The organism is Methyloglobulus sp., from assembly GCF_964779595.1.
The window spans coordinates 1-57,671 of record NZ_CBAROL010000009.1 but is presented as its reverse complement, the minus strand read 5'-3'; the positions used below and the strand labels follow the sequence as shown (position 1 = coordinate 57,671).

Sequence of the window (57,671 nt, the reverse complement as noted above, 5' to 3'; positions counted from 1 at the left end):
ACAGCAAAAATCCTGGGTTGGGACGCTAAAAGAACCCATGATGAGATCACTAGATGCCTACAAAAATAGACAATCGCCGGATGAATTGATAAATAAGCATGTCTGTTTTTTACTAATCAACAGCTTGAGTTATACTTGCTGTAAAGAACAAATCACTCACCAGCTAACAACAGTCAATTATCCATAGCCTATTAGAATGTCTAGCATGAATACCCAAAAGCCTACTCCTAATACCCGACAAATGCTTAATGTTTTAATCCTCTCAAGTACCTTGTCCGCTTGCTCGACTATGCCCACGCAAGATAAAAACGATCCTTGGGAAAGCTGGAATCGCGATGTACATGGTTTTAATAAGGATGTGGACGATGTTATTCTGAAACCTTTAACGAAAGGTTATCAAGACATCACACCGAATCCAGTTGACGAAAGCATTACCAATGTTTTCAGTAATATTAATGACATAGGCGTGACCATCAATGATTTCCTGCAATTGAAATTTGTCCAAGGCGGTATGGATGCCAGTCGTTTCCTGGTTAATACTACCGCAGGTGTGGTCGGCATTTTTGATGTTGCATCAATGATTGACTTACCCAAGCATGATGAAGATTTTGGTCAAACGCTAGGCTTTTGGGGCGTTCCATCGGGCGATTATATGGTACTGCCGTTCCTGGGAGCTAGTTCGCCTAGAGATACCGTTGGTTTGATCGGCGATGCGTTGTTTAACCCGTTGACTTATGTGTCGTTTTTTGGCGGTTTTGCTGCCAATGCCGCTTCCGCCGCCGCTACCGCTGTTGATGTCACTGACACGCGGTCTGACTTGATGTCATCCGAAAAAATCCTCAATGAAGCCTCGGTAGACCGCTACGATTTCGTCAAAAATGCCTACAAGCAACGCCGTGAATACTTGATCCATGATGGCAATCCACCCGAAGATACCAGTGATCCTTTATTGGAAGACGGCAGCGTAGACGGCACAAACGATGAATCTACTGGCAATAATACGCAGAACAATCCGATCAATACGCCCAATACAGCTTCAGGTACATCCACAATCCATGATCCTAACGCTGTCACCATCATAAATAATTCCACCACCCTGCCCAAAGAGGGTGCTACCACAGCGCCTGTTATCGATAACTCAAAACATCTATTAGATTTATCACCCCCAGACGAATAAGCATAACACCATGTCAAAAGCCGCTTACCCCGATAATTGGTATGAAATAGACAAGGGACTTTATAATCGGTCAGTACGCGTTTTCAATACCGTCAAAAAAGTACTCAGCGTCAAAATGCAGCTCCATGCCGATGCCCAGTTACACCAAGGTGACATCTTTCTATTCAATCATTTCTCGCGTTTCGAGACCTTTATCCCGCAATTTTTGATCTACGAGCAAACAGGTGCTTATACCTGCGTTATCGGATCCAGCGAATTTTTTAAAGAAGACACGGTATTGGCAAGATATTTTCAACAGGTAGGTGTCTTTCCTACCGACCACGACCGCTTATTCTCTTTATTAGCCGCTCAAATAATGCGTGGTCGAAAGGTTGCCATTTTCCCAGAAGGTGGCATGGTCAAAGATCACCGGGTCATAGACGATAAAGGCAACTACAGTATCTATTCGCGCATGACGGGTCTTCGGCGCAAGCAACATACGGGTGCTGCGGTGCTGGCGCAAGGCGTTGAAACTATTAAGATTATCGTCCGCCAAGCCTATCACCAAAAAAACCATGACAAACTAGTCTGGTGGAAAGAGCAACTTCAGCTAGACAGCCTGGAACAATTGTTGGCTTCCGCACTCAAAAATACCCTGATTATCCCTGCCAATATTACGTTTTACCCCATTAGGACATCGGAAAACCTGATGGTAAAAGCGGTCGATTTTTTTACCGACAGCCTAAGCCTGCGGCACACGGAAGAATTGCTGATCGAAGGCAATATCATGTTGAAAAATACGGATATGGATATCCGCATGGGCAAACCGATTGAGCCTTTTGACCGCAATTTTTCTGACAACCAAAATTTATTGCACGAAGTTATGGCTCACGCCCAGTCAATTGACGAAATATTTACCTTCCAAGCCCATCCCAAAGACCAGAACCAAGAACGCCTGGGTGACTACTTCAAAGATGCCGCCAACGCGACCCGTGACCAGTACATGGAGGAGATTTATCTCAACGTTACCATCAACCTGAGCCATCTGGCTTCAACCTTGATTATGTACCTTATCAAGCATGGGCAGGTGCAAATCGAACGGCAAAAATTCTTCACCACACTCTACATTGCCGTCAAGTTGTTACAAAGTAATGCTAACATCAACCTGCACCGCAGTTTGCTCAACCCCATTGATTACAGCGAATTGATCAGCGGCACCGGAACACGTTTTGAACATTACATCGAGGAAGCCATAAACACCGATCTCATCTCCGAAGACAACGCTCACTATCATTTATTACCGAAACTGCTGGAAGACCATGATTTTGACAGCATCCGACTGGAAAACATGGTGGCGGTCTATGATAACGAAGCCAAACCCATTACGCAGGTTTATGAAACCATCATTCATGCACTGGCAGAATCTGAGGATGTCGACCAGCAAGAGCTCGCTGCCTGGCATTTTGAAGATGAATGCCGCGACCTTACCTGGGAACATCACGCCTATAACAAGCCTAGCTACGATGACATCAATGACCAAGAAACCGCATCTGCTGATGCTAACCCTTTTTTCCTCGATCCACCCGACAGCAAGGATAATGGCATCGGCGTACTGCTGATTCACGGCCTGCTCGCCAGTCCTGCCGAACTCAGGGGTTACGGCGAGTACCTGGTAAAACAGGGTTACACCGTGATGGGTGTGCGGCTTAAAGGCCACGGCTCATCACCTTATGCGCTGCAAAACCAAAGCTGGGAAGATTGGTATCAGTCCGTACTCAGAGGTTATAAAATCCTCAAGGCGCACTGTAAGCGTATTTTCGTGACCGGATTTTCCACCGGCGGTGCTTTGGCACTCAAACTGGCTGCCGAACATTTTCCTGAAATCATCGGCGTAAGCACCGTAGCCTTGCCTATTAAATTCATCAATCCTTCTTTTATGCTAGTCCCTTTGCTGCATGGCACCAATAAGCTGGTGGATTGGTTGTCATCCTTTGAGGGTGTTAAGCCTTTTATTGAGAATCCCACCGAGCATCCCGATGTCAATTACCGTAACGTACCCGTCAAAGGTCTGTACGAGCTGCGCCAACTAATTGATAGCATGGATGATTTTGCACCGCTTTGCACAGTGCCAGTGCTGGTATTGCAGGGTGATAATGATCCTGTTGTGGCTTTTAAAAGTGCCGAGGAAATCATGGGCAAGCTCACCTGCAAAAAACAACTGAAGGTCATCCCATCAAATCGTCACGGCATCTTGATGGAAAATATCGGCGGCACTTGGGAAAGCATTGATGGGTTTATGAAAGAGTGCGTAAGTGAAACGAATGTGAAGTAATTGGGTCTGAAGGGGTAGGCATGGATATTATTCTACAAGGCTTTGCCGCTCGTTGCTTAATCCGGTCAATGCGTTAAAGTGATGATGGTACAACAGGAGAATAAAATGAAAAATGTCGTTATAGCTGGATATTGCCGATCACCTTTTACGCCAGCCTTGAAAGGCGCATTGGCAAGAGTGAGGCCGGACGACCTCGCCGCCCAAGTTGTTAAAGGCTTGGTCAGTAAAACGGGTGTTAATCCCGACGACATCGAGGATCTTATTTTAGGTTGCGCGTTTCCCGAAGGCGAACAAGGGCTCAACGTAGCTCGATTGATTGTCTTTCTGGCCGGATTGCCCAATACCATAGCAGGGATGACGCTGAACCGTTTCTGCGGCTCGTCCATGCAAGCCATCCACATTGCGGCAGGTGCTATCCAGATGAATGCAGGTGAAGTCTTTATCTGCGCTGGCCTAGAATCCATGAGCCGCATCCCGATGGGCGGCTACAACAACATGCCTAATCCAGCATTGTACGAAACTTTTCCCCAAGCTTATATTGGCATGGGCGATACGGCGGAAAACTTAGCCGTCAAATACCAAATTGACCGCAAAGACCAGGAAGCATTTGCCTTGGAAAGCCAGCTTAAGGCATACACCGCCCAGCAACAAGGCCGTTTTGGCGATGAAATCATCCCGATTACCAGCAAGTACGGCACGGTGGATAAGGACGGCTGTTTACGGCCTGACTCCACTCCCGAAGGGTTAGCAAGTCTAAATCTCGCTTTCCAAGCCACAGGAACGGTCACCGCTGGCACATCTTCCCCATTAACCGACGGCGCAGCCGCCGTGTTGGTGTGCAGCGAAGATTATGCCGATGCCCATAAGCTGCCCAAACTGGCACGTATCAAGTCGTTTGCGGTATCCGGCTGTGCGCCTGAAATCATGGGCATTGGCCCGGTAGCGGCAACAAATAAAGCATTATCCCGCGCCGGATTAAAGCTAGAAGATATTGATATTGTTGAACTGAATGAAGCGTTTTCTGCACAGTCCTTAGCCGTCCTGAAAGAATTGCCAATACCTGTCGATAGACTCAACCTGGATGGCGGAGCGATTGCCCTAGGCCACCCGCTGGGTGCAACCGGCGCACGCATCACCGGCAAAGCCGCCAGCCTATTGCAGCGGGAACACAAGCGCTATGCGTTAGCGACACAATGTATCGGCGGAGGTCAGGGAATAGCCACTATCCTGGAGGCAATCTAATGAACATCCAAAAAGTGGGGGTTATCGGCGCGGGTGTGATGGGTGCAAGTATTGCCGCCCATATCACCAATGCGGGCATTCCGGTTTATTTGCTCGACATCGTACCCAATGATGCTTCCAACCGTAACGTCATTGCTGAAACGGCTGTCAAAAAATTGCTGGAAAGCGATCCAGCACCCTTTATGGACAAGAATAATGCCCGACTAATTACGACGGGCAATATTGAAGACCACTTGCACTGGCTGGTCGATGCCGATTGGGTGATTGAAGCCGTCATCGAAAATCCGCAAATCAAACAAGCGCTTTATCAAAAACTGGAAACGGTTTGTAAGCCAGACTGCCTGATTTCCTCGAATACGTCCACCCTGCCCTTAGCCTTATTAGTCAAAGATATGCCGGACAGCTTCAAGCGGCGTTTCATGATTACCCATTTTTTCAATCCGCCTCGCTACATGCGATTGTTGGAATTGGTGTCTAGTCCAGCGACAGATCCCTCGTTTGTTGAAGCGGTCAGCCAGTTTGCCGATATAAAACTGGGTAAAAATTGCGTAACCTGTAAGGACACTCCTGGCTTTATCGGTAACCGTATCGGTATTTACTGGCTTTTATACGGCTTATTAGACGCCATAAAAAATGGCATAACGGTTGAACAAGTCGATGCCGTCATGTCCGCACCGTTTGGAATCCCCAAAACAGGCATATTCGGTTTGCTGGATTTGGTCGGCCTGGATTTGATTCCACCGATTTTGAAAGGCATGAAACTCGCGCTGCCTCCACAAGATGCTTTCCATGAAGTTAATCACTTGCCTGATATTGTGCAACAAATGATTAGCGAGGACTATACAGGTAGGAAAGGCAAAGGTGGTTTTTACCGCTTGAATAAGGTGGATGGCAATCGTATCAAAGAGTCGATTAATCTTGTTACTGGTGATTACGCCAAAAGTGAAAAAGCAGATTTGTCTGCTATCAAGGATGCCCAAAAAGCAGGGCTTCAATCTTTATTATCGCATTCCGACCCAGTGGCTCAATATGCGTGGCGTGTCATTTCCCACACCTTATGCTATGCCGCCAGCCTTGTTCCTGATATTTCCGATGACATCACCGGAATTGATGCAGCCATGCGCGACGGCTACAACTGGAAATTCGGCCCGTTCGAGTTGCTTGACCAGATCGGCGCACCCTGGTTTGTCGAAAAACTGAAATCAGAAAATCGTATTGTCCCACAGCTATTGGCTAAAAATTCCAGCCTGTATTCAACAGGTTCAGGTCAATTAGCGTTTGCCGACCTTGCTGGGAATTATCATCCTGTGCAACGGGCGGAAGGCGTATTGCTATTATCCGACATCAAGCAGCAAACTAAACCATTGCTTAAAAATGGTTCAGCTAGCCTATGGGACATCGGTGACGGCGTAACTTGCCTGGAATTCCACAGCAAAATGAATACACTGGACATGGATTCGATGGCGATGATTAACCAAAGCATTGATAAGGTTAGCAAAGAATTCAAAGCCTTGGTCATCCATAACGATGCAGAAAATTTCTCCGCTGGCGCTAACCTTGGCCTGTTGATGAAAGCCATCCATGAAAGCGATTGGCCGACTGTGGAGTTGCTAATTAAGACAGGCCAACAAACTTATCAGGGGCTGAAATATGCACCCTTCCCAGTGGTAGCCGCACCTTCTGGCCTCGCGTTGGGCGGCGGTTGCGAAATCTTGCTGCATTGCGATGCCGTGCAAGCCCATGCCGAACTATACATGGGACTGGTGGAAGTGGGTGTCGGGCTAATTCCCGGCTGGGGCGGCTGTAAGGAATATCTACGCCGTTGCTTGCAATTAAAGCGCCCCGGCGGGCCGATACCGCCTGTAGTCAAAGCCTTCCAAACCATTGGTTTGGCGAGCGTTTCGAAATCGGCATTTGATGCAAAAGAACTACTGTATCTAGGCGCTAACGATAATATCACCATGAATAAGGATCGGCTGTTAGCCGATGCCAAAACCAAAGCATTGGCTTTATCCAAAGACTACATACCGCCCAAACCTTATCTCTATCCAATGCCTGGTAAAACCGCAAAAGTATTGCTGGACATGGGCATCAAAGCCTTCCATCTGATAGGTAAAGCCACAGACTATGATGTGGTCGTTTCCGGTCAACTTGCCCATGTTTTAAGTGGCGGTGAGAGTGATTTCACTGCGCTGCTTACAGAAGACGACATTTTGGCTCTGGAATTGGAAGCCTTTCTTGCCCTTGTTAAACAGCCAGGTACATTGGCAAGGTTGGATCATATGTTGAAGACGGGGAAGCCGTTAAGAAATTAAAGGCTTACCTTGTTCTAGAGTTGATTTGGACTTTATAGGATGTGCTGAACAAAGTGAAGCGCATCTATCGCGAGCGATGCGCCTCGTGCCTCGGCACATCCTATAGTTCTAAACCATCAAAATATATGGAGAAAAAATGAAACTCTATAAACATGTTAGGGGAAAGCGAATAGAAGACCTAGTTAACAAAACTATCAGGTTTTCTCAAACAGGTGCGTTCAACGACCCATTTGAAGTGGAACCATTTATCTCATTTAAACCGTCTACAACAATAAATGGTCAAGCAATAATTGAAGAATTGACTAAATTTGCATCTCAAATTGGCTTAACTGAATTTTCTGTTACGTATTTAACTGATAAACTTCTAGATTACATTAATGAAAAAATTTTAGGTAACCTCACAAACAAAAAAGATATCGGCTTATATCTTGCAAAATGGATAGAATCTCAAATAGGGATTCTCTCCCTTTCGGAAAATAATGATAACCCTTTGATGTGGGGACATTATACTGATGACCATACAGGGTTTTTAATTGAATTTGATACAGATAAAGTTTTTTTTACCGATAAACATGAGCTCAGCCCAAATAGTACATTCGGTACTTTTAGGCAAGTTGACTATCGTTTAGTAAGACCAGATCGCGACCTTTCCAAGATGTCGCAAACAGAATTATTCAATGTTAAAAGCTTGGATTGGAGCTATGAAAAAGAATGGAGAATGCTGATGCCTTTAACTAAAGGCAACAAAGTTCTTGATAAAAGCAATATAGCTAGGGAGTTTCCAAAAGGGTTTCCGGTAATTACTTTTAGTTTTAACCCTAATGCTATAACTGGAGTAATTTTAGGTTGTAGGGCATCCCATTCATTAACGAAAGATGTTAATAATTTAAAAAACACTTCGGATTATAGCCATCTTGATATAAAAAAAGCAGAGCTTGACACCAAGACTTTTAAGATAATTATTAGCTGATTATGCTCAAGTATTCCCTTCTGCCGCGCCGAGTACCGATGATTTTGAGGGGATTCGCCCGTAGGGTTGCGGCAGGGGTGCAGCAATTTTCTGGAGAGATAGCGATATCCCTTCCATCAAATCTTATTAAAATCGAGAAGTGCAGACAATAAGTGGCAGAGGGTCGCCTTTTCTTTGAATATTTTTTTTGGCGACGCAAAAGAAAGCATTTCGTCTTCGGGTGCGAGAACCCGATTAAAAAAAACCCGTCGCGTTAGCGACAACAAAAAAGGAGAACACCATGCTCTGGCTGCTCACACTTATCATCCTGGTCGTTATATTGGCTTACCACAAAGCTTCCATACACTGGATTACCTTGGCTGTTGGCGCATTGCTAGGCGCGTATCTACTCGTGAATGGCGCTTCATCGTCGAGCAATCTCAGTTTGTGGATGACGTATTTAATCGTTTTCATCCCTTTAAACGTAATCCCCATCCGGCAATGGCTCATCAGCCGCTGGGCCTTCAAATTCATGAAGGCGGCTTTACCCGCCATGTCGCAAACTGAGCGGGAAGCACTGGAAGCAGGCAACACTTGGTGGGATGCCGAATTGTTTTCAGGCAACCCTAACTGGGACATCCTACAAAATCTACCTGTCGCAAAGTTCTCAAAAGAAGAACAAGGCTTTCTTGACGGCCCGACAGAAACCTTATGTGCCATGCTCAACGACTGGGACATTACCCATAACCGCATGGATTTACCGCCGGAAGTGTGGGATTACATTAAAAAGCAAAAATTCTGCGGCATAATGATCCCCAAGAAATATGGCGGGCTTGAGTTCTCCGAATCGGCGCATTCTGAAATAGTGATGAAAATATCCAGCCGCAGCAGCACAGCGGCAGTCACTGTTATGGTGCCTAATTCACTGGGACCTGGAAAACTGTTGCTGAATTATGGCACGGAAGAACAAAAAAACTATTATTTGCCTCGTTTGGCGAATGGCGAGGATATTCCTGCCTTCGCATTAACTGGCCCACATGCAGGCAGTGATGCAGGCGCAATGCCTGATACGGGTGTGGTCTGTTATGGCAACCATAAGGGGCAGGATAGGGTATTGGGAATACGGCTAAATTGGGAAAAACGCTACATTACCTTGGGGCCAATCGCTACCGTATTGGGTCTCGCCTTCAAGCTTTACGATCCCGACCACCTGATCGGCGACAAAGAGAATATTGGTATTACAGTTGCACTTATACCCACCAATACCCCTGGCATAAGCATTGGAAGAAGACACTTTCCATTGGACTCCGCATTCCAGAACGGCCCAAATTGGGGTAAAGATGTCTTTATCCCAATGGACATGATTATCGGCGGCGTTGCACAGGTCGGCAATGGCTGGAAGATGTTGATGCAATGCCTGACGACCGGACGCGCTATATCGCTACCCGCCCTGAGTGTAGGTGCAGCTAAATTCACCAGCCGCAACATCGGTGCTTATGCCCGTATCCGCAAGCAATTCAACATGCCTATCGGGGAATTTGAGGGCATTGAAGAAGCACTGGCGCGGGTCGCAGGTGAAACCTACATTCTCGACGCGGCAAGACAAGTCACCAATGCGGCATTAGATCAAGGTGAGAAACCCGCCGTCATTTCCGCCATCTTGAAATACGAATTGACCGAACGCATGCGACGTGTGGTTAATGACGGTATGGATATACTCGGTGGCGCGGGGATTTGTTTAGGGCCAAAAAATTACCTAGGGCGCGTATACCAGGTTATTCCGGTCAGTATTACAGTTGAAGGCGCAAACATCCTCACCCGCACCATGATGATCTTCGGACAAGGTGCAGTCCGTTGCCACCCTTACATCCAGCAAGAAATGGCGGCAATAGCCGAAGGTAACTTAAATGCATTCGACCAAGTTTTCTTCAACCATATTGGTCACTGGGGGCATAACAAAGCGGCATGTTTGTGGCTAGGATTAACCAACGCCCGTTTTCTGGCAACCCCTGGTGATAAAGAAACCAAACGCTATTACCTCCAGATTGCACGGCTAAGTGTTGGGTTTGCATTCCTTGCTGATTACGCCTTATTAACCTTGGGTGGCGCGTTAAAACGTAAGGAACGGTTGTCTGGTCGCTTTGCCGATGCTTTATCTAACCTTTACCTATGTTCCTGTGCGCTGAAACATTATGAAAACCAAGGCAAACAGAAAGACGACCTACCGCTGCTGCATTGGGCTTGCCAGGAAAGCATTTACCGCGCACAACAAGCCTTAGCAGATATACTGACCAAGCTACCATTTCCTCCTGTTGCTTGTCTGCTCAATGCCGTCATCTTCCCGCTGGGCAAACCCAACAAACCCGCCAGTGATAAGCTAGTCCACCAATGCGCTGCATTGTTGTTGGCTGATTCGTCCGTACGCGACCGCTTAACCAAAGGTATCTACATCAACAATAAGCCAGATGATGCCACTGGCAGGATCGAGGTGGCGTTTAAAGCGGTACTCGCAGCAGCTCCGGTTGAAGCCAAGATAAAGCTGGCACAAAAACAAAAGCAGTTGGCTAAGAGTGAGATGTCTGAAGTTGCAAAAGATGCGCTGACCAAAAACATCATCACAAAAGAAGAAGCCCAGTTGTTTGACACAGCAGAGCAGGCGAGATTGCAAGCGATTACAGTTGATGATTTTAGTGCTGAGGAGTTGGAGAAGTAATTTGAAGCGATGGTCAAATCTGATTGTCTTTCGACAAGCTTCCTTCGACAAGCTCAGGACGAACAGTTTGTGAGGGTAAAGACCTGTGTAGGTTCTGTTCCGTGACCTGACGGTTTGGTTCGTGGTGAGCCGTGCGCTTGCCGAATGGTCAAACCACGAACAAAATTAACATAAATCTGTAAACAAAAGATGGGCAAAAAAGCCTGCCCACCCTATCTACATCTACATCTGATTCAACCAACACACAACCCTACCAGCAATCAGCCTTGGTTACACCGGATGTTTGCGCTGTAACATCCTTAGCACCCAAATGTGTCAACGTCAACGTACCGCATTTATCACTGGCCTGAGCGCTTTTTGGTGCAGCCCATAAGGTGTAGGTGCTGGCATCTACGGCATTGATTGTTAAGTCATAATACGTAGCCGTGCCAGTGTCCACCGTGTAAACAGAGGAAGAGGGAGTTCCTGTATCATTGATAGAACCCGTACCACAAGAGTCTCCTCCGCCTGTTCCTCCCGCATTGCAATAGGTATTGATTTCCGTAAAATGCCGCTCCATAGCATTGACTAAACCCAGCAAAGCGGCTTTTGCATCCGCTCTGCGTGACTTTCTCACACTTTCCTGATAACTAGGTAAGGCAATAGCAGTCAAAATACCGATTATTGCCACACATATCATCAGTTCTATTAACGTAAAACCTGATTGCGTTTGTCTCATAATTCATTCTACGCTAATTAGTGCGATATGTTATTCAGTTTACGCAGGCAAGCACCGTTTGCTCACCTGCTTGTCTCGTCTCTTACCAATTACAAGGCATTCAATTGCCGCCATGACCTGCGTGTGCCAGGAATAGCGGTACTTCCGCCGACATCATCATCATCGTCACAGGTAGTACCTACACAGCCACTACCTCCTCTATCAACAACAGTTCCCATAGCAGCACTTGAGCCACTACTGTATTTATAGTCAATGGATGCGGTTGGAGATTCAATTACTGTTGGTTGCTTAGTAATACCAATCCCTTGGTTAACACCCGACGCATTATGTTTCACGCCGTTGATCAATATAAAATCCTTATCATCAATTACGCCATTGCCAGTGACATCAAAGGGCGTTGCATCAGCTTCACCACCACTTAGCGCATCAATTTCCATTAAGCGTGATTCTCCACCATCACCACAGGGGTCAGGATTGGGGATTACCGTAGAAAACACTACTAAGCCCCGACGTACTAAAGGTAGACTGATGACCCGTTCACCCTGGGCAACATTGCCAGGTTTAACGAGTAAATTCAATGCCCAGCCGCTTTTTAACGGGCTACTTGTTGTGCAACCAACGGTGGTGGCAGCGTAACAAACAGTGGTTTTTGACACTACACGAACAGACCTAATGGTTTTAGGGCAAGAAGCCGTTCCACAATCTGTATCGGCAAAACCTTCAAAATCAATGGTTTGATCTTGCAACAAAGCGCGATCAGTGATGGTCGAGCCTCTATCCCATAGGCCGTAAAAAGTTTGTACCTGTGGTAGTGCGGGTAAAGTAGGCAATAAGTTGTCACCTGTTTCAAAAAACTTACCTGTACCGAAGTACACCATTCTACCGACACCGTCTTGATCAGAGCCTACTGCCCGTACTGCACCAACGTTAGGCTTGCTAGTGATGGGCTGCCGATTTGCTGTTGGGCAACTTGCACCCGCTGTTGTACAAGCCACGAATATAGGGCTGCCGCCAGATATATTCCAGCTAGCAACGGTACCTGACAAATCAAACTTCCACAAATTGCCGTATAAATCGCCTGCATAAACAGTATCTATACTCAGATCATTATTGGCATCAACAGCAATGGGTGTTGACAGACCATTTTTATCTGACCGCCCAGGTGGTATTGGGGTGCTAGGCTTCGCGCCGGTATCAATTTTTTTGATAATACAGCCGGTTTTAGCGTCAAGAATAAACAACACAGCACTGCCGTTATTGCTGTTATAGCCGTTAGCGGCAATGACTACCCAACTGCCATTTTGCATTCTAACTATCGAAGGTTGTGCCAGGGTATAGCCCAGATCATTGGCATCATAGTTAGCACTGCCTGCTCCAAACGCGCTGCAATCAGTAGCGACGGGAGGCGCGGTATCGGTAAACTCCCACAATGCGCTGGTAGGTGTAAAGGTAGCAAACTCAGTAGCACTGGTAGGTGGGCTAGTAACATCCAGCGCAAATAACGCACGACCGCCTGCACCTGTAGCACCGACTAACATGGTGTGCCAACTCGAATCATAATACACATCACTTGAAGCAGAAGTGCCATCGACATAATACTGATGGGTATAAGTAGGCGATGTCAGCTTACTTAACTCAGGCATTCGCGTTGGGAACGTACGCAAATAGCTCACTCCCGCCTGAAGTGACAGTAGCTGTTGATTTTCTGCCATCAAAACCGTGCAACATACCATCATTGGTACCCACGTAAAGCGTAGGTATGCGGTTTAAATAGGCAGAGCTAGCTCGAAAAGCGGTATAGCTGCTGCCCTCTACTCCTGACAAGGCACCATAGCCAAAGTCATCAGTACCCACAAAAACAGGATCAGAATTAACGGCATCACCCAATAGCTTCGTCCGTTTTCTAAAAATGTGGTTTAGATCAGTATCATCTTTATTAAGTTTCTCGTTTTCTTGGTCGCCACGTAACCAGTCAACTCGGTCAAGACCTTTAAGATCGGACGATGTCGCTGGCGGCAATTTATTTAGGTAATCCTGTTGTGATTTTCCATCGGTTTGAACATTAGTGTCAATACAAGTGGGAATAGAAGTAGTTAATATTTCACAAACGCAATTTTTGCTACCAGGACTACACGATCTGCGTGGATCACTGGGCTTTCTCCCAGGCTTCGTACATTTCTGTGTAGATGTGCTAGCAGCAGGGCAAGTTAACTGTCCCCAAAGGAAAGGGATGCCGCGCGAACCCAATGCTTTCCTAGGGTTGTAAGTTAAAATATTACGAACATCAGAACCAGGAATTTTACCTGGGTCGGACACTTTCCAGTCTGTGGTAAGCGCACCAGTATTCGTGTTAACCGCAAAGGCTTCTACGTCGCCACTCCAGTCTATAGGGTTAAATTTAGCTTGATAAACAATTGAACCTGCATTTAACTGGGTGGAATTCGTTGCAACAGCGGATGCAGCACCATCACCGAGGCTAATTTTAGTTAACGCTGTGGCTAATGAAGTCTCCAATTTTAGTGGATTAGTAGCGGCAAAATATTTGTCGGGGATGCCATCAGGTTCGGCATTTCCAGTGGTATTATTTTCGGCATCCCATTCACTTTGTAGATCTGGCTTTTTGTTATTGTTGGAGTCAATAAAACCACCCCATTTAGCCGCATAAAACAAAGGTTGCTCTAGGCTGTTTGCGTTAGCTGTCCCAATGGTATATGTGCGAACACTTGCAGCATCACCGAAATTGCAATTTGTACAGGTCGTTCCACCCGTGGGGTCGGTATAGGCAAAGCCATTGATCCCTGAATGAACATGAAAACCATCTTGGCTTGTACCATTGACCACATAGCCGAAACCCATTTTGTTAGGCGTGGATTGGGCAATAGCATCCGTGGTTATCGTTACGTTTGACCCTGTAATACTGTATGTAATAGTACCCCATTGATCCTGATCAAAATCGCCGCCTTGCTCGGAATCCTCCCAGTTAACGTAGAGTTTGCCTGTTGCAGTCGTTGAGGTTGTCGCTTGACTTATGATTTTAAAATCAACAATGGCACAATTGGCGGCATTGGGTGCGGTACTTAAATTACGACAGGCCGGTAGTATAGTAATTTTCTTGGTACTAGAACCTGGTACTGGCACAACAACTTTAGGCAACGCTGGGGATAACGCTATGCCGTAAAGATTTACCAATTGATTTTTTGTAATATCCGAGCGTAGATCATTAGTGTGTGCATAATGTGCCAGACCTGCAATTTGGTAAGACCCCGAAAGCCGAGGCGCATCAGGGCATGTCCCCAGCAGTTTACTCAAGGTATTACTACCACTAGGGCTGACGGTCTTGGCGGTACACAATTGATTGTTATCGGTGCCATTTTCGCCTATAAAAAATGGACTGGAAGTTGAGATTTCTCCTGCCCCTACTGCGTCTGTTGCAGCACTCAAATTTGACAAACCAATATCGGTAGCGAGCCCAAGACCATCGGCATCATAAGAAGTGGTGCTAGCATTAAATTGTATAACATTCAGTGAAGCACACGATTCGGCGGTTGTTATTGGATTTACAAAACTTGCTGTCGTTAAATTAAGAACTGTGTCAGTTGCGCTATACGCAGGAGTCGCACTTTTACCCGCCAAATAACGCAGGGATTCCAGTAATAGCTCGGCTTGTGGATTACCCCAATTTCTACATTTACTGGACGTAAAGGTACTTAGACCCCAAATACAGTCATCGCCGCCACCAGTAGTAGATTGAGCGTTATTATAGATTCCATTGCCAGAACCGTATTGGTAACCAACTATCTTGAGTTTGTTAAGGGCATTAATAATTCCAGTGGTCGCGGTGAATGTACCATTAGCATTGATTTCATTTGTAAAAGTACCGATATTTTTCCTTAAAACGCCACCTTCCTTGTTGTTTTGATACGAACCAGACATGAGTCCGAAGTACATCTTGTTACCGTCACCGTATTCTTGCAGTAAACCTATCGGTTTTAAGTCAGAACTCGCGTAATTTTTACATTTTTCGTTGCCTTCCAAGGCGGTGCTAACACAAGCTTGAACTCGTGCAATATATTCATTATTGCCTGATTGCGATGGCGCAGTGCTACTGGCATTTATCCCCGATAGGGTAGCGTTATTGCCATTATCGCCCTCACCCCACTTGCACTGCCAACGTTCATTAGCTGCCCATAAAGCAAAATTGCCTTTGGCAACGCGAATTAGCGGTGCGTTGGTAACTGATTGAGATGTCCCAGAAGAAGCATCTGTTGTATTACATAAGGTAAGTCCTTCAGTGTAGTTAAAGGGAGTCAGCTTGTCTAAATCGCTACCGTTATAAAACTTGGCCCAACTATGGGCATCAGTAGGAAGGAAAGCACGCTCTAATACCGTTAAATTAGCGTCATCTGTAGAACGCAGACCGCCATACAGTATTTTACGAATGACATCCATGCGCGACATGGTTGCCCAATTTAAAAAATTTCCGCTCCATTGGTCATCATCACAATATTTGTCCGAAGAAATACTTTCGGGTTCAAAACGGTTACTGCTGTATTTATAACATTTTGTACTATCAAAATAGCCGTAATAATTAAAGCTGTGCTTGTACGTGGTTTCAGGAACGTCATCATCATCTAAGTCGGAATAATCATCATAAGCTTTAAAGAAAAGCTGGTGATCCTTGGACATATTTATCATTGCTTTAGGTGCTACTGCCTGTCCTATAAACAATGGGGTCGTTGCAATATCTCCCGCAACCGCTATCTTAGTTACAATAGCGACGGCAATTAAAAACCCACTTAACAGACCAAAGCGACTGTATGATTTTATTGATTTGAATTGATTCACCTTAAAACTCCCGCTATGAGCAGCTTAATTAATTTATAAGACCCTAAGGGTATTTAATCGGTCGTAAAAACAGATTGAACAATAACCACCGTGACAGTACTGCCGCCTGTGGCTCTAACTGTAATTCTATATGGCGTTGAACGGTCACTGGCTAATGGACAAGCTTCCTTATAACAGACGGTATCTAATTTTTGGATGATATATTTTGGAGCAGCAACATCGTTACCTAATGTGGTAATCGTAGAAGTTGCCACTGGATTTGTTGTCCAAAAACTATCTTCCTCAAGTTGCAGTTTAGTAGTTGAACCCGTAACGACTGCGGTTGGTATGGTTGAGTCTTTAGAATAATAGCCATTATAGACAGTTGATACATGCGTGATAGGATCAGTCACCGTAACCGTACCTTCAGGCGTAAAATTTGGCAGAACGGCAGGTGCAACCGGAAATAGACTGGCTTCAGCCTCGCTAAGAGCCGATTCGGCAGCTTGAAAGGCTAGGTTTTTGTCGCGCATATTACCTGCCATTTTTTCTTCCAACGAAGTGGACTGCATACCGGCAGTACCTATCAATGTCAATAACAGCAACATGATTAAAGCAACAACTAGAACAACACCGGATTGAGATTTATATAAAACAGGTCTGGATGTCATACAATCAACCTCAGTGCAATCGGTTACGTAGCGCAATTGTGGACGTGAATACCCGCCGGATTCTACGGTCTGTTGGCGTGGTTGTTGCGCCGTTGTATGTATATGCCAAAGGCTCAGAAGCGATATTGTCATCGATAGTTCTTAACAAGAGGCTAACACGCACACTGTTCACTTGCGTCATATCAAGCCCCGCAGTGCCTGCTGGCACATAATAGTTGGGAACTCCATCGTTGTTTGTATCTGCGCCATATAAGATTTGCATGTTTTCTACGCCTTCAACTAACGCTGCCGTATTCCTTGCTAAATTTAGAACCGAATTTGCAGTTCTAATATCAAAAGCACGGTTCTCAGGACACTCTTGATTGAGATCTGTCGAGCAGGGGGTGGTAACAACATCGTTACACCCATTTTCTGACCATCTGGCGGTTATGCTATCTGGCGCATCCATAGCACTATTGGCATTTGGCGCTCCATTCACGCCCACTAGGGCTTCATTAATTGACCTAGTGGCAGTGTCATACAAAGATTTTGGTTGTTTGGGAGTACTGAGCGAGCCGCCCTGACAGCCTCGATAATCCGTCATACGAATATCTCTGGCTAAAAAATCCATGGCAAAACGACCATTTTCTTGCAATCTGGATAGTGCTTCCTGCACTCTATAGGTTTGTCTGCTTTTTAAAAAAACCTCCATTACCCCACCCAATAAAAATGCCCCAATCAAGAGTGCGATCATAATTTCAATCAGCGTTAAACCTTGTTGTTGACGGTAACTTGGGGTGCAAATAGGAGATTGACGTAACGGCTCGTGTATCGCGTTCATTGCAGCAGCAATACTGCTGTCCCTATCTTTATTTAACGAATCTGTACTCATAACTTAAAACCCACTACAAAAAGTTGGTTTGTGCCGCTTTTGTCATCATCCCACCATATTTTGATATGGTAATCCGCACCTGCTCCATCGCAAGCAGAGGCTGCCGTTGAAGTACCATCTTTAGGTGTACTATCTTTACACACTAACCCTTGTCCATTAGGCAGGGTAGCGAGCGCAAGATTCCACTCAAAAAGATCATTGTTAGCCATATCGACTTGGCTGCACCCAGTTGTAGTCAAACAATTCGGTTTTTGTATACCTGTACTTGGAAGAAAAGTTGTGTAAATAACCAGTGCATCGTTATTGTTGGCGGCAACAGAGCTATTGGTATTGGCTCGCATCCGGTCTGCAATATCGTACGCTAATTGGGTTGCTTGACTGCGGTTGTAAGCACTTTGGTTATTACTCAGCACTCTGGCTTGTAGCCCTGCCAAGCCCAACAACGCCCCGGCGAGTAGAACTACGGCAATCAACACTTCAATCAAGGTAAAACCGCTGTGTGTTTTCATGATGGTTTTCATCTTCATGTACACTGGTAGGTCTCAATTCTCGAACGACCAGTAGTCGTGGCGATTACTATTTTTTCCCACTTCGGCAACGCGATCATCACAAAAGAAAATCGAACCCGAACTAACAATTTCACCACTCGCTATGTAAGAGATAATGTCGTCAACAAGCGTGTTTCCGACTATTGTATTCTGGGACTGTGCGGCTTCTTGTCTTTTCAATATTGTTTCGGGTGCGCCGTCATAATCTGCATCCTCATTTTGATTGGTAAAAACAATCCAGCCTTGCGCCCAGTTGCCGCTTGTGACGCAAGTAGCACCATCACTACTTTTGCACATTGAAACCCGCATTCCGCGCTTAACTGCTTCGCTACGTATAAAATTTATTGACGTAACAAACTCGTTAACCTGTGTGGTTATCCGGCTGCTTCTTATGGTAGAGGTAAAGCTGGGGATTGCTATGCTTAACATGATGCCGGCAATACTCAATGTAACCATCAACTCCATCAATGTGAATCCGAATTGCATTGATGGTTTTTCTGGCATGACCTGATAATCTTTTTGATTCAACGGCATTTCACTCAACCTGATATAACACGTTCTTCTTTGATTACATATTAGTATAGACTCTATGCAGGCGTTTGTGAAACACGTCACAATTCTGCAATTTAGTGGCAATCGTTCCCTTTTTTTTGTTTGATAGGGTTTTGTAAGCGGTTTGTTTATATCTAACATAAAGAACTCTAATCATCCTGCAAGGTCTACCTAATTAACTGGCTTTGTTGCTGATTAGTTTTGCATTATGTTGCAATGAGATTGCTGCTTACCCGTGTGTCGAATAATGTTGCTAAGGCTCGTGTATAGCTTGTAGCGAGTTAACAATGCTGCTATCTAACCGTTCGATGGAAGGTGCTATAAGAACGTCATAATTCATCCCTAAGCCAGACATTTTGTCACAGACCTGACGATAGACTTTTGCTGATATTGCATTGGGTGCAATGATGAGAATATCGACATCCGAGTGACCGTGAAATCGTCCTGTTGCGTAGGAGCCAAACAAGTATACTGGATGGGTGAAATCTTTGAATGCTACATTAAGATAAGCTAACACGCTGTCGTATTTTACTGACCTGGCTTGCTGGATGAGGTTAGTTGCGTTCATAAGCCCTCTCCATAATTAGCAAGGTTTGGGTTAAGGTGTCGATGGCTGACAGGGCTTGTTTTTTGGTGATGACATCAACTGGGGCATCAGAAGCCAACGGATAACGGGCGATGGTGCTGTATTGGCTTAATTCCTTATACGATTCAATAATTTCACCATCAAACAGGTTTGTTGCAAGGGCTTCATTGCAGGTTTTAGCAAGCGCATGGACTGAATATGTATGACTGAAGGCTTGGGCTGCATCACTGAGCAGGAACTTCAACGCTTTTTCAACCGCTTGTTGGGCATGGTAGCAAACACCATCCCATTTGTTCGCCGCCAACAATATATTAGCCATTTCGTAATCATTCAGGCTTTGCCTTAACCACGCGTATTGTGCGCCATCCTGGGTGGCAAGTTGCGTTAAATAGTCAATATTCATAATTGGAAACGCATTTGAAAGTTGAACTCATCGTCATCAGCTCCATGAGAGTAAATTCCAAGGTTTTTGATGGCTGCTCTTGTATAACCTGATGGTCTATTCTGTTCAACGGCATTGTCCACTCAACCTAATTCAACAAGTTTTTCTTTGATTGCATTTCAGTATAGACCTTAATGAATAGGTTTGTGAAACACGTCACATAACTGGAATTTAGTGGTAATTTTTGTTTTTCTATTTGGTTTGAAAGGGCTTTGTATGCGGATTGTTTGCATGAATCTTAAAGAACTTCATTCATTCCGCAAGGTCTATCCTATTAACATCATAAGTAACTGGCTTTGTTGCTGAAAAGGTGCAATTTTGACTTGCTCGACCCTGATTAGTTTCGCATTATGTTACAATGAGTTTGCTGGTTATTCACTTGAATTTTAATCATTTCTGTACTGCATGAACATTGGCAACAAATCACCTCAGTTAATCGACCGCTTCGGCAGGAAGGTGGATTATTTGCGCGTTTCCATTACGGATCGTTGTGATTTCCGTTGTGTGTATTGCATGTCTGAGGAAATGACGTTTTTGCCGCGAGACCAGGTGTTATCGCTGGAAGAGCTGTATACGATTACCAAGGCATTTGCGGAATTAGGGGTAAAAAAGATCCGAATTACGGGCGGTGAGCCTTTGGTTAGGCGCGGGGCATTGGAATTGCTAGAAAATATCGGCAAAATCGAGAGCCTGCATGAGTTGGTATTGACGACGAATGGTTCGCAACTGGAACACATGGCTTTGCCGTTGAAAAAAGCGGGGGTTAAGCGCATCAATATCAGCCTGGATACCTTGGATACCGATAAATTTAAGGCAATCACCAGGACTGGCGATTTGAGCCAAGTTTTACGGGGGATTTATGCAGCTAAGGATGCTGGATTTGAGCGCATTAAGATCAATGCAGTGATACTCAAGGACAAAAACCATCAGGAAGTGGTCGGTCTGGTGCAATTTGCGGTGGATAAGGGCATTGACATTAGCTTTATCGAGGAAATGCCACTGGGGATAGTCAGCCAACATAATCGTTCTTCCGCTTATTATTCCAGCGATTGCATTAAGGCGGATTTAGCGACCCAGTTCTCATTACTGGCGTCTACCGAGAAAACCGGTGGGCCGTCAGTGTATTATAAGGTGCAAGGCAAAAACACCAGAGTGGGCTTTATTTCACCACACAGTGCCAATTTTTGCAGCACCTGCAACCGTGTTCGGTTGACGGTTGAAGGGCGATTATTGTTGTGCTTGGGGAATGAGCATTCGGTTGATTTAAAAGCAATTATCAGGGCTAATCCTGGCGATATGGACATCTTAAAGCAAGCTATTATTGATGCCATGCTTATTAAGCCCGAAAAACACGAATTCAATATTCATGAGCAGCCCGTGATCCTACGGCACATGAGTGTTACGGGAGGATGATTAATCCTTCCTTCAAATTTCCGTTGGCTGGGTTTATCAACGACCACCAGGGGTGGTGGAAGTGCAGCATAATGGTATGGAATCGTTGCTGCCCCAGCCTACAAACTATTCTCAACTATTAAGGTTTACATGTCATTTGACTCACTCGGTTTATCGGACGCTCTGCTGAAAGCAGTTGCCGACCAAGGTTATACAACACCCACGCCTGTTCAGATTAAGGCGATTCCGCCTATTCTTGCCGGTAAAGATATTATGGCAGGCGCACAGACCGGCACAGGCAAAACCGCCGGATTTTCTTTGCCGCTACTACAACGGCTTGCGGATAGTGCTGATTTAAACACCCGACCTAGAAGGGTTCGTGCTTTGGTATTAGTCCCTACCCGCGAGTTGGCAGCTCAAGTTTATGAAAGTATTGCAACGTATGGAAAATATCTGCCCTTGCAGACCCAAGTTATTGTCGGTGGTGCAAGTATCAATATGCAAATCAGGCAGTTACGGCACGGCTGCGACATTGTGGTCGCCACGCCAGGTCGGTTGATGGATCATATCGGTCAAAAAACCATTTCTCTAGGCAATATAGAAATATTGATATTAGATGAAGCAGATCGTATGCTGGATATGGGCTTTTTGCCAGAAATTCGCCGAATTATGGCTTATTTGCCTAAAAATCGGCAAAGTTTGCTGTTTTCTGCGACCATGCCCGGCGCGATCAAAACGCTGGCGGCAACGATTCTTAACAGTCCTGTCGAAATTGAAGTTGCCAAGCAGAATATCACGGCAGATTTAGTTTCCGAATGCGTGTACGGCATTAACAAAGATAACAAACGCGAACTGTTGTCTTACTTAATCGGCAGCAATAATTGGAAGCAAGTGCTGATTTTCGTGCGTACCAAACACGGTGCTGACCGCTTGGAAAAGCAGTTGGTTAAAGACGGCATCCGTTCGGCTTCGCTGCATGGCGACAAAACCCAAGGCGCACGGACGAAGGCACTGGACTATTTCAAAAATGGCAAGGTCACGGCTTTAGTCGCCACTGATATTGCGGCGCGTGGGCTGGATATAGAAGAATTGCCACATGTGGTCAATTACGATCTACCGCAAGTCGCTGAAGATTACATTCATAGGATAGGACGTACCGGACGTGCAGGTTCAAGTGGTAGTGCGCTATCTCTGGTCTGCCCGGAAGAAGCGTACTTACTGGAAGCTATCGAGAAACTGTTAAAGCGGCAAATTCCACGAGTGGACGATACCGGTTATGAACCGGTTTCTTTAAAAGTCATGGATGCACCGAAAAAAGTTGCTCCTTCCAAAAATTCGGGTAAAAAAGATTATCGGCATACCGACAAAAAAACACCCCAACGTGAACGTGGTAATGGGGCTAATTTTAATCCACGTAGCAGTAAACCCAAAAATCGTTCAAGCTCAAGACCATAAGCTTGAAACTGCTGAATAAATCAGAGAATTGCTTGATTTATTAATTAGTTAACTTGTATTAAGCACAAGGTAATACCGAAAACGCGAAGTCACCAATGCTCGGATTTCGCAAGCTCCATCTGTGCGATTAGCAAGTTCTAAAGCACCTTGTTTGGCACAATTTTGGTTTTTCGGGTATCAGGTAACATCACCCTACTAAAAATGGGCTATTATTAGCCCAATATCATCACGATAAATCTATTAACCAGGAGAATTCAATCATGTCGTTTTTCGCATCGTTCACAAAAAAATCCAAACTCGATGCTGCCGTAAAAAAAGCAGATAATGCACGCAAAAACGAAGGCAGTGTCGCGGATCAATTATTTAAAGAAGCTTATCAAGACTATGCTGATGTCCTGACCGGCGATTCTTTACGCGCCGCCGCGCTGTACCATTGGGGTCTTACTTTACTGCGTCAGGCAAAAACCAAAACGCCACCGGAATCGATCAATATTTACCGGAACGCGATTGCGAAATTCTCTTTTTGCATGACTTTAGACCCCGGCTATCTTGCTGCGGCGATAGATGCTGGGGTTGCCTGCATGGATTTAGCCCGTGCCAGGGAAGTAGAACCCAGCGATGAGCTGTATGAAATGGCTAAACGGCAGTTTGAGAAAGCCAATTCAATTCAATCAGGCGTTGCCGCGTTTAATCTTGCCTGCGTTTATGGCGTACGTGGCGAAAATGACAGTTGCCTGGAAGCCTTAAAAATGGCAAAAGATAAAGGTAATTTGCCAGAAGATGCTGATATTCTTGCTGATCCAGACTTGGCTACTGTCACACAACAGGCTTGGTTTACAGAATTCATGAACTCTTTGGTAGAAGATAGACGGCTAGCTGAAGAAAAACGTTTAGCGGCAAAAGCTGCCGAGGAAGAAGCTAAGAAACCGAAACCCAAAGATCCTAATGAATTCGACCCTTACCATACACCAGATAAGGTAGCTAAGGAGAAAGCTGAGGTTAAGGCTAGTGCGCCAGAAGTAATTGAAGAAACAGCAGAAATTGCAGAAGAATCACCGAAAACGCCAGCCAAAAAAGCGACTAAAAAAGCCGATGAGAAATCCAGCGATGAAGAAGCCAAACCATCAGATGACTAGCACTGATTGTCAATTAAGGAATCATTGCACAGTCACTCAACGAGTTCAGTAGTCGATTAGGGTGATCCATGCACCTAAAAGGGTGCGTAAAACGCACCCTACCGCTGTACAAAATTAAATATTGGGAGTGCTAAGCCTAGGTTTGGCACTCCACAACTATACTGCCTTCTTAGATTCCGTGGACAGGCTGTTTTGCCCACCATTTACCTTTCTTCCAGCCCCGCTTCGCGTGGACACAACCAGACTAAAATCAAACGGATTACAATGAGGTGTGTAACACACCTCATGTAAAACCCTAAGCGGATATTTTAGATTTTGCTTTGCTCATCATCACCGTCTTGTTCGTGCATGATAGCGGTGTAACAATTCATAATGCTTTCAGTGTAATTGGTACGGGCTTTTGCAAGTTCTTGCGGTGAGCCGAATTCTTTACCCAATTCTTCAAAGGTCTTCTTTGGATCTTTCGATTTAGCCAAAGTCAGCATTTTTGCGTAATTACGATAAGCTTGTAATCTATCAGGATCGAAAACAAAAAAGCCGGGCATCTTTAGATACGTTGTGTCAATAACGCACTTAGCCATGTGAGCAGGGTCTATTTTATATTCTTTAATTTCTTGCTCTTTTTCCATTTCCTCTAAAACGGCTTGCTCATAATGATTTTTATCAGCACAAGCCACGAGAAATACGGGTAACAGGAGGATCAACAACAGTTTTTTCATGTATATAACACCATCTTAATATTTAAACTCACAATAAACATCTGCACATTATACGCATTTCGCGGATTTTCATGTAATTGCAATAGGCCGCTTGGTAATGGAAACTCATTATTGACCGATTTCCCGCATCGCTTGAATTATCCAATCCTCAGCTTCCTTATTAATATCAGCCGTCTTGCGGCTCTTGCTTTCAATGGGTGAACCGATTTTTACCTTAATTGTTCCTGGGTACTTTAAAAAGCTGTAGCGCGGCCAAAATTTTCCAGCGTTATGTGCAATCGGAATGACGGGATAACCCGATTTTTGCGCCAGCATGGCTCCACCTGCGCTAAAATTCCCCATCTCGCTTACCGGCATACGAGTGCCTTCGGGAAAAACAACTACCCATAGACCCTGTTTTAAAGCCTCAGTTCCATGGCTGATTAATTTACGCAAGGCAGCGTGTTTGTTATTCCTGTCTATCGCAATCGGCTTTAAGGTTGCCATTGCCCATCCCCAGAAAGGTATCCACAACAATGATTGTTTAAACAATGATGTTTGTGGCGGCAATAAACACCTGAACGCCAATGTTTCCCAAGCTGACTGGTGATTGCTTAATACAATTGCGGCACTGTCGGCGTTGATATGCTCCAGCCCTTCCACCTCATGACGCACGCCGCAACAAATTTCAGCTAATTTCAATACGGCTTTTGCCCATCCTTTACCCATGCGATAACGGACTTTAAAGGGAAAAATGATACAAAGCACGACCAAAGAGCCGAAAACAAATGTCATGATGATCGAACCTGCTAAAAATACCGCTGACCCAAAATATATTCGGATGCTATTGTTTTGATAAGATATATTCGACTGCGCCATAAAGATTTTCAAAGACAGGAATGTTAAAGTTAGGATTCTGATCTAGCGTTTTTTGGCCTTTTCCGGTTTTGACCAGGATCGGATTTGCGCCTACGGCTAGTGCTGCTTGCACATCACGTAGCGAATCGCCAATAAAATAAACGCTATTTAGATCGACATTTTTTTCTAAGGCAAATTGTTCCAGCAAGCCGGGTTTTGGCTTACGGCAGTTGCATGAACTCTCTGAGCCGTGCGGACAATAGTAAATGGCGGCAATTTCCCCGCCCTTCTCTGCAAGCAGGCTGTGCATTTTTTCATGGATTTTGGTCAGCATGGCTTCATCAAACAAGCCTCTTGCCAAACCGGACTGGTTGGTAATCACCACCACGTCGTAGCCTTGTTGGTTCAGCAAAGCAATAGCTTCAAGACTGCCTGCAATCGGTCGCCATTCTTCTGGCGACTTGATAAAGTCATCGGAATCTTCGTTGATGACCCCATCCCTGTCCATTAGCACATAACGGCGCTGTTCCATGCCGTTTGGTTACGATTGCAGTTTGGAAATGTCAGCTACTTCCAAAAACACTTTACTCAATCTTTCAAGTATACCTAAGCGATTTGCTCGTACTTGAAGATCATCAGACATTACAAAAATGTTATCAAAAAATAAATTTACTTGATTATGTAGATAAGATAATCGATCAAGTATCGATTGATAGTCCTTAATCTCTTTAAATGGCTTAATATCTGCTTCTGCTTTCGCTATGGAATAAGAAAAATCTATCTCCATTTCTTCCAATCCAGTTGGATCTAAAAACTCAGCAGGCTCGGTTTCCGATTTTTTCAGGATATTCCGTATGCGTTTATTCGCAGCAGCCAAACTTTCGGCTTCGGGCAGTTGGCGGAAAGCCTTGACCGCTTGCAATCTTTTCATGAAATCCAAGGGTTGCGCGGGATTAACCGACATGACTGCATCAAACTCATCAGGTGCGAAACCGCGATCCAAGCAATAGCCTTTCAAGCGGTCAAAAATAAAATCAACAACCAGCTTGCGGGTTACATCACGATCAAAGCTGTGGATGTATTGTTTCAGCGAAGCATCAACTAGGGCAACAATATCCAGGCTTAGCTGATTTTCGATGATAATCCTTAATGATCCTAACGCCGCTCGTCGCAACGCATAAGGGTCTTTGTCGCCTGTAGGAATCAATCCGGCGCTGAAAATCCCCGTCAGGGTATCAACCTTATCTGCCAGCGCGACAATCTGACCAGTTTGGCTGGCTGGGGTAGGACTGCCCGACTGTTTGGGGAAATAATGCTGCTCAATGGCATTGGCAACTTCGGCTGGTTCATTGTCAGCCAGAGCATAGTAGCGCCCCATCAAGCCCTGCAGATTGCCAAACTCGCCGACCATATCGGTCATCAAGTCCGCTTTTGCCAAGTGCGCGGCGCGTTGTGCCCATTCGACATTGGCGCAGAGTTGTGTCGCTATCAATTCAGATAAAACTATTACCCGCTGGGTTTTATCTGCAAGCGTACCCAACTTTTCCTGAAAAACGATATTGCCCAGGCTTGCAACGCGGACTGCCAGGGATTTTTTCCGGTCTTGTTTCCAGAAGAATTCAGCATCAGTCAGGCGCGGCGTAATAACGCGTTCATTGCCCTGCTTGATGGATTCAGGCCGAGTGCTTTCGATATTACTGAAGGTAATAAAATACGGTAACAACCCACCGCTGGCATTTTTCACCGGAAAATATTTCTGGTTGGTTTGCATGGTGGTAATCAGCACTTCGGCTGGCAACTCAAGAAACCGTGGATCAAATGATCCGGTAACAGGCACAGGCCATTCATTTAATGCGGCAATTTCTTCCAGCAAATCGTCTTCGATATGGGCCGTGCCATTGACCGCTGATGCTGCTTGATTAGCCTTGTCGCGTATGATGGATTTTCTTTGTTCAATATCAGCAATCACCTTGCCCTGCTGGAATAAGGTTTCAGCATAACTTTCTGGGCTAGTGATGGCAATGGTTTGCGGTGCATGAAAGCGATGTCCTGATGTCGTCGATCCCGTCGTCAAGCCCAAGATGTCACATTCAATAACCGAGTTACCGTAGAGCAATACCGCCCAATGCACTGGCCTGACAAATTCGGTTGCAAAACTGCCCCAGCGCATACGTTTTGCTATCGGCAAGGCTGAAATGCTTTGGCGAATAATGTCGGGAATTGATTGCTCTGTGGGCAATCCTTTCACTGCTTGCTTATAGATCAGCCATTCGCCTTTGTCGGTTTTCAGCCGTTCCAATTGGTCAAAGGTCGTCCCGCAACTGGCGGCGAAGCCTTCTGCGGCTTTGCTGGGTTTGCCATCTGGAGCGAATGCCGCTTGGATCGCCGGCCCACGTTTTTCAACGGTTTTGTCGGGTTGTTGGGTGGACAAATTTTCGATAAACACCGCCAAACGCCTAGGTGTAGCATAAGCCTTAGCACCAGTAAACGTCAGCTCTCCCGCACCCAAGCCTTGCAACACACCATCCAGTAAGGCTTGGCTCAGTTTGACGAGGGTTTTGGGCGGTAATTCTTCCGATCCCAATTCAAACAATAAATGTTTTGCTGCCATGTTACGCTCCTTGTCCGGCACACATCGGGAAACCGAGAGATTCACGGCGAGCATAATATGCTTCTGCAACCGCTCTCGACAATGTTCTAACTCTCAATATATAACGTTGCCGTTCTGTTACCGAAATCGCATGACGGGCATCCAGTAAATTGAAGGTATGTGATGCTTTTAACACCATTTCATAAGCGGGTAACGGCAAATCCAAGGCAATCAATTTTTGGCATTCCTGCTCATACGTATCGAAGCATTGGAACATAAACGGCACATTGGCATGGTCGAAATTATAAGACGACATTTCGACTTCGTTTTGATGAAACACATCACCATAAGTGACAACACCGAATGAGCCTCGCGTCCAAACCAGATCATAAACGCTCTTAACACCTTGCAAATACATGGCGAGACGCTCTAAACCGTAAGTGATTTCACCAGTGACGGGCCGGCATTCCAATCCGCCGACTTGCTGGAAGTAGGTAAACTGGGTGACTTCCATCCCATTCAGCCAAACTTCCCAACCCAATCCCCACGCGCCTAAGGTGGGCGATTCCCAATTGTCTTCGACAAATCGAATATCGTGTTCCAGCAAATCGAAACCCAACTGCCGCAAAGACCCTAGATAAAGCTCCTGGATATTATCAGGCGATGGCTTTAGTGCGACTTGATACTGGTAATAGTGTTGCAGACGGTTAGGGTTTTCGCCAAAGCGCCCATCAGTCGGGCGGCGTGAGGGCTGTACATAGGCGACATTCCAAGGTTCAGGGCCTATCGACCGTAAAAAAGTGGCGGGATGAAAAGTACCGGCACCGACTTCCTGATCCAGGGGCTGCAATAAGATACACCCCTGGGCAGCCCAGTAATCTTGCAAGGCCAGGATAAGTCCCTGAAAAGTCGATAAATCGTAGTTTTGGCTGGTCACGTCGAATTTTGTGAATGGGCAATAAAAGATGGGGAATTATAACGTAAAAACGCCTTTTTTAGCAGAACCCGTCATGTCCAGAAAGAAATGTATCGCCTGAAGCGTCAATTACGACTCATGTTTGTCTTCCTCTTTGACAATAGCTTGTAAGGACAAACCTGTTAATGATCCACTTTTTGGCGACTCTGCCGATCTACCCCCTGGTGATGACGAACCAAGCCCCTCGCTCAAATTGATCTTCAACTTGAGATTATTAGGGGAATCGGAGTTTTGCATGGCTTCGTCCAGTGAAATAAGGCCTTCTTTGTATAGCCTGAGCAGGTGGCTGTCGAACGTCTGCATACCGATGTTTTCGGATTTTTCCATGGCTTCCTTGATCGCATGGACATCACCTTTGTGGATCAAATCCCTGACCAGTTGCGAAGCCAGCAATATCTCTATCGCCGCTGTGCGCTTGCCGTCTAGCGTAGGAACTAGGCGTTGCGAGACGAATGCCTTCAAATTCAAGGATAAATCCATCAACAATTGATTGCGGCGTTCTTCCGGGAAAAAATTGATTATCCTGTCCAAGGCCTGATTGGAATTGTTCGCATGTAAGGTTGACAGGCACAAATGCCCAGTTTCCGCGAATGCCAGGGCATGTTCCATGGTTTCCTGACTGCGGATTTCGCCGATCAGGATCACATCGGGGGCTTGCCGCAAGGTATTCTTCAGCGCATCTTCATAACTGAGCGTATCAACCCCGACTTCACGCTGGTTAACCAGGGATTTTTTGTGCGGATGGATGTATTCAATCGGGTCTTCAATGGTAATGATATGGCCTGAACTATTGGCGTTGCGGTGATCTATCAGTGCCGCCAGCGAGGTTGACTTACCTGAACCCGTACCGCCTATAAATAAAATCAGGCCGCGCTTTTCCATAATGACTTTTTTCAATATATCAGGCAGTCCCAGCTTGTCGGCATTGGGAATTTCCACCTTGATGTTGCGGATAACCAAAGAAAAACAATTACGTTGTTTAAAAATATTGATCCGAAATCGACCTATCCCCTGCTCAGATATTGCAAGATTCAATTCAGGCTGGTGTTCAAACGCCTTCCGCTGGTCAGCATCCATCAGATTGTGTGCGATTTCCTTTAACCGTTCCCTAGTGAGCTTGATGTTTTCCAAAGGCCGCAAAACGCCTTGAAACTTGGCGGCGGGCGGTGCATCTACCGTTAAGTACAGGTCAGAGCCATCGTTTTGGACGAGCAGTTTCAGGTATTCTTTAAATTCCATAATCAGTCTTATCGTAGTGATGAATAAGGTCAATTCTAGGTTATAAACCCAGAAGTTGAAGGCTGATCGACAAAAATAAACAATCCGGCAGATTGGCTTAGGCACACATAGCCTATGACTCTAAACTAGAGCCATATTGTCTGTGTGCTGTAACCCAACGTCTATACGCTGTTTGTTGGGTCACTACGCGCCCAAGCATCTTACAAACCTCATCGGCCGAGAGTTTACGCGTCTAACCCACCTATATTATTGCATTTGCTGCAACATTCCAGATCGATCCATATATATTAGCAACCCGCCCACAGCAATGACTCCAAAGATAATAGCAAACGCAATTTTCCAATAGCTATAAGGCCGCTCACCTTGCACTTGGCCTGTCCTGCCGTTGATGACGAACCGGTAGGTTTTTTGCTGGTAACGAAAAGCAGCTGACCAGACGGGCAATAAGCAGTGTTTGTAAGAGGTATTGTTGTGTTGGGTATTAAATTGATCGACGCGCTGTTGGTCACCACCGATGTCAAAGGCAATGTCCTGGTAAACCACATTGTCCATTTTACGTTTGGCTTCGTCAAAACCTTGGTCGAGATTAACTTGATAGTATTCGCTGGTGAAGCCAGTGAGATAGCTTTCGTTATACGCTTCCAAGTTTGCCAGATCCCAGGGTTCCAATTGGTCGAGGATTTGTCGGGGCAATGATTTGCTCGCACCGATTAATACATCGTCAAAAAATCGGGCAACCCGTCCTCGTACCGGAGTCCAACGAGTTTGCGGCACTTGCCTTATCTCATTAACCATACGCCCGTCCCTGACGGTCTGCACTTCCTGGCTGACGTAATAGACATCACCACGCGCTCCCAGATAAGTGGTTTCTGTGCTGCTATCAAATGTCCAATAAGGTATATAAACACCGATCAACTTGGTGTCGTCTTGGGCATATTTTTTGACTTTGTTGGGCGCAAACCATAAGCCTTTTAGCCAATATCGAAATTGTTGTTTGGCTTGTTGCTCGTTAATTTTAAAAGGTAACAGGGATTTTGGCGTGATAGGTTTTGTTTGTGCCGTGCTGGTAACAATCGTAGTACCGCAAAAGGGGCATTCACCAGCATGGATACTGCCTGCAAATTTAAATCCGGCACCGCAAGCATCACATTGAATCTGCGCGATTTCTGCGGTGTCGGGTTTAGCCTGAGCCAGTTCAATTAAAGCTTGATGGAAATCGTATTCCTGAATTTGCTCAAAACGCTGCTCAATCTGGTTTTCCTGACCGCAATATGCACAGGTAAGATACTGGGTGCCAGGTTTAAAAGTTAGCAAACCGCCACATTTGCTACAGGGGAAACGATTAATTTTTGGGGTACTTGGCTCTTGTTTTATGGATTTGAACACAACATGGTGGCCTGTGTATGAACGCTAGCCTTATTATGATTGATTCTGGACAAATGTGCATGATGCGCTGCACTAAGGGAAGCGCATCAAGCTCGGAACACTCTGGACGGCGACTATTTCAATGTGTCTAAAGAATTTAGGCTAATCTGGCAACATACCGCGATATATTTTTTGTTAATCCCAGCTATTTGCCAGTTGCGGTTATTAATTGACTGCAATCTGACAACTCCTTATTTCCCAAAAATCCACAAAACATGCTTGACCATATCCTTAATCGAATTTTCCTTGATCGTCTTGATTAACTCATCAAGCTTGAACGCGTGATGTTGTTCATAAGCCACGCCATGTTGCGGTGCATCAGCCAGACCGATTTCCCTGGCATGATCGACAAAGCCTTTGTTCTTCCAGAAAAATGCGCCGGGCATGGTGGTGGGGATGACCAGCACGAAGAACAAGGAACGACCGAATGCTGCCATGACCAACATGGACAGGGTTAGCAATAAGCCCAACGCATAAGCGATTGCAACCGATAAATCCGTAATCGTAAAGGTAATCGCCAACACCAGATTAATTCCCAACAGGCTATTGCGAAGCAGGTAGGACTTGCCGTATTCCGTGGTTTGCACGTAATAAGACACTGCCCCTTCGTGTTCCGCACCGCGCATGGCCTTGGCATGGGCAATATGCCCAATGCCTTCGATAACCAAGCCCAACGCAATAATTGCAGCGAGAATTTGCACTAGAAGTTGGGTCTCAACCGTCGCCAATGGCAACAGGCATACGCTGACAACCCCAATCAGCAATGCGCCAAAACTGAGCATCGTGCCAAAAAATGCCGTACCTGTTTGCCAGTGATTCCAGAACGGTCGTGCGGGGATTCGGTACAGTTTGTACATATAATACAAACCGATAGCACCACTTAGCACTCCAATAACGGCGAAGACATTCGCAATCAACGTAAGCACGGTATTATCAAACAGGCCAAAAACCGCATACCCCAGCAATCCCGTGTAAAACATCGAAACCCCTGCAATTTCCCGGCTAACTGGGGATAATCGCAAATTATTAAAGCCACGATAAAAGCGGTGTGGTTTGCCCAAGTGCATGTTGAGTTTGAACAGACCCACGGTACTGACAGCAACGATCACAAAGATTAGCGGAATGAATGCGCTAGTATTTTTTAGCATGGCAACAGGTTCAACATTAAGCAACATACCCAACATCAGTATCGAGAACGCACCTACAGTAGCTTGGGTGCATAGCGTAAAAATAACGTGGGCGCTTTCGTGGCTGGTCAGCAGTTTACGAAAATTCCAGTGCCGTTCCTTACCTTGCTTTTCGTCAACGACCGGTTTGAATTTGTCTTGCACGTCATCACGATGATATTTCAGGGGCATATCGTCGGTACGGGTCATTTCACGATGTGTGGTGCGCGTTTGTTGGAAGCGGATATTGGGATGGGTAATATCGGTGGTAGGGAATCCTGGTATTTCTGTTTTCGCTTGAGTGCGATTTTCAGGGATATTTTCGATAACCCCGAAGTCCAGGGCATTGCCTAAACAGGCAGCAACACAAGCCGGTTTCAAGTTGACCTCCAGGCGATCTACGCACATATTGCATTTGGAAACTTCACCTTTGACTGGATCAAGTTGCGGAGCATTATACGGACACACCCAAGTGCAATAGCCGCAACCAAAGCAAATATCGGGGTCTTGCAACACCGCCCCGTATTCAGCAAACTTGGTGTAAGCACGGGTAGGGCATCCCGTTAAACAAACAGGATCATCGCAATGGTTACACGCCATTGAAATATTGATGCGCTGATAATCAGGGTACGTACCGCCTTCGACAAAACCCACAGAACGAAAAGCAATGTGTGCGGGGACATCATTTTTCTCGCTACAGGCGGACTCGCAAGCATGACAACCGATGCAGTTGTCGGCATTAAAATAGAAACCGTGTTGTTTATAGCGGTCAGGATTTTCACCAATCGCCCCATCACCGTTAATGTTTAGGCTCTTACACCGCAACTCGCTGCTGGCATCGGTCAGTTCGATGTTAAGGTTGTAGCGGTTTTTTTCCTTGCTTTCCGTGTTATTCAGAAAAGCGTATTTGGGTTCATCGTCACGTACTTCAAACATAATTTGTCCAATGTAGGGTACGCATCGCATACCAAAAATCATCATGGTGTGTGCAGAAGAGCATACTGCTATTACACATACAATAAATTAGTAATTCTTTTGAATTAAGCTGTAGTAAGACTTGATACATAGCTCACAAATTCTTGCTTTTTCATTGATAACCATTCTTCCTATTTCTTCATCCCAAGGGGATCGTCCGCAAAATGAACACTTCACTGCTTCTTTTTCTGCTTCAATCAAGGCGATGGCATCAGACTCGTTATAGTTTGTCCGAATCCAGTTTTTGTTAATGCCTTGATAATGTTTTTCGGCAATTTCCTTGATTTCCTCAATTGTCGTTGCCGATTGAACAGCGCAGAGGTCTTCCCACTCTTCGTTACAGTGTGACAGGCGAAATTCGGATGTTTCAATATCTTTGGATATCGCTAATTTTGGTACTACACCCACCAACTCATCTCCGGCCCATAAATTTTTCTTATTCATGTATTTGACTGTTGAATCGACAACTGCGTATTCAACAACGTAAGAAGGTATAAATAAGCTTATTGGTGGTTTATCCATAAAATTCCTAACGTAAAATTAAGCCCCACAGGGTTGCATTCAATGCAATCTATAAATCTAAATTTATTTCCAATCATTATGTTCACAGCCACCTTTCCACCAGTAAACCTTCAATCCGGTCAAAATGCTTATGATTATTAGTGACCAGAGAAAACTTATTAGCAACCGCAATACTAGCAATCATTAAATCCATATCGGCAATCAGATCACCGTCCTTTTTTAATCGGGCTTTTTCTTGGGCAAATGTCATGCTGGCTTTTTCATCAAACTCAAGGATATGAAAATTCGCTAAAAACGCGCTTATTTTTGCCATATTCTGTGCAACTTTTACCGAATTAAACGCGCCGTATAGCAATTCAGTGACATTGATGCGAGTAGTAAAAATATTTTCGATGGGGTGTGCGCTTAACTTATCGACTATCTCTTGCTGACCTTTCAAGAAATAAATCAAAATATCGCTGTCGATGACGACGTTCATAACCCGAAATCAATATCTTTGCTATTTTTATCCCGTTGGATACTGCCTAAAATACTGTCTGCTTCGCTTGCGCCTAGTGACCCTGCGAATTGCAACAGCGCATTCCTTTTGGTTTTTAATGAGGCAGCATATTGAATCACCGCTTCTTCAATCACGTTTGTTTTTGTCGTATGCAGGTCTTTTGCCAGTACATTAATTGTGTTTATTACGGTCTCATCGAGCCTAAAATTAGATGCTTGTCGCATGAGGAACTCCTTTGTTAAATATTGTATGTACGTATTATAGCTATAATTAAATAATATGTAAATACATAGGCGACACCAAAACACCATTATAGGTTGGTTTAATAAGTCCTTAACTCCTTGCTCAATTGTGCGGCGAAATCTTGGTCTACGTGTTCAATATTGACGGCTGATTGCTTGAAGGCAGGTTGCCGGGAATAAGGATCCAACAAGCCCAAGGTCAGCCGGTTAACGCAATCAAAAAAATGGAAGGGGATGAACACCATGTTCTTGGGAACGCGCTGGGTCAACATGGCCATGACGACGGCATCGCCACGGCGGGAAGTCACCCGCACATAAGTTTGGTGCTTGATGCCCAGTTCATCCGCCGCATCGGGGCTCATTTCCATGAACGGGATAGGGCTGAACTTGTTGTTGTTGCCGATCTTGCCGGTCTTGGTGCGAGTGTGCCAATGTTCCACCAAACGACCTGAATTCAGCCAGAAGGGATACTGCTCGTCCGGCACTTCATTGTTATTGATAAACGGCAGCGGGATCAGTTTTGCCCTGCCATCGGAATAACAAAAGCTTGCCGTTTCAGTATAAAGCCGCTGGCTGCCACTTTCACCATTGGTCATTTGTGCTTCGGTATAAGGCCATTGAATACCGCGTTGCTGTTCGATCAAGTCGTGGCTCATGCCGCTGATGTCGCATAACCGCCCTTTGCTTAGCTGTTTCATTTCTTCAAAAACGTCTTCTGGTTTTTCCGGAAATTTAATAAGCTTGCCATTATCGAACCGCTTCGCCACCTCATTGAAAATCTGCATGTCCGACTTGGATTCGGCATAAGGCGGCTTGACTTGGCGGGTCAGATTGACGCGCCGTTCGGTATTGGTGAACACGCCTTCCTTCTCCGCCCAGATTCCGGCGGGCAAAAAGATATGCGCGTATTGGCTGGATTCGACATCATAGTAGGCATCTTGCACAACCAAACATTCCAGCTTCTCCAGGGTCTTGCGGATGCGTGGCGTATTCGCCATCGAGGTCATGGGGTTGGTGGCGACCAGCCATAGACCCTTGATTTCCCCGGTTTCTATCGCCGGGAAAATATCGGTTTCCGTTAGGCCACGAATTTTGGGGAAGAACTCAGGGTCTATGCCCCAAAACTTAGCGATTTCTTCCCGGTCTTCCGCTTTTTCCAAGGCACGGTAACCGGGCAAGCCTGAGCAAGATGACCACTCGCGCGTCCCCATTGCATTGCATTGTCCGGTGATGGACAGGCTGGTGCCGCCGGGCTTGCCGATATTGCCCGTCACTAGGCTCAGGTTGTTGATGCCCACCACACCATCGGAGCCGTGGGTGCTTTGGTTGATGCCCATTGTCCAGATGCTCATGGCGCGATTGGCTTTGCCGTACAGCCGAGCCACGGTGCGGATCGTGTCTTCGTCAATGCCGCACAGTTTGGCGGCACTGGTCGGATCGTAGTTTTCGACTTCTTTCGCCAGTTCCTCAAAACCGTTGGTGTTGGCATTGATGTAATCGCGGTCTTCCAGACCTTCCTTGATAATGACGTGGATCAAGGCGTTTTGCAGCACGACATCGGTACCTGGGGTAATCGGCAAATGGATGTCGGCATTTTGGGCAAAGATGGTGACACGGGGATCGACCACGATCAAAGGAAAACGGCGTTTTTCCAGGGCTTCTTTTAACCGCCAGTAGATGATCGGATGTTGCTCAGGCAGGTTGGAACCCCAGGCGATCAGGCAATCGGTATGTTCAAAGTCTTCATAGCAGCCAGGCGGGCCGTCCGATCCGAACGAACGCTTATAGCCGGATACCGCCGAAGCCATACAAAGAGTCGTATTGCCGTCGTAATTGTTGGTGCCGATTGCGCCCCGTGCCAGTTTGCCCAAGGTATAAAATTCTTCGGTGAGGATTTGCCCAGTCGAAACAATGGCGAACGAATCCCGTCCGTACTTGGCCTGGATGCGCTTGATTTCTGAGGCCATCTTGTCCAGCGCGGTATCCCAGTTGGTTGGGGCGTAAGGCTCATGGATGTAATCGCGTATCATCGGCTTGCTGGCGCGCCCCGTGGCTTCAAACACCTCGTACTCAAATATCCCTTTCAGGCACAGCTTGCCACGGTTGACATCCGCACCACCCACGCCACGCGAGGCCACAGGCTGGCCTTGGGCATTCGTGCCGATTTCAATGGAACAGCCGGTGGAGCAGTAACCGCAAGTCGAATACGTCCACTTGACCACGCCCTTATCGGTCATCTTGATGGGGTTTTTGATGTTTCGTCCGAATAACATAACTATTTGATATTAAGTGTCTTATAGTTCCCACGCTCAGGCGTGGGAATTCATATTGCAACGCTCTGCGTTGCGTGACGCTGGAGCGTCACTATCTGCGTTCCCACGCGGAGCGTGGTAACGATGTTTAAATTTTAATCTGGCAAATCAATCGTCCCCTGTGCAAACAACACGGCTGCACCCCCAACCCGCAATGGCAAAGACTCATGGCCTTTGTTATCCATTTCCAGGTTGATAACACTGCGGCGGCTGTTGGCATCGCCTCTATCAACTGCAAAAACGTGAGTGCCTTTTCGGGTGTGTTCAAAGGAACACAAATATGAAGCAAATGCGGGCATGGCACTACCTATTGGCGGATCATCGTAAAGACCAATGTGCGGCCCCAGCAACCGGGCATTGAAATCAGAATCGGTAAATGGTGTTTTGTGGGCAAATAGCAGGATTTCTTGCGCTGCTGTTTGCGGTGCGATAGATTGGCTCCAGGCCGCGCTGTTAAATTTTGCTTGCCTAACCGTTTCGTAGCTCCATACGGGTACGATCAGGTAAGGAAAACCGCAAGAAACCAGTCGTGGCGAATATTTTTTATGGTCCAGCTCTGATTGTTTGATACCTAAAAAACTAGCCAGTTCTTCATCTGTCGGCGCAAATCGGTCAACGATTGAAACCACAGTACGGGCAAATTGCACAAACGTAGGTTTACCATCAGCCACTGAGATATTGGCATTAATTGCCCCAGCGTTTTGCTCCAGAACAATCGGCGTAATCCCTTCAATTAAAGGGATGTCACCGCATAAGCCAAGGATATAAGCCGTGGCAATAATCGGATGCCCAGCAAAATCGAGTTCCTTTTTGGGGCTGAAAACGCGCATTTTGCGTTTGCTATCACTCTGCTCTGGATGAAAGACGAACACCGTTTCGGATAGGTTCAACTCTCTTGCCAGCAGTTTCATGGTTGCATCACTTAAGCCATCGGCATTGGGAAATACCGCTATCTGGGCACCGTTAAACAACTGCTTGGTAAATACATCAGCAATGTAATAATTGATTTTCATGCGCTCGCCTCTTCGTATGGACGACCTTGAGAAACACCAATGGCCGTAACTTGTATTTCAACCCTGCCGTTTTGTATGCGAATAGGGTAAGTTGGTACGACGATGCTTTCATCTTCGAGACAAATGCCAGTCTTAAGGCTGAAGTGCTGCTTGTACAACGGTGATGCAACCACAGGCTCGCCCTTGATATCACCAATCAGGCCACGGGATAACACGTTGGCTTTGCCAATGGGATCATAGTTATGGATTGCATAGACGGCTTGTTCCCTCACTAAAAAGAAGATTGCCACTTGTTGCCCATCTACTAACGCGCACACGCCAGAGTCCGGTTGCAAACCATTGGTGCTACAAATATCTTTCCAAACAGACATCAAGCAACCTCCATCATTTTGAAATGCTTGCGTTCGTCGTCATCCGCAGGTCGAATTTGTCCTCGTTCCTCGACGAACACGACATTATCATCAGGCTGGTCGCTGTTAATAAAATGCCGGAATCGCTTCAGTTTGTTTTCGTCTTCAATCGTGGTTTTCCATTCACATTGATAGGTGTCGATAACATGTTCCATTTGTTGTTCTAGCTGTTCGCACAGCCCGAGTTTGTCATCAATGACAACGCCTTTAAGGTAATCTAGGCCGCCTTCCATATTCTCCATCCACACCGAGGTGCGTTGTAGACGTGCTGCGGTACGAACATAAAATATCAGGAAGCGGTCGATGTACTTGATTAGCGTTTCTTTATCCAAGCCAGTCGCAAAGAGATCGGCATGACGCGGTTTCATCCCGCCATTGCCGCAGACGTACAAATTCCAGCCATTTTCGGTAGCAATTACGCCGACATCCTTACCTTGTGCTTCCGCACATTCGCGTGTACAACCTGATACGGCAAATTTTATTTTATGGGGTGAGCGCAAGCCTTTGTAACGGTTTTCCAGTTCTATCGCCAAACCCACGCTATCGTCGATGCCATAACGACACCAGGTACTGCCGACGCAGGATTTTACCGTACGTAAGGATTTGCCATAAGCGTGACCGGATTCAAAGCCTGCGTCTATAAGCTCTTTCCAAATATGCGGTAATTGGTCAACCCGAGCGCCAAACAAATCGACTCGTTGCCCACCGGTAATCTTGGTGTAAAGTTTATATTTTTTGCCGACTTGACCGAGCGCAATCAGCATATCTGGGCTGATTTCCCCGCCAGTGATGCGCGGTACGACGGAGTAAGTGCCATCTTTCTGCATATTCGCCAGAAACGTGTCGTTGGTATCCTGCAAGCCTAAATGCTCGTTTGCAAGTACGTATTCGTTCCAATAAGATGCCAAAATAGAGCCGATGGCAGGTTTGCATATCTCACAACCTCGGCCTTTACCGTGGCTTTCTAACAGCCCGTCGAAGGTCTTGATTTGTTCGACGACGACGAGATTGTAAAGATCCTGGCGGGTATAGGGGAAGTGTTCGCAAATATCGGTGTTGACTTCTATGCCGTGTTTCAGTAATTCACAATCCATTACCGACTTTAATAACGCCGAGCAACCGCCACAGCCGGTAGAAGCCTTGGTTTCTGCTTTCAATGCGCCAATTGACGTGCAGCCTGCTTCTATCGCCTGACAAATTGCCCCCTTAGTGACATCGTAGCAGGAGCAGATTTGGGCGGACATCGGGAGTGCATCTGGGCCTAAGCCAACCGATTCGTCGGAGCGATGCGGCAAAATTAGCGAATCTGGATTTTCCGGCAGTTCAATACCGTTTAAGCAATATTGCAATAATGTGCCGTAACCGGATACTTCGCCGACTAACACCGCACCTAGCAACTGCTTTTTGTCCTGACTGACCACCAGCCGCTTATAGACTTCGCTCGCGCCATTTTGGTAGGTGTAAACCAGTGCGCCTTGCGACTTGGCGTGGGCATCGCCGATGCTGGCGACATCAACGCCCATCAACTTGAGTTTGGTACTCATGTCTGCACCAGTAAAGCTGGTCTGTTCACCTGCGAGATCGGCAACAACAGTCCGTGCCATGGCGTAACCTGGCGCGACCAAACCGAAAATCATGCCGTTCCAAAGTGCACATTCACCTATGGCGTAAATGTCGGGGTCGGAGGTCTTGCATTGGTTGTCGATAACGATACCACCACGCTGCCCTACCTCCAGACCGCAAGCACGGGCAATGTCATCGCGCGGACGTATTCCTGCAGAAAACAGTACGATGTCGGTTTCAAGCTCTTCGCCGTCAGCAAAGCACATCTTGTTGACGCACTGCTCGCCGTCGGTAATCTGCGTGGTGTTTTTACCCGTGTGTACCTGTAAGCCCAAAGCTTCAACCTTGCGCCTTAGCATTGCACCGCCAAATTCATCGAGTTGTACCGCCATCAAACGGGGTGCGAATTCGACGACATGCGTTTCAAGCCCTAGGTCGGTCAATGCCTTGGCTGCTTCCAAACCTAATAAGCCACCGCCAACAACAACGCCGACCTTACTGGATTTTGCTGCGTTCGCTATCGCCTCAAGGTCTTCAATCGTGCGGTAAACCAAACAGTTAGCTCTGTCATGACCTGGCACGGGCGGCACAAAGGGATAAGATCCGGCTGCCAAAACCAAGGTGTCATAAGCAATAGTTACGCCTTTTACAGACGTGACGGTTTTATTGTCGCGATCTATGTAATCTGCCTTGTCGCCTAAATGGATTGTGATACCGTTGCTTGCAAAAAAGCCTTCATCTGCCAAAGCCAGATCGGCTGCCGTTTTACCTGAAAAAAAAGCTGACAGGTGAACGCGATCATAAGCTGGCCGGGGTTCTTCGCAAAACGTCGTAACGTGATAACTGTCTTTGCACTGGCTTGCCATTAGACTGGTCAAGAAATTTTGACCCACCATGCCATTGCCGATAACAACCAGTGACTTTTTCGTACTCATGCCTTTCCTCGCAACCCAAGTTATATTTTTTACGATCTCACTGAAGAACTAAAGCAAATCTTATGCCATAAATATAAGCAACTGACATCACTGTTATTTTTTATCGAAAGCACAAAAACTGTGCGAGCCTACGCATTAAAACGGTGCAATAAGCTCACTCATGGTGCATGGTGTCGATTATCGCAGTGGAAATCCCATCACATTTGGTGGAGAGGAACTACTAGCAAGATTGATTTGATGATTATTTGAGCCGTGAGTTAAGCCAGTATTTTGTTGATGAACTTGTCGGCTTCATGCCTGTGAGTTGCATGTATTTTGAAGTGCAAACCTTCTATGCCCCAGAGGGTAAGGTTTGCAACTCCACCCTATCAATCAAGTTACAGCTTTCACTAGCTAACACTATTTAAAATGCAGCCATGTAAAAGCTGATGCTTTACACAAATGGCATGGCTATTGCTTGTTCCTCAATAACACCACTTTAATTAGGAAGGCTATCCGTAATGGCATCACCAAAACTCAACCTGTTCTCGTTTTCAGGCAACATTAAAATCCTCCACATGACCTGGATGGCGTTTTTTATCAGCTTTGTTGTGTGGTTTAACCATGCACCGTTAATGTTGGCAATTGCCAAAACCTTACATTTAAGTCAGCCAGAAATAAAAACCATCCTCATCTTGAACGTGGCGCTGACTATTCCGGCACGTATTATTATCGGCATTCTGGTTGATAAGTTTGGTCCTAAGCGGACTTATTCGACTTTACTGGCGTTGGGCAGTATTCCTTGTTTTATGTTTGCTACGGCAGATAACTTTCAACAATTGGCACTTGCCCGCTTTTTAATGGGTTTTATTGGAGCAGGATTTGTCATAGGCATCCGCATGGTTGGTGAGTGGTTTCCAGCACGGCAAGTCGGAATTGCCGAAGGCATTTACGGCGGCTGGGGTAATTTTGGCTCGGCAGCAGCGGCTATCGCATTACCGTCGCTTGCTCTAGCCTTTGGTGGCGACGAAGGCTGGCGTTATGCCATAGCCTCCACAGGCGTTATCGCGCTGCTTTATTCCGCAGTATATTTCTTCAGCGTGACAGACACGCCCAAGGGCTCAACCTACTTCAAACCCAAAAAAGCGGGGGCGATGGAAGTCAGCAGCATCTGGGATTTGTTCTTTTATATAGCGATGAACATCCCCTTGTACGCAACCTTGAGTTTGCTGACCTGGAAACTGTCATCATCCGGCGGTGCTAACTACACGAATTTGTTATCCGACATAACTGCGATTGGCATCCATATCTGCATCTGGTGTTTGTTCGTGTATAACGTGTACAAGATCATCCATGTCAATGAGGAACACCTACAAAAACCGGTTGAAGAGATCCATAAATATAAATTCAAGCAAGTTGCCATTTTGGACTTGGCGTATATGATTGCCTTCGGTTCAGAACTGGCAGTGGTGTCAATGTTGCCGATGTTTTTTTATGAAACCTTTCATGAATCACAAAGTATTACGATGGTCGAAGCCGGTTTGCTGGGCGGAAGTTTTGCCTTTATTAATCTTGTTGCCCGTCCCGCTGGCGGCTGGCTTAGCGATAAATTTGGCCGCAAAGTGTCTTTGTCTGTTTTTATCGCAGGTATGTCAGCAGGTTACTTCATCATGTCGTTCATAGATTCGGAGTGGTCGATTCCGGTTGTCGTATTACTTACCATGTCTTGCTCTTGCTTTGTATCGGGCGGCTGTGGTGCAGTCTATGCAATCGTGCCGTTAATTAAACGCCGCATGACTGGGCAGATAGCAGGCATGGTCGGTGCGTATGGAAATGTCGGCGGTGTGCTATTTTTGACTATATTATCCTTTGTTACACCCTCATTATTTTTTTTGGTGATGCACGGGGTTGCCATAGCCGTACTAATGGCCGTCCAATTTATTGATGAACCCAAAGGCCACATGGCAGAAGTGCAGGAAGATGGTACGATTGAGATGATTGAATTAAATTAATTATCCATGACCACATCTTCACTCAAAGCCACTTTAGGATTTGCCACTGATAAAGGCATAAAAGCCGACAATGAAGATTTTGTCGGCGCAATTATCCCGAACGAACCGCAACTGACCCACAAAGGTATCGTCGCGGCGATTGCTGATGGCATGAGCGGTAGTGATGCTGGAAAGCAGGCAAGCCAAGCCTGTGTCGGTAGCTTCCTTAACGATTATTTCAGCACGCCGGATTCTTGGTCGGTTAAACAAGCTGGACAAAAAATTCTTTCCGCAACTAATTCCTGGCTGTATAGCCAGGGGCAAATCCTTTATCAATCGACCAAAGGCATGGTCAGTACCTTAAGCATCATCGTCTTAAAATCCACCACAGCCTACCTTTTTCATGTCGGTGACTCCCGAATTTACCGCTTACGGAAAGGCAATCTTGAGCAGCTTACCCGCGACCATCGCGTCTGGATTTCAGAAGAAAAAAATTATCTTAGCCGAGCAATGGGCATAGAACCCAGGCTGGAAGTCGATTACAAATCTTTGCCGCTAGAGCAAAACGACCTGTTTTTGATGACCACGGACGGGATACATGATTTTATCGACGACAAAACGCTAAAGAAATTACTGACAGAAAGCACCGACTTGACCCTGCTTGCCGAGAAAATTCTGCAACAGGCTAAAACCAATAATAGTGATGACAATCTGACCTGCCAATTGCTTAGGGTTGAGGGTTTACCAGACGCAAAAGAAGATGAAATCCTGCGCCGCCATGCCAACTTACCGTTTCCACCACCGTTGCAACCGGGCGCAATGCTTGATGGTTATCGTATTGAGGAGGAATTACATGCCAGCAAGCGCACCCAGATATACCGTGTTTTGGATACCCTTACCAACACGCAAGTCATCCTAAAAACGCCGTCCATACTCTACGACGACGACACGCTTTTTATCGAACATTTTCTGCATGAAGAATGGGCTGGAAAACGGATTGACCATAACAATGTCCTGAAAATCATCACACAAAACCGCCCCAAAAGCGCAGTGTATTACGTTACCGAATATCTGGAAGGGCAAACGCTCAGAGACTGGATGACGGCAAACCCCAAAGCCGACATCATAACGGTGCGAAAAATAGTGGAGCATATAGCCAAGGGGCTTCGCGCATTCCACCGCATGGAAATGTTGCATCAAGATCTTAAGCCCGAAAACATAATGTTCAGCAAAAACGGCGTGGTTAAAATCATCGACTTTGGTTCGGTTAAAATTGCCGGTATCGCCGAAATTACGCCCATTGACCTTGATGGAGCAGATAATATTCTTGGCACATTGAATTACACTGCGCCCGAATACCACCTTGGGCAACGTGGCAGCGTAAAATCAGACCTGTACTCGCTGGCAGTAATTACCTACGAAATGCTCAACGGTAGCTTACCTTTTGGTGAGGATATGCCGGAAAAGCCCAGCCAAGGCTATCTTGCCAATTTACGCTATGTACCCAGTTTTCATCACAATCCCATGATACCCATCTGGATTGACGGTGCGTTAAAAAAAGCTACTGCAATTACGCCAGGGTTTCGTTATGAGGAATTATCGGAATTTCTATATGACCTCAATACCCCAAACCCTAGCTTTATGCGAACTGAGGACAGTATTCCTCTATTACAACGTAATCCTTTACGATTCTGGCAGGGTTTATCTGCGATTCTCATCATTATTGTCCTGATCTTGCTGTATTTAATGACATCAATGCAGTAATCTTTAGCTCAATATGCCAACTAATATTGAGCTTGCCATGCCCAACACATCAGCTTTTAAGTCCGCTTGGTGGCTACGTAATTGCCATTTACAAACGATTTATCCGGCATTATTGAGGAATGTTCCCAATCCACCCGATTACCATCGGGAAAGACTGGTAACGCCTGACGAGGATTTTATCGACGTTGATTTTTGCGGTGTCGGCGATCAGCCGCTGGTTATCTTACTGCACGGATTAACTGGAAGTTCCCAATCAGGCTATATCAAAGGACTGCAACATGCTTTACTCAAACAGGGACTACGGAGTGCAGCACTTAATTTCCGTGGTTGTAGCGGCCAGTCCAATAACCGAGCGCGGTGCTATCATTCCGGCGAAACGCAAGATATTCAGTTTCTCTATCAAACCTTACGGCAACGCGAACCCAACTCGCTAATGGCAGCAGCCGGTTTTTCTTTAGGTGGTAACGTTCTGCTAAAGTGGCTGGGCGAGCAAGGGCAACATGTAAACTTGTTTGCTGCCGTGGCGGTTTCCGTGCCTTTGCTGCTGGGAATTTGCGCGACCAAACTGGATAGCGGTTTTGCAACGCGCTACCGCAGCAATTTATTGAAAGAATTGAAAGACTATCTATACAACAAACTCGCGCATTTGGAAACTATAGGTAATACGGAAGACGCTAAGAAGCTGAAAGAATTGGGCGATTTATCAACGATCAACTCGTTTTGGGAATACGATGACCGAGTCGTTGCAAAATTGCACGGGTTTACGGATGTACACGACTATTACCAGCGATCTAGTTCTAGGCAATATCTCAAGTCGATCACAGTAAGCACCCTTTTGATTCAATCGGTTGACGATCCCTTTATGACATCCGAGGTCTTACCCGAACTCGATGAAATATCGCCGTCCGTGCAACTGGAACTCACCCAACATGGCGGTCATGTCGGCTTTATAACTGGGCGCATTCCATTTAAGCCCCAGTATTGGTTAGAACAACGAATCTCGGAATTTTTGTTTGACCGTGCAACCGCCAAATGAAATGTTGAAGCCATTATTGCCACATTTAATCATCCATACCGGAAAAATATGAGTTTGCAAATATGGATAGATGCCGATGCCTGCCCCAATGTCATCAAAGACATTTTGTTTAAGGCGGCAGAACGCAGGCAATTACCCTTAATATTGGTTGCGAATCGGTTTTTAGCAACGCCGCCCTCCCTGTTTATTAAAGCCATACAGGTTGCCGGTGGTTTTGATGTCGCCGACAACCATATAGTGCAGCAATGTAAAACCAATGATTTAGTGATTACAGCCGATATTCCCCTAGCGGCGGAAGTAGTCGCCAAACACGCCTACGCGCTAAACCCCAGAGGCGAATTGTATACCAAGGAAAACATCAAAGAACACCTGGCTATGCGTGATTTTATGACCGAAATGCGCGATACCGGACAAACTTCCGGTGGCCCTTCTGCATTTGGGCAACGAGATAAACAAGCCTTTGCCAATGCGCTGGATCGGTTTTTGGCGAGACGTTGTTAGTAGCTATTGCGCTTAAAATAATCCGCGTAGGGTGCGTTTTACGCACCAAAAGCATCCGTGTTTGGAACAAATTACCAAATTCAACAACCATCCGATTTGTCGTTTTTCGGTGCATGGAATGCATCCAACTTGGTTTGGTTACAGCTTGCATCTAAGAGCTTGTAAATTTTTTTAAGGCAGCCTTTAACAAGTCAATAAGCTTTTCGTCTTTCAATGATCGTTCAAAAAACTCATGTGCGGGACTCGCGTGATTATTTTGGCTTTCAAAAATACGAATTGGGTTTTCGCCGAGATGTTTAATCGCTGTCTCCAAAAGCTTTTTTTGCATTTCCACATCGGAAGCTGGCATTTCACGTTTATATCCCTCAAAAGCCATAGCCGCTGCGGCTTTATAAGAGTAGTCCTCCATTAAGCGAACATTATACCCATACTGCTTTGCTGAAAACCATCCAAGCCAAATGGCTGGTGTTGATAAAGGTAAACGCATTAACAAATCTTCCCAATTACCATTAGAAATTAAAGGAGTAACAACCCAAACCGCCATCAGAATAAGCAGTACTAATGATCCAACGAAGAGACGCATCCACGTCTCAAGTGGTTTATCATAATATTTACCACGACTTATAAAAGAAGCCGCCATACCCGTTCGATTTGCATCCCCCAATAAATCTGAAATTTTTTGTCTTTGTGACTCAAACTCATTAAATAGGTCATTTTGCGTTTTTTTATTAGCATCAAGCTCGGATGTAAGGTTTGTAAAGTCCTCGACTAACTTTGTAATTTTTCCGGCATTCTCATTGATCGCTAATGCAACGCTCTGAACTTGAGAGTGACTTTCTGTCAGTAGTTTAAGATCATCCTCAGCAGTTTGTTTTGATGATAAAGCGTCATTGGCAAACTCCTTTGCTTGTTCGGACGATTCTTTTGCTAAATAAAAACCAGACTCAATTGATTTATAGAGAGTTTCTGCATTTTTAATTCGAGAAACCACCTCCGCCAACCGTTCTGTGAGCACAGGGATTGCTTTATTATCAGCATCAGCCTCATTAAGCCAGGATCGCAAAGTAATACGAGCCTGTTCAATATACGTTAACAATCCAGGTAGATGCGGTTGTGGGTTAGATGGTACATGTTGGGTTACATGTGTTCTAAGATTAGAAACTATTTGTTGGAAATTTACCTTTGACGTGACCAACGGTTCAAAATTCTGATTTTCAGCTAATAGCCTGGCAATTTCAGTCATCCCACCAAGAGCGTCACTGATCGATTGCTTTGTAAGTCCTGCAAAACCTAGTGGTGTCAGGTCATCGGGTATAGTGGAAATGCTATCCCAAGATTCCTTTATTTGTTCCAGTTGCTGCTGAATATCGTTTTGCATACCGCCCTTTCATCTAACCCAAAATGGATTAATTATTTCGCCGTCGCCCGATAATACTCAATCGCCGCCGCAACCCCGCTGCCAGCCTTAATATCAAAGCCATTATCCAACAACGCCATTTCCACGCCGGCAATCGCGCCCAACATGGAGACATCGTTCATATCGCCGACGTGACCGATACGGAAGGCCTTACCAGCCAGTTCCGATAAGCCAGCACCTAGCGAAATGTTATATTTGCTGAACGCGGTGCTGATGACGTGACGGGCATCTTTATCTTCCGGCACTATGATGGCGGTGACGGTATTGGATTCAAAACCAGGTTGGGCGCATTGCTTTAAACCCCAGGCGGCAACGGCTTTACGTGTACCTTCTGCCAAGCGATGATGACGGGCGTAGACATTTTCCATGCCTTCTTCCAGCAATAAATCCAGTGCTTTACGCAAGCCATACAAGATAGGCAAGTTGGGCGTGTAAGGCGTGTAACCGTCCTTATTGGAATTCATTTGGTCACGCAAATCAAGGAAACAGCGCGGATAAGTTGAAGTTTCCGTTGCCTTTAAGGCTTTTTGGCTGAATGCCAAAAACGCGCCACCCGCTGGCAACATAAAGCCTTTTTGCGAACCGCTGATTGCGCCGTCCACACCCCATTCGTCCATACGAAAGTCAAGGCTGGCAATGGAGCTTACGCCATCGACAAACATTAAAGCCGGATGTTTGGCGGCATCCATTGCTTTGCGAACTCCGGCAATGTCGCTGGTCACGCCGGTTGCTGTTTCGTTATGGGTTGCCAATACAGCCTTGATTTCGTGTCCGGTGTCTTCTTTAAGGCGAGCTTCCAGCTTATCTAAAGGAATGCCTTTGCCCCAGGTTTCTTGGTGGATTTCGACATCGAACCCTAAGCGTTTCGCCATCTCCGCCCACAAATGGCTAAATTGCCCAAAACGGTAAATCAATACTTTATCGCCAGGATTTAAGCAGTTGGTCAACGCGATTTCCCATCCGGCTGTCCCTGTTGCGGGAAAGATAAATGCTTGCCCGGTTTCAGTGCGGAAAATCTTTTTCAGGTCCTGCAACAGCGGAGTCAGCAGTTTGGGGAAAATGGGCGAGCGATGGTCTTCCATCGCAATGTGCATTGCATTTAAAACTTCGTTGGGTACGTTGGTAGGGCCCGGAATATACAGGTGATTACGACCAGCCATGGTTTTGCCTCTAAGGTAGTTGTTGAATAGATTTTGATGACTTCTGGTGCAGTGGAAAACTGATTTTGTTTCTATTGCCGCACCTTAATGTCGGTAATAATGACATAGCCAAAAATAATCGGCAATCATCCACACGTTAAAAATTGACTTTACTTGCACTAAACGTAAAATGGCGGGTTGATTTTGATATGGATTTTGTGATGATAGCTCGAACTGTCTTCCAAACTCCCCCAGTTACAAATTAGGATTATTTAATGAGTCATACTTTATACACAGCGTCTGTACAACGCGTTCAACGCTGTGAATTAGCGGTTCCGGGATCAAGCCCTGAAATGTTTGAAAAAGCGTTGAAGAGTGGTGTAGATTTCATTTTTCTTGATCTGGAAGATGCGGTTGCACCGGACGATAAGCTGCAAGCACGTAAGAACGTCATCCAAGCAATCAACGATATTGACTGGAAAAGCCACGGCATCACGGTTTCTGTCCGCATCAATGGCTTGGATACGCAATATATGGTGCGTGATGTCGTCGATCTGGTCGAACAAGCAGGTGCGAAAATAGACACTATACTTATCCCAAAAGTCGGGGTTTATGCCGATGTGTATATGGTGGAAGCTATGCTTAACCAATTAGAAATGCAGCAGGGTTTGAAGAACAAGATCGGCATTGAAGCCCTGATTGAAACCGCACTGGGCATGGCAAACGTCGAAGACATCGCCCGTAATGGCGCTTGTGGACGACTAGAAGCGCTGCATTTTGGTGTTGCCGATTACGCCGCGAGCAATCGCGCACGAACTACCAACATCGGCGGATTGAATCCTGATTATCCCGGCGACCAATGGCATTCAGCGATTAGCCGCATGACAGTAGCATGTCGTGCCTTTGGATTGCGCCCTATTGATGGCCCTTTTGGCGACTTCAAAGATCCCGACGGCTTCAAGGCTGCTGCAAAACGGGCGGCGGCACTGGGCTGTGAAGGCAAGTGGGCGATCCATCCCTCACAAGTCGAACTGGCTAATGAAGTATTCACTCCGCCTGCTGCTGAAGTCGAAAAAGCCAAGCGCATCCTTGTTGCATTGCAAGAAGCCGCAGCCCTTGGCAAAGGCGCGGCAGCTTTGGATGGTCGCTTGATTGATGCTGCATCTGAAAAAATGGCGAACAATGTCGTACGAGCAGCAGAAGCTATCGCTGCAAAAACCAAATAACCATAGAAATTAAGGAGATGCCGTGGATATTCACGAGTATCAAGCAAAAGAATTACTGAGCGGCTACGGCGTTAAGATTGCCGAAGGCGGTTTGGCGTACAGCCCCGAAGATGCCGTGCAACGCGCACGCGATATTGGCGGACATATTTGGGCAGTAAAAGCGCAAATCCATTCGGGTGCGCGTGGCAAAGCGGGTGGGATTAAAATCTGCAAAACGCATGAAGAAGTTGCCGAAGCGGCTGAATATTTATTGGGCAAACGCTTGGTTACTCATCAAACTGGTTCTACGGGTAAGATTTGTAGCCGATTGTATATTGAAGCCGGAACAGAAATCGCCAAAGAACTGTACTTCTGCTTCCTGGTTGACCGCAGTTCAGAACGTATCGTCATGGTTGGTTCCTCCCAAGGCGGCATGGAGATTGAAGAGCTGGCGGTGACTAACCCAGATGCCATCACCAAAATCTACATAGAACCCGCCGTGGGTTTACAAGATTTTCAAGCCCGACAAATGGCATTTGCGATGGGTTTGGATGCAGAAATCATGAGCCACGCGGTCAAAACCATACGAGGTTGTTACCGTGCTTCGCGTGAGCTAGATGTCAGTATGCTAGAAATCAATCCGCTGGTCGTCACCAATCATAACGAACTCATCGCACTGGATGCAAAGATGAGTTTCGATGATAACGCATTGTTTCGTCAGCCAAAAATTGCCGAATTACGGGACAAAACCCAAGAAGACCCACGGGAAATGGCCGCTGCCGACCGTGGCTTAAGTTACGTCGGACTCGATGGCGACATCGGTTGTATGATTAACGGTGCAGGTCTGGCAATGGCGACAATGGACATGATTAAGCTTGCTGGTGGTGAACCGGCTAACTTTCTTGACGTGGGTGGCGGTGCATCCGCAGAACGCACCGAAAAGGCATTCCGCCTGGTTTTAGCGGATGAAAATGTGAAAGCCATGTTGGTTAATATTTTCGCAGGCATCAACCGCTGCGATTGGATTGCTGAAGGTGTCGTCCATGCCGTACAAAAACTCGATATGAAAATTCCGCTCATCGTCAGGCTATCCGGCACAAACGTAGAAGAAGGTCGCCGAATTATCGCAGAAAGCGGCTTACCGATTATCACCGCAGATACCTTGGCAGAAGCGGCAGAAAAAGCCGTGCAAGCCCGAAATGCTGCCGTTACCAAGGGAGGATGCTAGTGGCAATTTTAATCAACGAAAACACCCGAATCCTTGTCCAAGGTTTTACCGGAAAAATCGGCACATTCCATGCCGAAGACATGATTAAGTACGGCTCGAAAGTTGTCGGCGGCGTGACACCTGGCAAAGGTGGGCAGAAACACTTGGGACTACCTGTATTCAATACGGTAAAAGAGGCGGTACAAGATACCCAAGCTGATGCCAGCATCATCTTCGTACCTCCTGCGTTTGCGGCAGATTCCATCATGGAAGCCGCTGATGCTGGAATAAAATACTGCGTAGCAATTACCGACGGCATCCCGACGCAAGACATGATGACCGTCAAAAATTTCCTGCGCCGCTTCCCCGATGATAAGCGCATGATTTTAACTGGCCCTAATTGTGCAGGCACGATCAGCCCTGGACGTTCCATGCTCGGCATCATGCCTGGACATATTTACATGCCCGGCAATGTTGGCATCGTAGGTCGTTCCGGTACTTTGGGTTACGAAGCGGCTGCACAAATGAAAGCTTTAGGGATAGGTGTTAGTACATCAGTTGGTATCGGCGGCGACCCGATTAACGGCAGCGCACACCAAGTAATCCTGGCAAAATTCGAGCGTGACCCTGAAACCAAAGTGATTATGATGATTGGTGAAATCGGTGGACCGCAAGAAGTTGAAGCAGGCATTTACGCGAAAGCCAATATGACCAAACCGGTCGTGACTTATATTGCCGGACTGACCGCACCCGAAGGTCGCCGTATGGGTCATGCTGGGGCGATTATCTCCTCCGCCAGCGAAGGCGCAGCCGAAAAAGTGGCGATGCTGAAAGATTTGGGCATTATCATTTGCCCTACACCTGCGGCAATGGGGGCGACAATTGCTGAGGTGTTGGCGAGGTTGTAAGTACCGTTAATGCCAAAGTTTAGAGTTGTATTTTGAAAGTTATGGATTGAGAGTGTTTGGTATTCAGACCATGACCGAATAAACATGCGCTATCCCTTGATATAACCCATGTTAAACAACGACAAACACTTAGAGAAAATAGGCTGGCTGGGCTTCGTCCTTATCCTCAGCGCGTATTTGTTTGTGACTATCAAACTGGTAGCAATCAGCTCTATTACCTATCACCTGATGAATTTATTAGGGGCTTTGTGCATGGTCGTTAATGCCAGACACAATAAAGCCAAGCCTTTGTTTTGGCTTAATATCGTTTGGTCTTTGATTGCAATTATGGGTTTACTGCAACTTATTGAATACTAGCACCATCACGCTATATTGTACCAATGCTTATTTAAATCCCCTCATCCTAACCTTCTCCCTCTGGAGAAGGGAAAATATGAGAACTTATTAAGATTAGTATTAATAGATTGCTCACAGCACTTAATTGCGTCGGTCGATACCCAAAACTATTAGTGACTGTGAGCATTCACTCACAGTCACTATGTTTATACCTAAGTAGTTTCGGATTTTCCTAAGCTGTTAACTTAGTTACAGATTTTCTTCCTGTTGGCAACAAAACCTTGAGCTTGGGCATCAGCTTCGCCCATGTATTCGCCTTCTTTAGTTTTGCCGTAAAACTTGCTGCCTTCGCAGTGGTAAATTTTGGAACGGGTGTTCACCCAAACTTTACCTGAACCTGCGGCAGAAGCCGGTGCTGTAGCTGCAACAGGCGAAACCGCTTTTGCTGGCGCTGCTACGGGTGCAGCAGCCGGAGCTACAGTGCTTTCAGCGGCAGGGGCTTGCTTGTCGGCATACCACTCTTTTACGCCTTTATGACCGCGACAAGCACCTCTTTTCGAAGCACCGGTGTATTCCGTACCATCCTTACACATGCCAGTGGCTGCTCCTTCAGCTACCGCTGGTACTGTAGCCGCTGCTGGTGTGGCGGCTACAAGTGCTGCGCTTGCGGCAGGAGCCTGTTTGTCGGCGTACCATTCCTTGATACCCTTATGACCTCTACACGCGCCTTTCTTGGAAGCACCTGTATAAGCCGTGCCATCTTTACACATTCCCGTAGCAACGCCACTGTCGCTAGTCGTTGTAGCAGGTTCTGCCGCCGCAGGAGTTGCGGCAGCGGTCTTATCGCCAAACCATTCCTTAATGCCCTTATGTCCTCGGCAAGCCCCTCGCTTTGTTGCACCTGTATAAGAAGATCCATCTTTACACAAGCCCGTAACAGCAACACCGGCTTCGGCTGTCGCAGCCTGTTCAGCAAATGCGCCGGTGCAGAAAAAACAGATTATACTTACCATGAACAGCGATTGAATTTTCATAATAGTTTTCCTTCGTGGTTGATAAATAAGAGGTGATGTTGCAATACTCGCAACCTTAAACTGCCTATCCGTGTGAATGATAGCGTGAATAAATAGCATTTTCAGACGCTTGGATTATAGCTGCATGGACTATTTTTATCCAATCCTAACAAAAAAAGCTGCCTAATTGCCAAGGATCTTCTCTATAACTGCTATCTGGATAGAGTTTTGCTAATTAAATCAGCTATTTTCACATTATGTAACAAACAAAACCCTCAAATTACCCCAAGCAGATAAGCCTAGGCAGTATGCCTTTTTAACCTGAATTTAAACTGAATATTGATTATGTTTTTTTATTCCTTACCCATCTTGTTTAATGACATCCAGTTAATCAGCCCAATAGAATGCCTACTCATGGCAGTTGCGGTCTTTGTTGTACTCTACATCATTGCGCCGCTACCTGAAAAAAACCGGCAGCAACAGCCCTTTGATAGCTTTTTTCTGACATCGTGGCTAGGTGGCGTGTCACTTTATTGGGTGTTTTGGCCGTTTTTTATATTTTTAAATGCGTGCTTATTCACCGCTGATGTACTGGCTAAAACAGGTGCTATAACCGTTTCTAGTTGGGATGAGATACATTTTATTCTACTCTTGACCGTGGTTTGGTGGACAATCAGCGTATGGCGCTGTTCAGCTAACACGCAAGCGCAACTTTGGTCAGCTTTAGCACGCTTTGCCACACTCGCCGTGTTTATCGAATACAGCCTTAAGATGCTGATTCGCATTGATTATCCGCGAATATTTTTTAATTGCGAAGATATATTGCTGGATTACGGTAGTTGTTTTTAACAGAACAACTACCGATAACGCTATTAAAAACCCCTAAACTCCGAAAGCGTTTGAATAGCTAATCAAGCCATTATCAGGGATAATGCGCGGCTATTATTTGAGTAAATCCACGTCATTAATGATTGAGTTGTAATGAGAAAAAAGTTAGAAGCCCTTATCCAGCAAGCTGTTGTAAGCCTTAAGAAAGAAGGTGTTATCGCTGAGGACATTAATGTCAATATAGCTCTGGAACGCACACGCGGCGCGCAACACGGCGATTTTGCGACCAACCTGGCTATGATGCTGGCGAAGTCCGCGAAAATGAATCCTCGCCAGTTGGCAGAAAAGCTGGTTGCCGCTTTACCACAAGATAGCGCGGTAACAAAAGTGGAAATTGCTGGGCCTGGGTTCATCAATTTTTTTATGGATTCCAGCGCACAATCTGACATTATCAAACTTATACACGAGCACGGTGCGGATTTTGGTCGTAGCCAAGTCGGCGCAGGCAAAAAAATCCAGGTTGAGTTTGTCTCTGCTAATCCTACCGGTCCTTTGCATGTGGGGCATGGTCGTGGTGCAGCTTATGGCTCGGTAATTGCCGATCTCCTCGAAGCCGTTGGTTTTACGGTGCATAGGGAATATTACGTCAACGATGCTGGGCGGCAAATGGATATTCTTGCCACCAGTATTTGGCTCAGATATCTGGAAGAATGCGGCGAACCGATGCGTTTTCCCGACAATGGCTATCGCGGCGATTATGTCGGCGATATTGCTCGGGACATCTTTAGGAATGCTAAGAATGAGTACCGCCGTCCTTTTGAGTTGGTTGTGGAAGATATTCCTCAAGATGAAGCACAAGGTGGCGATAAGGAAGCGCATATTGATGCGTTGATAGCCAGGGCAAAAATCTTGCTTGGAACAGCGGGTTACCGTGATGTATTTCAGGCTGGCTTGAATAACATTCTTGACGACATCAAAAATGATTTGCTGGAGTTTGGTGTCAATTATCAGGAATGGTTTTCCGAACAGCAGTTGATGGATGACGGTTCGGTAGAAAAAGCCCTGAAAAGATTACAAGCTTCCGGTCATCTGTACGAGAAAGACGGTGCCACGTGGTTTGCCTCAAGCACATTAGGGGATGAAAAAGACCGCGTAGTCATCAGAGAAAACGGGCAATATACTTATTTTGCCTCCGATATTGCCTACCATGCGAACAAGCTGGACAGGGGTTTCGACCAGATTCTCGACATTTGGGGTGCAGACCATCATGGTTATATCCCACGAGTTAAAGCGGCAATCCAGGCCTTGGGCGCAGATGCAAGCAAACTGAAAGTGTTGCTAGTGCAATTTGCCACGCTGTATCGCGGGGAAGAAAAAGTGCAAATGTCCACCCGCTCCGGCGAGTTTGTCACCTTGCGGCAATTGCGTGATGAAGTGGGTAAGGATGCAGCGCGGTTTTTTTATGTCATGCGCCGGTCAGAACAACACATGGATTTTGATTTGCAATTAGCGACATCCAAGACCAGTGAAAATCCCGTGTATTACGTGCAATACGCTCACGCCAGGGTATGCAGCGTATTACGTCATTTAGTTGAAAAAAACTTGCCACGCGATATTGTTTCAGGCATGAATGCGCTAGCCCTATTGACTGAAGAACATGAACTTGCTCTGTTAAGCACGTTGGAGCGCTATCCAGAAATGTTAGAACGTGCCGCCCTAACCCATGAGCCGCACCAGTTGATTTTGTACCTACGAGAATTGGCGAACGATTTTCATACCTACTATAATGCCCATCAGTTTCTGGTGGATGATGCCAAGGTTCGTGATGCCAGACTGAATTTGATCTGCGCTGTCAAACAAGTACTGGCTAACGGCTTGCAATTGCTCAACATTAACACCCCAGAATCAATGTAATGGCTAAAGATTACAAACACCGCGCAAACAGTCGAGACACCAACAACCGTAGGCGTAACAACCAAAAATCCAGCGGTATTGGTCTACTCAAGTGGATGCTGATTACCGCATTGATTATCGGCTTTGCGGTGTTTTTGGTGTATTTAAAAAGCCCAGAATTGCAGAATTCAGCCCCTGCACTCGTGACTAAAAACCAAGAAAAAGTCACTCCCGCAAAAGCTGGTAAAACTGAAATCACCAACAAAACCAGCACTAACGAGGCAAAAAAAGACCAAAAACCGCAACCGCCGCAATTTGATTTTTATACCATCTTGCCGAAAAAAGAAACCGTTGTGCCAGATCACGAGATCAAGACCCGCACCCGTGAAGAGCGAGTTGGCAAACACAAAAAAGCCAGTTACGTCATCCAAGCTGGATCATCCCAAGACTTCAAAGATGCTGACCAATTAAAAGCAAAACTGGCCTTGATGGGCATAGAATCCAAAGTCCAGAAAGCCAAAGTCGAAAGCGCAATATGGTATCGCGTCAAAATAGGCCCCTACAGCCAAATGGGCAGCGTCAACACTATTATGTCCAGGTTGCAAAAGAATGGTATGAAGCCAGTGATTACTGAGGTGGATGAGTAGTGCTGTTTTATAGCTGCTGGCAGAATACCTCACAATGTAAAAAAGTTTTCTCATTATAGATGGCTAATTCAGCTATCTACTGACAATATCTGAATCATCATTAACCGTTTCTCGCCATTATGTGAAGTTTCCTTTTATGTACAGCGATGTTGCCGCGAGCGAGGTGCAATGTGGCTTGGAAGCGTCTATCTCGCCCGCGAGTTGTACATAAATTACAGCGACTTCAAAAACTGAAGCAAAGAGTCCGGAGCGCTATAGCGAAACGATTGCGTACCGAGTTCCTGAAGTTTGGCAAGTGCTCGATCCTTCATAGCCAAATCGGCTTCGACATACTGGTAGATACCGTCTTAAAACCCAAGTGTCAAGGCTTATTTTACTGCGAAAAGAGGATCAAAAGGTTCGCCTGATTTCAAGATAGCAAAGCTAAGATGAATGAGTTTACGCATAGCGGCGCAGGCGATAGCCTTACCATTCTTGCCATT

48 protein-coding genes (1 of these 48 running past the window's edge) are annotated in these 57,671 nt (G+C 46.0%); 21 read left to right on the top strand and 27 right to left on the bottom strand.

Annotated elements, in window-relative coordinates; genetic code table 11:
• From AC1YY3_RS05350 to AC1YY3_RS05320, 7 genes are all read left to right on the top strand, one after another.
• A protein-coding gene (locus AC1YY3_RS05350; RefSeq protein ID WP_481823163.1) for a glycerol-3-phosphate dehydrogenase/oxidase crosses the window boundary here: on the top strand, positions 1-69 show its final stretch. The gene continues 1,500 nt to the left of window position 1, outside the view; 69 of the gene's 1,569 nt are visible here — the last part of the coding sequence; the start codon falls outside the window, past its left edge; it ends in the stop codon at positions 67-69.
• 136 nt (positions 70-205) lie between these two features.
• A complete protein-coding gene (locus tag AC1YY3_RS05345) occupies positions 206-1,177 on the top strand; it encodes an MlaA family lipoprotein (RefSeq protein ID WP_482194350.1) in 972 nt (323 codons plus the stop codon).
• 10 nt (positions 1,178-1,187) lie between these two features.
• Complete coding sequence (locus tag AC1YY3_RS05340) at positions 1,188-3,488, top strand: alpha/beta fold hydrolase (protein WP_481823165.1); 2,301 nt, start codon at positions 1,188-1,190, stop codon at positions 3,486-3,488.
• A 105-nt stretch (positions 3,489-3,593) separates the two neighbouring features.
• Positions 3,594-4,730, top strand: a complete 1,137-nt coding sequence (locus AC1YY3_RS05335) for a thiolase family protein (RefSeq protein ID WP_481823166.1) — start codon at positions 3,594-3,596, stop codon at positions 4,728-4,730.
• Entirely contained in the window at positions 4,730-7,045 is a 2,316-nt protein-coding gene (locus AC1YY3_RS05330) for a 3-hydroxyacyl-CoA dehydrogenase/enoyl-CoA hydratase family protein (RefSeq protein ID WP_481823167.1), read from the top strand. Before AC1YY3_RS05335 ends, AC1YY3_RS05330 begins: the two co-directional genes overlap by 1 nt.
• A gap of 136 nt (positions 7,046-7,181) precedes the next feature.
• Positions 7,182-8,015, top strand: coding sequence for a DUF2971 domain-containing protein (locus AC1YY3_RS05325; RefSeq protein WP_481823168.1), 834 nt, complete (start codon positions 7,182-7,184; stop codon positions 8,013-8,015).
• A 280-nt stretch (positions 8,016-8,295) separates the two neighbouring features.
• On the top strand, positions 8,296-10,707 hold the full coding sequence (locus AC1YY3_RS05320) for an acyl-CoA dehydrogenase (protein WP_481823169.1): 2,412 nt from the start codon (positions 8,296-8,298) through the stop codon (positions 10,705-10,707).
• A 250-nt stretch (positions 10,708-10,957) separates the two neighbouring features.
• Here AC1YY3_RS05320 and AC1YY3_RS05315 read toward each other — a convergent pair whose 3' ends face one another.
• The 9 genes from AC1YY3_RS05315 to AC1YY3_RS05275 form a co-directional block, all read right to left on the bottom strand.
• Positions 10,958-11,425 (bottom strand): type IV pilin protein, encoded by a 468-nt coding sequence (locus tag AC1YY3_RS05315; protein ID WP_481823170.1) that lies wholly within the window; start codon positions 11,423-11,425, stop codon positions 10,958-10,960.
• 89 nt (positions 11,426-11,514) lie between these two features.
• The gene (locus AC1YY3_RS05310) at positions 11,515-13,068 is read right to left on the bottom strand and encodes a pilus assembly protein (RefSeq protein WP_481823171.1); all 1,554 of its coding nucleotides are present in this window, start codon (positions 13,066-13,068) and stop codon (positions 11,515-11,517) included.
• Positions 13,061-16,270, bottom strand: coding sequence for a pilus assembly protein (locus AC1YY3_RS05305; protein ID WP_481823172.1), 3,210 nt, complete (start codon positions 16,268-16,270; stop codon positions 13,061-13,063). The genes AC1YY3_RS05310 and AC1YY3_RS05305 overlap by 8 nt, the downstream gene beginning before the upstream one ends.
• Before the next feature lie 53 nt (positions 16,271-16,323).
• On the bottom strand, positions 16,324-16,920 hold the full coding sequence (locus tag AC1YY3_RS05300) for a pilus assembly PilX family protein (RefSeq protein WP_481823173.1): 597 nt from the start codon (positions 16,918-16,920) through the stop codon (positions 16,324-16,326).
• Between the two features lie 10 nt (positions 16,921-16,930).
• Positions 16,931-17,791 (bottom strand): PilW family protein, encoded by an 861-nt coding sequence (locus tag AC1YY3_RS05295; protein ID WP_481823174.1) that lies wholly within the window; start codon positions 17,789-17,791, stop codon positions 16,931-16,933.
• Positions 17,788-18,300, bottom strand: coding sequence for a type IV pilus modification protein PilV (pilV, locus tag AC1YY3_RS05290; RefSeq protein WP_481823175.1), 513 nt, complete (start codon positions 18,298-18,300; stop codon positions 17,788-17,790). Before pilV ends, AC1YY3_RS05295 begins: the two co-directional genes overlap by 4 nt.
• A gap of 33 nt (positions 18,301-18,333) precedes the next feature.
• Positions 18,334-18,873 carry a GspH/FimT family pseudopilin gene (locus AC1YY3_RS05285; protein ID WP_481823176.1) on the bottom strand — a complete coding sequence of 180 codons (540 nt, stop codon included), beginning with the start codon at positions 18,871-18,873 and terminating at the stop codon, positions 18,334-18,336.
• A 271-nt stretch (positions 18,874-19,144) separates the two neighbouring features.
• Positions 19,145-19,459: a nucleotidyltransferase domain-containing protein gene (locus tag AC1YY3_RS05280; protein WP_481823177.1), complete on the bottom strand. Its 315-nt coding sequence runs from the start codon at positions 19,457-19,459 to the stop codon at positions 19,145-19,147.
• On the bottom strand, positions 19,446-19,880 hold the full coding sequence (locus tag AC1YY3_RS05275) for a HEPN domain-containing protein (protein WP_481823178.1): 435 nt from the start codon (positions 19,878-19,880) through the stop codon (positions 19,446-19,448). The genes AC1YY3_RS05280 and AC1YY3_RS05275 overlap by 14 nt, the downstream gene beginning before the upstream one ends.
• A gap of 444 nt (positions 19,881-20,324) precedes the next feature.
• On the opposite strand from AC1YY3_RS05275, the gene moaA reads away from it, so the two are divergent.
• The 3 genes from moaA to AC1YY3_RS05260 all read left to right on the top strand — a co-directional run bounded on the left by moaA (position 20,325) and on the right by AC1YY3_RS05260 (position 23,902).
• Positions 20,325-21,332, top strand: a complete 1,008-nt coding sequence (gene moaA, locus AC1YY3_RS05270; RefSeq protein WP_481823179.1) for a GTP 3',8-cyclase MoaA — start codon at positions 20,325-20,327, stop codon at positions 21,330-21,332.
• Positions 21,333-21,461: 129 nt separating this feature from the next.
• Positions 21,462-22,766, top strand: coding sequence for a DEAD/DEAH box helicase (locus tag AC1YY3_RS05265; RefSeq protein ID WP_481823180.1), 1,305 nt, complete (start codon positions 21,462-21,464; stop codon positions 22,764-22,766).
• A gap of 260 nt (positions 22,767-23,026) precedes the next feature.
• Positions 23,027-23,902 (top strand): hypothetical protein, encoded by an 876-nt coding sequence (locus tag AC1YY3_RS05260; protein ID WP_481823181.1) that lies wholly within the window; start codon positions 23,027-23,029, stop codon positions 23,900-23,902.
• Between the two features lie 308 nt (positions 23,903-24,210).
• Here AC1YY3_RS05260 and AC1YY3_RS05255 read toward each other — a convergent pair whose 3' ends face one another.
• The 15 genes from AC1YY3_RS05255 to nirB all read right to left on the bottom strand — a co-directional run bounded on the left by AC1YY3_RS05255 (position 24,211) and on the right by nirB (position 41,325).
• Positions 24,211-24,621 (bottom strand): hypothetical protein, encoded by a 411-nt coding sequence (locus AC1YY3_RS05255; RefSeq protein ID WP_481823182.1) that lies wholly within the window; start codon positions 24,619-24,621, stop codon positions 24,211-24,213.
• Between the two features lie 108 nt (positions 24,622-24,729).
• The gene (locus AC1YY3_RS05250) at positions 24,730-25,395 is read right to left on the bottom strand and encodes a lysophospholipid acyltransferase family protein (protein ID WP_481823183.1); all 666 of its coding nucleotides are present in this window, start codon (positions 25,393-25,395) and stop codon (positions 24,730-24,732) included.
• 49 nt (positions 25,396-25,444) lie between these two features.
• Positions 25,445-25,990: a D-glycero-beta-D-manno-heptose 1,7-bisphosphate 7-phosphatase gene (gene gmhB / locus AC1YY3_RS05245; protein ID WP_481823184.1), complete on the bottom strand. Its 546-nt coding sequence runs from the start codon at positions 25,988-25,990 to the stop codon at positions 25,445-25,447.
• Positions 25,991-25,999: 9 nt separating this feature from the next.
• The gene (glyS, locus tag AC1YY3_RS05240) at positions 26,000-28,069 is read right to left on the bottom strand and encodes a glycine--tRNA ligase subunit beta (protein ID WP_481823185.1); all 2,070 of its coding nucleotides are present in this window, start codon (positions 28,067-28,069) and stop codon (positions 26,000-26,002) included.
• Position 28,070: 1 nt separating this feature from the next.
• Positions 28,071-28,985 carry a glycine--tRNA ligase subunit alpha gene (gene glyQ / locus AC1YY3_RS05235; protein WP_481823186.1) on the bottom strand — a complete coding sequence of 305 codons (915 nt, stop codon included), beginning with the start codon at positions 28,983-28,985 and terminating at the stop codon, positions 28,071-28,073.
• A 108-nt stretch (positions 28,986-29,093) separates the two neighbouring features.
• Positions 29,094-30,263: a PilT/PilU family type 4a pilus ATPase gene (locus AC1YY3_RS05230; protein WP_481823210.1), complete on the bottom strand. Its 1,170-nt coding sequence runs from the start codon at positions 30,261-30,263 to the stop codon at positions 29,094-29,096.
• Positions 30,264-30,509: 246 nt separating this feature from the next.
• Positions 30,510-31,649 carry a TFIIB-type zinc ribbon-containing protein gene (locus tag AC1YY3_RS05225; protein ID WP_481823187.1) on the bottom strand — a complete coding sequence of 380 codons (1,140 nt, stop codon included), beginning with the start codon at positions 31,647-31,649 and terminating at the stop codon, positions 30,510-30,512.
• A gap of 230 nt (positions 31,650-31,879) precedes the next feature.
• Positions 31,880-33,790, bottom strand: a complete 1,911-nt coding sequence (locus AC1YY3_RS05220; protein ID WP_481823188.1) for a DmsC/YnfH family molybdoenzyme membrane anchor subunit — start codon at positions 33,788-33,790, stop codon at positions 31,880-31,882.
• Between the two features lie 87 nt (positions 33,791-33,877).
• Complete coding sequence (locus AC1YY3_RS05215; protein ID WP_481823189.1) at positions 33,878-34,351, bottom strand: ClpX C4-type zinc finger protein; 474 nt, start codon at positions 34,349-34,351, stop codon at positions 33,878-33,880.
• 82 nt (positions 34,352-34,433) lie between these two features.
• Positions 34,434-34,829 (bottom strand): PIN domain-containing protein, encoded by a 396-nt coding sequence (locus AC1YY3_RS05210; protein ID WP_481823190.1) that lies wholly within the window; start codon positions 34,827-34,829, stop codon positions 34,434-34,436.
• Positions 34,826-35,074 carry a hypothetical protein gene (locus AC1YY3_RS05205; RefSeq protein WP_481823191.1) on the bottom strand — a complete coding sequence of 83 codons (249 nt, stop codon included), beginning with the start codon at positions 35,072-35,074 and terminating at the stop codon, positions 34,826-34,828. The genes AC1YY3_RS05210 and AC1YY3_RS05205 overlap by 4 nt, the downstream gene beginning before the upstream one ends.
• A 98-nt stretch (positions 35,075-35,172) precedes the next feature.
• Positions 35,173-37,365: a molybdopterin oxidoreductase family protein gene (locus tag AC1YY3_RS05200; protein WP_481823192.1), complete on the bottom strand. Its 2,193-nt coding sequence runs from the start codon at positions 37,363-37,365 to the stop codon at positions 35,173-35,175.
• A gap of 134 nt (positions 37,366-37,499) precedes the next feature.
• Entirely contained in the window at positions 37,500-38,417 is a 918-nt protein-coding gene (locus AC1YY3_RS05195) for a PhzF family phenazine biosynthesis protein (RefSeq protein ID WP_481823193.1), read from the bottom strand.
• Complete coding sequence (nirD, locus tag AC1YY3_RS05190; protein ID WP_481823194.1) at positions 38,414-38,788, bottom strand: nitrite reductase small subunit NirD; 375 nt, start codon at positions 38,786-38,788, stop codon at positions 38,414-38,416. Before nirD ends, AC1YY3_RS05195 begins: the two co-directional genes overlap by 4 nt.
• On the bottom strand, positions 38,788-41,325 hold the full coding sequence (gene nirB / locus AC1YY3_RS05185; RefSeq protein ID WP_481823195.1) for a nitrite reductase large subunit NirB: 2,538 nt from the start codon (positions 41,323-41,325) through the stop codon (positions 38,788-38,790). Before nirB ends, nirD begins: the two co-directional genes overlap by 1 nt.
• 500 nt (positions 41,326-41,825) lie before the next feature.
• Between nirB and AC1YY3_RS05180 the strand changes: the two genes are divergently transcribed.
• From AC1YY3_RS05180 to AC1YY3_RS05165, 4 genes are read left to right on the top strand one after another with little or no spacing between them, the layout of a single operon-like run.
• Positions 41,826-43,316 (top strand): NarK family nitrate/nitrite MFS transporter, encoded by a 1,491-nt coding sequence (locus tag AC1YY3_RS05180; RefSeq protein ID WP_481823196.1) that lies wholly within the window; start codon positions 41,826-41,828, stop codon positions 43,314-43,316.
• Between the two features lie 6 nt (positions 43,317-43,322).
• Positions 43,323-45,059, top strand: coding sequence for a bifunctional protein-serine/threonine kinase/phosphatase (locus tag AC1YY3_RS05175; protein ID WP_481823197.1), 1,737 nt, complete (start codon positions 43,323-43,325; stop codon positions 45,057-45,059).
• 37 nt (positions 45,060-45,096) lie between these two features.
• The gene (locus AC1YY3_RS05170) at positions 45,097-46,095 is read left to right on the top strand and encodes a hydrolase (RefSeq protein ID WP_481823198.1); all 999 of its coding nucleotides are present in this window, start codon (positions 45,097-45,099) and stop codon (positions 46,093-46,095) included.
• A 48-nt stretch (positions 46,096-46,143) separates the two neighbouring features.
• Positions 46,144-46,596, top strand: coding sequence for a YaiI/YqxD family protein (locus tag AC1YY3_RS05165; RefSeq protein ID WP_481823199.1), 453 nt, complete (start codon positions 46,144-46,146; stop codon positions 46,594-46,596).
• A 151-nt stretch (positions 46,597-46,747) separates the two neighbouring features.
• Here AC1YY3_RS05165 and AC1YY3_RS05160 read toward each other — a convergent pair whose 3' ends face one another.
• Together AC1YY3_RS05160 and AC1YY3_RS05155 are read right to left on the bottom strand one after the other, a co-directional pair.
• Positions 46,748-47,974: a hypothetical protein gene (locus AC1YY3_RS05160; protein ID WP_481823200.1), complete on the bottom strand. Its 1,227-nt coding sequence runs from the start codon at positions 47,972-47,974 to the stop codon at positions 46,748-46,750.
• A 32-nt stretch (positions 47,975-48,006) separates the two neighbouring features.
• The gene (locus AC1YY3_RS05155) at positions 48,007-49,173 is read right to left on the bottom strand and encodes an aminotransferase class V-fold PLP-dependent enzyme (protein WP_481823201.1); all 1,167 of its coding nucleotides are present in this window, start codon (positions 49,171-49,173) and stop codon (positions 48,007-48,009) included.
• 254 nt (positions 49,174-49,427) lie between these two features.
• Here AC1YY3_RS05155 and AC1YY3_RS05150 point away from each other — a divergent pair, with 254 nt between their 5' ends.
• The 4 genes from AC1YY3_RS05150 to AC1YY3_RS05135 all read left to right on the top strand — a co-directional run bounded on the left by AC1YY3_RS05150 (position 49,428) and on the right by AC1YY3_RS05135 (position 52,829).
• A complete protein-coding gene (locus AC1YY3_RS05150; RefSeq protein WP_481823202.1) occupies positions 49,428-50,378 on the top strand; it encodes an HpcH/HpaI aldolase/citrate lyase family protein in 951 nt (316 codons plus the stop codon).
• A 22-nt stretch (positions 50,379-50,400) separates the two neighbouring features.
• Positions 50,401-51,585, top strand: coding sequence for a malate--CoA ligase subunit beta (locus AC1YY3_RS05145; protein WP_482194349.1), 1,185 nt, complete (start codon positions 50,401-50,403; stop codon positions 51,583-51,585).
• Positions 51,585-52,472, top strand: a complete 888-nt coding sequence (gene sucD, locus AC1YY3_RS05140; protein ID WP_481823204.1) for a succinate--CoA ligase subunit alpha — start codon at positions 51,585-51,587, stop codon at positions 52,470-52,472. The genes AC1YY3_RS05145 and sucD overlap by 1 nt, the downstream gene beginning before the upstream one ends.
• Positions 52,473-52,580: 108 nt before the next feature.
• On the top strand, positions 52,581-52,829 hold the full coding sequence (locus tag AC1YY3_RS05135) for a CBU_0592 family membrane protein (RefSeq protein WP_481823205.1): 249 nt from the start codon (positions 52,581-52,583) through the stop codon (positions 52,827-52,829).
• A 224-nt stretch (positions 52,830-53,053) separates the two neighbouring features.
• Here AC1YY3_RS05135 and AC1YY3_RS05130 read toward each other — a convergent pair whose 3' ends face one another.
• Positions 53,054-53,842: a hypothetical protein gene (locus AC1YY3_RS05130; RefSeq protein ID WP_481823206.1), complete on the bottom strand. Its 789-nt coding sequence runs from the start codon at positions 53,840-53,842 to the stop codon at positions 53,054-53,056.
• 324 nt (positions 53,843-54,166) lie between these two features.
• On the opposite strand from AC1YY3_RS05130, the gene AC1YY3_RS05125 reads away from it, so the two are divergent.
• The 3 genes from AC1YY3_RS05125 (at position 54,167) to AC1YY3_RS05115 (ending at position 57,189) form a co-directional block, all read left to right on the top strand.
• The gene (locus AC1YY3_RS05125) at positions 54,167-54,670 is read left to right on the top strand and encodes a hypothetical protein (RefSeq protein WP_481823207.1); all 504 of its coding nucleotides are present in this window, start codon (positions 54,167-54,169) and stop codon (positions 54,668-54,670) included.
• Between the two features lie 132 nt (positions 54,671-54,802).
• Positions 54,803-56,563 carry an arginine--tRNA ligase gene (gene argS, locus AC1YY3_RS05120; protein WP_481823208.1) on the top strand — a complete coding sequence of 587 codons (1,761 nt, stop codon included), beginning with the start codon at positions 54,803-54,805 and terminating at the stop codon, positions 56,561-56,563.
• Positions 56,563-57,189: an SPOR domain-containing protein gene (locus tag AC1YY3_RS05115; protein WP_481823209.1), complete on the top strand. Its 627-nt coding sequence runs from the start codon at positions 56,563-56,565 to the stop codon at positions 57,187-57,189. Before argS ends, AC1YY3_RS05115 begins: the two co-directional genes overlap by 1 nt.
• Positions 57,190-57,671 lie beyond the last annotated feature (482 nt).

Excerpts from the sequence above, each read along its gene's own strand:
- AC1YY3_RS05320 (WP_481823169.1), top strand. The coding sequence starts at position 8,296 with ATGCTCTGGCTGCTCACACTTATCATCCTGGTCGTTATATTGGCTTAC.
- AC1YY3_RS05265 (WP_481823180.1), top strand. The coding sequence starts at position 21,462 with ATGTCATTTGACTCACTCGGTTTATCGGACGCTCTGCTGAAAGCAGTT.
- nirD (WP_481823194.1), bottom strand. The coding sequence starts at position 38,788 with ATGTCTGTTTGGAAAGATATTTGTAGCACCAATGGTTTGCAACCGGAC.
- AC1YY3_RS05150 (WP_481823202.1), top strand. The coding sequence starts at position 49,428 with ATGAGTCATACTTTATACACAGCGTCTGTACAACGCGTTCAACGCTGT.
- AC1YY3_RS05155 (WP_481823201.1), bottom strand. The coding sequence starts at position 49,173 with ATGGCTGGTCGTAATCACCTGTATATTCCGGGCCCTACCAACGTACCC.
- AC1YY3_RS05285 (WP_481823176.1), bottom strand. The coding sequence starts at position 18,873 with ATGCCGTTGAATCAAAAAGATTATCAGGTCATGCCAGAAAAACCATCA.
- argS (WP_481823208.1), top strand. The coding sequence starts at position 54,803 with ATGAGAAAAAAGTTAGAAGCCCTTATCCAGCAAGCTGTTGTAAGCCTT.
- AC1YY3_RS05325 (WP_481823168.1), top strand. The coding sequence starts at position 7,182 with ATGAAACTCTATAAACATGTTAGGGGAAAGCGAATAGAAGACCTAGTT.
- AC1YY3_RS05340 (WP_481823165.1), top strand. The coding sequence starts at position 1,188 with ATGTCAAAAGCCGCTTACCCCGATAATTGGTATGAAATAGACAAGGGA.
- AC1YY3_RS05115 (WP_481823209.1), top strand. The coding sequence starts at position 56,563 with ATGGCTAAAGATTACAAACACCGCGCAAACAGTCGAGACACCAACAAC.
- AC1YY3_RS05255 (WP_481823182.1), bottom strand. The coding sequence starts at position 24,621 with ATGAAAAAACTGTTGTTGATCCTCCTGTTACCCGTATTTCTCGTGGCT.
- AC1YY3_RS05260 (WP_481823181.1), top strand. The coding sequence starts at position 23,027 with ATGTCGTTTTTCGCATCGTTCACAAAAAAATCCAAACTCGATGCTGCC.
- AC1YY3_RS05125 (WP_481823207.1), top strand. The coding sequence starts at position 54,167 with ATGTTTTTTTATTCCTTACCCATCTTGTTTAATGACATCCAGTTAATC.
- AC1YY3_RS05130 (WP_481823206.1), bottom strand. The coding sequence starts at position 53,842 with ATGAAAATTCAATCGCTGTTCATGGTAAGTATAATCTGTTTTTTCTGC.
- glyS (WP_481823185.1), bottom strand. The coding sequence starts at position 28,069 with ATGGCAGCAAAACATTTATTGTTTGAATTGGGATCGGAAGAATTACCG.
- AC1YY3_RS05295 (WP_481823174.1), bottom strand. The coding sequence starts at position 17,791 with ATGAGTACAGATTCGTTAAATAAAGATAGGGACAGCAGTATTGCTGCT.
- AC1YY3_RS05215 (WP_481823189.1), bottom strand. The coding sequence starts at position 34,351 with ATGGATAAACCACCAATAAGCTTATTTATACCTTCTTACGTTGTTGAA.
- AC1YY3_RS05250 (WP_481823183.1), bottom strand. The coding sequence starts at position 25,395 with ATGACATTTGTTTTCGGCTCTTTGGTCGTGCTTTGTATCATTTTTCCC.
- AC1YY3_RS05335 (WP_481823166.1), top strand. The coding sequence starts at position 3,594 with ATGAAAAATGTCGTTATAGCTGGATATTGCCGATCACCTTTTACGCCA.
- nirB (WP_481823195.1), bottom strand. The coding sequence starts at position 41,325 with ATGAGTACGAAAAAGTCACTGGTTGTTATCGGCAATGGCATGGTGGGT.
- AC1YY3_RS05300 (WP_481823173.1), bottom strand. The coding sequence starts at position 16,920 with ATGACATCCAGACCTGTTTTATATAAATCTCAATCCGGTGTTGTTCTA.
- AC1YY3_RS05180 (WP_481823196.1), top strand. The coding sequence starts at position 41,826 with ATGGCATCACCAAAACTCAACCTGTTCTCGTTTTCAGGCAACATTAAA.
- AC1YY3_RS05135 (WP_481823205.1), top strand. The coding sequence starts at position 52,581 with ATGTTAAACAACGACAAACACTTAGAGAAAATAGGCTGGCTGGGCTTC.
- AC1YY3_RS05195 (WP_481823193.1), bottom strand. The coding sequence starts at position 38,417 with ATGAAAATCAATTATTACATTGCTGATGTATTTACCAAGCAGTTGTTT.
- AC1YY3_RS05230 (WP_481823210.1), bottom strand. The coding sequence starts at position 30,263 with ATGGAATTTAAAGAATACCTGAAACTGCTCGTCCAAAACGATGGCTCT.
- AC1YY3_RS05330 (WP_481823167.1), top strand. The coding sequence starts at position 4,730 with ATGAACATCCAAAAAGTGGGGGTTATCGGCGCGGGTGTGATGGGTGCA.
- AC1YY3_RS05160 (WP_481823200.1), bottom strand. The coding sequence starts at position 47,974 with ATGCAAAACGATATTCAGCAGCAACTGGAACAAATAAAGGAATCTTGG.
- AC1YY3_RS05200 (WP_481823192.1), bottom strand. The coding sequence starts at position 37,365 with ATGTTATTCGGACGAAACATCAAAAACCCCATCAAGATGACCGATAAG.
- gmhB (WP_481823184.1), bottom strand. The coding sequence starts at position 25,990 with ATGGAACAGCGCCGTTATGTGCTAATGGACAGGGATGGGGTCATCAAC.
- AC1YY3_RS05220 (WP_481823188.1), bottom strand. The coding sequence starts at position 33,790 with ATGTTTGAAGTACGTGACGATGAACCCAAATACGCTTTTCTGAATAAC.
- pilV (WP_481823175.1), bottom strand. The coding sequence starts at position 18,300 with ATGAAAACACACAGCGGTTTTACCTTGATTGAAGTGTTGATTGCCGTA.
- AC1YY3_RS05210 (WP_481823190.1), bottom strand. The coding sequence starts at position 34,829 with ATGAACGTCGTCATCGACAGCGATATTTTGATTTATTTCTTGAAAGGT.
- moaA (WP_481823179.1), top strand. The coding sequence starts at position 20,325 with ATGAACATTGGCAACAAATCACCTCAGTTAATCGACCGCTTCGGCAGG.
- AC1YY3_RS05165 (WP_481823199.1), top strand. The coding sequence starts at position 46,144 with ATGAGTTTGCAAATATGGATAGATGCCGATGCCTGCCCCAATGTCATC.
- AC1YY3_RS05280 (WP_481823177.1), bottom strand. The coding sequence starts at position 19,459 with ATGAACGCAACTAACCTCATCCAGCAAGCCAGGTCAGTAAAATACGAC.
- AC1YY3_RS05170 (WP_481823198.1), top strand. The coding sequence starts at position 45,097 with ATGCCCAACACATCAGCTTTTAAGTCCGCTTGGTGGCTACGTAATTGC.
- AC1YY3_RS05310 (WP_481823171.1), bottom strand. The coding sequence starts at position 13,068 with ATGCCTGAGTTAAGTAAGCTGACATCGCCTACTTATACCCATCAGTAT.
- AC1YY3_RS05205 (WP_481823191.1), bottom strand. The coding sequence starts at position 35,074 with ATGCGACAAGCATCTAATTTTAGGCTCGATGAGACCGTAATAAACACA.
- AC1YY3_RS05275 (WP_481823178.1), bottom strand. The coding sequence starts at position 19,880 with ATGAATATTGACTATTTAACGCAACTTGCCACCCAGGATGGCGCACAA.
- AC1YY3_RS05175 (WP_481823197.1), top strand. The coding sequence starts at position 43,323 with ATGACCACATCTTCACTCAAAGCCACTTTAGGATTTGCCACTGATAAA.
- AC1YY3_RS05345 (WP_482194350.1), top strand. The coding sequence starts at position 206 with ATGAATACCCAAAAGCCTACTCCTAATACCCGACAAATGCTTAATGTT.
- AC1YY3_RS05315 (WP_481823170.1), bottom strand. The coding sequence starts at position 11,425 with ATGAGACAAACGCAATCAGGTTTTACGTTAATAGAACTGATGATATGT.